General features: G+C 65.0%; 44 protein-coding genes (1 of these 44 running past the window's edge). 21 read left to right on the plus strand and 23 right to left on the minus strand.

Annotation, left to right across the window (positions count from 1 at the left end; translation table 11 throughout):
• From B3T59_RS05345 to B3T59_RS05360, 4 genes are all read right to left on the minus strand, one after another.
• On the minus strand, window positions 1-454 hold a 454-nt coding region (locus B3T59_RS05345; protein WP_287001651.1), incomplete at its 3' end, for a cysteine protease StiP domain-containing protein.
• Complete coding sequence (locus B3T59_RS05350) at window positions 451-1,779, minus strand: phosphoribosyltransferase family protein (RefSeq protein WP_005202444.1); 1,329 nt, start codon at window positions 1,777-1,779, stop codon at window positions 451-453. The genes B3T59_RS05345 and B3T59_RS05350, both read right to left, overlap by 4 nt.
• Window positions 1,776-2,978: an HpcH/HpaI aldolase/citrate lyase family protein gene (locus B3T59_RS05355; protein WP_005202443.1), complete on the minus strand. Its 1,203-nt coding sequence runs from the start codon at window positions 2,976-2,978 to the stop codon at window positions 1,776-1,778. The genes B3T59_RS05350 and B3T59_RS05355 overlap by 4 nt, the downstream gene beginning before the upstream one ends.
• Window positions 2,975-4,078, minus strand: coding sequence for a hypothetical protein (locus B3T59_RS05360; protein ID WP_287001683.1), 1,104 nt, complete (start codon window positions 4,076-4,078; stop codon window positions 2,975-2,977). Before B3T59_RS05360 ends, B3T59_RS05355 begins: the two co-directional genes overlap by 4 nt.
• A gap of 127 nt (window positions 4,079-4,205) precedes the next feature.
• Here B3T59_RS05360 and B3T59_RS05365 point away from each other — a divergent pair, with 127 nt between their 5' ends.
• Genes B3T59_RS05365 through B3T59_RS05375 form a run of 3 tightly spaced genes read left to right on the plus strand, consistent with a single transcriptional unit; the run spans window position 4,206 to window position 6,302 of the window.
• Window positions 4,206-4,826, plus strand: a complete 621-nt coding sequence (locus B3T59_RS05365; RefSeq protein WP_005202429.1) for an AIM24 family protein — start codon at window positions 4,206-4,208, stop codon at window positions 4,824-4,826.
• 7 nt (window positions 4,827-4,833) lie between these two features.
• Entirely contained in the window at window positions 4,834-5,541 is a 708-nt protein-coding gene (locus B3T59_RS05370) for an AIM24 family protein (protein ID WP_005202427.1), read from the plus strand.
• The gene (locus B3T59_RS05375) at window positions 5,538-6,302 is read left to right on the plus strand and encodes an AIM24 family protein (protein ID WP_287001652.1); all 765 of its coding nucleotides are present in this window, start codon (window positions 5,538-5,540) and stop codon (window positions 6,300-6,302) included. The genes B3T59_RS05370 and B3T59_RS05375 overlap by 4 nt, the downstream gene beginning before the upstream one ends.
• A gap of 90 nt (window positions 6,303-6,392) precedes the next feature.
• Here the strand turns inward: B3T59_RS05375 and B3T59_RS05380 are convergent, their stop codons facing one another.
• The 7 genes from B3T59_RS05380 to B3T59_RS05410 form a co-directional block, all read right to left on the minus strand.
• The gene (locus B3T59_RS05380; RefSeq protein WP_287001653.1) at window positions 6,393-7,001 is read right to left on the minus strand and encodes a TerD family protein; all 609 of its coding nucleotides are present in this window, start codon (window positions 6,999-7,001) and stop codon (window positions 6,393-6,395) included.
• Window positions 6,931-8,130: a DUF475 domain-containing protein gene (locus B3T59_RS05385; protein ID WP_287001654.1), complete on the minus strand. Its 1,200-nt coding sequence runs from the start codon at window positions 8,128-8,130 to the stop codon at window positions 6,931-6,933. The genes B3T59_RS05380 and B3T59_RS05385 overlap by 71 nt, the downstream gene beginning before the upstream one ends.
• 131 nt (window positions 8,131-8,261) lie before the next feature.
• The gene (locus B3T59_RS05390) at window positions 8,262-8,837 is read right to left on the minus strand and encodes a TerD family protein (RefSeq protein ID WP_251723786.1); all 576 of its coding nucleotides are present in this window, start codon (window positions 8,835-8,837) and stop codon (window positions 8,262-8,264) included.
• 248 nt (window positions 8,838-9,085) lie between these two features.
• Complete coding sequence (locus B3T59_RS05395) at window positions 9,086-9,991, minus strand: HNH endonuclease family protein (protein WP_287001655.1); 906 nt, start codon at window positions 9,989-9,991, stop codon at window positions 9,086-9,088.
• Window positions 9,988-11,397 carry an acyl-CoA synthetase gene (locus tag B3T59_RS05400; RefSeq protein ID WP_287001684.1) on the minus strand — a complete coding sequence of 470 codons (1,410 nt, stop codon included), beginning with the start codon at window positions 11,395-11,397 and terminating at the stop codon, window positions 9,988-9,990. Before B3T59_RS05400 ends, B3T59_RS05395 begins: the two co-directional genes overlap by 4 nt.
• 27 nt (window positions 11,398-11,424) lie before the next feature.
• Entirely contained in the window at window positions 11,425-12,354 is a 930-nt protein-coding gene (locus B3T59_RS05405; RefSeq protein ID WP_287001656.1) for an NADP-dependent oxidoreductase, read from the minus strand.
• A gap of 57 nt (window positions 12,355-12,411) precedes the next feature.
• On the minus strand, window positions 12,412-13,026 hold the full coding sequence (locus B3T59_RS05410; protein ID WP_231895050.1) for a helix-turn-helix transcriptional regulator: 615 nt from the start codon (window positions 13,024-13,026) through the stop codon (window positions 12,412-12,414).
• Between the two features lie 245 nt (window positions 13,027-13,271).
• Between B3T59_RS05410 and B3T59_RS05415 the strand changes: the two genes are divergently transcribed.
• Window positions 13,272-13,994, plus strand: a complete 723-nt coding sequence (locus B3T59_RS05415; RefSeq protein ID WP_064862943.1) for a hypothetical protein — start codon at window positions 13,272-13,274, stop codon at window positions 13,992-13,994.
• Window positions 13,995-14,048: 54 nt separating this feature from the next.
• On the opposite strand, the gene B3T59_RS05420 is transcribed toward B3T59_RS05415, so the two are convergent.
• The 3 genes from B3T59_RS05420 to B3T59_RS05430 all read right to left on the minus strand — a co-directional run bounded on the left by B3T59_RS05420 (window position 14,049) and on the right by B3T59_RS05430 (window position 17,886).
• Window positions 14,049-15,944 (minus strand): TerD family protein, encoded by a 1,896-nt coding sequence (locus tag B3T59_RS05420; protein WP_287001657.1) that lies wholly within the window; start codon window positions 15,942-15,944, stop codon window positions 14,049-14,051.
• Window positions 15,945-16,109: 165 nt separating this feature from the next.
• The gene (locus B3T59_RS05425; RefSeq protein WP_005202415.1) at window positions 16,110-17,198 is read right to left on the minus strand and encodes an inositol-3-phosphate synthase; all 1,089 of its coding nucleotides are present in this window, start codon (window positions 17,196-17,198) and stop codon (window positions 16,110-16,112) included.
• On the minus strand, window positions 17,191-17,886 hold the full coding sequence (locus B3T59_RS05430) for a PadR family transcriptional regulator (protein WP_005202413.1): 696 nt from the start codon (window positions 17,884-17,886) through the stop codon (window positions 17,191-17,193). Before B3T59_RS05430 ends, B3T59_RS05425 begins: the two co-directional genes overlap by 8 nt.
• A 231-nt stretch (window positions 17,887-18,117) precedes the next feature.
• Between B3T59_RS05430 and B3T59_RS05435 the strand changes: the two genes are divergently transcribed.
• The 4 genes from B3T59_RS05435 (at window position 18,118) to B3T59_RS05450 (ending at window position 23,718) form a co-directional block, all read left to right on the plus strand.
• Window positions 18,118-18,516 (plus strand): DUF5318 family protein, encoded by a 399-nt coding sequence (locus tag B3T59_RS05435; RefSeq protein ID WP_039854392.1) that lies wholly within the window; start codon window positions 18,118-18,120, stop codon window positions 18,514-18,516.
• A 237-nt stretch (window positions 18,517-18,753) separates the two neighbouring features.
• On the plus strand, window positions 18,754-21,069 hold the full coding sequence (locus tag B3T59_RS05440; RefSeq protein ID WP_287001658.1) for a transglycosylase domain-containing protein: 2,316 nt from the start codon (window positions 18,754-18,756) through the stop codon (window positions 21,067-21,069).
• Between the two features lie 94 nt (window positions 21,070-21,163).
• Window positions 21,164-22,762 (plus strand): glycosyltransferase family 87 protein, encoded by a 1,599-nt coding sequence (locus B3T59_RS05445; protein ID WP_287001659.1) that lies wholly within the window; start codon window positions 21,164-21,166, stop codon window positions 22,760-22,762.
• 5 nt (window positions 22,763-22,767) lie between these two features.
• Complete coding sequence (locus B3T59_RS05450; protein ID WP_287001660.1) at window positions 22,768-23,718, plus strand: hypothetical protein; 951 nt, start codon at window positions 22,768-22,770, stop codon at window positions 23,716-23,718.
• Here B3T59_RS05450 and B3T59_RS05455 read toward each other — a convergent pair.
• Entirely contained in the window at window positions 23,709-24,290 is a 582-nt protein-coding gene (locus B3T59_RS05455; RefSeq protein WP_064906340.1) for a GNAT family N-acetyltransferase, read from the minus strand. The genes B3T59_RS05450 and B3T59_RS05455 overlap by 10 nt on opposite strands.
• A gap of 10 nt (window positions 24,291-24,300) precedes the next feature.
• Complete coding sequence (locus B3T59_RS05460) at window positions 24,301-25,752, minus strand: hypothetical protein (protein WP_287001661.1); 1,452 nt, start codon at window positions 25,750-25,752, stop codon at window positions 24,301-24,303.
• A gap of 206 nt (window positions 25,753-25,958) precedes the next feature.
• On the opposite strand from B3T59_RS05460, the gene rpsF reads away from it, so the two are divergent.
• The 5 genes from rpsF (at window position 25,959) to B3T59_RS05485 (ending at window position 28,635) form a co-directional block, all read left to right on the plus strand.
• Window positions 25,959-26,240 (plus strand): 30S ribosomal protein S6, encoded by a 282-nt coding sequence (rpsF, locus tag B3T59_RS05465; RefSeq protein WP_005202393.1) that lies wholly within the window; start codon window positions 25,959-25,961, stop codon window positions 26,238-26,240.
• Between the two features lie 126 nt (window positions 26,241-26,366).
• Window positions 26,367-26,888, plus strand: coding sequence for a single-stranded DNA-binding protein (locus B3T59_RS05470; protein ID WP_005202391.1), 522 nt, complete (start codon window positions 26,367-26,369; stop codon window positions 26,886-26,888).
• A gap of 61 nt (window positions 26,889-26,949) precedes the next feature.
• Window positions 26,950-27,207 (plus strand): 30S ribosomal protein S18, encoded by a 258-nt coding sequence (gene rpsR, locus B3T59_RS05475; RefSeq protein WP_005177187.1) that lies wholly within the window; start codon window positions 26,950-26,952, stop codon window positions 27,205-27,207.
• Window positions 27,208-27,226: 19 nt separating this feature from the next.
• Complete coding sequence (gene rplI / locus B3T59_RS05480; RefSeq protein WP_005202389.1) at window positions 27,227-27,679, plus strand: 50S ribosomal protein L9; 453 nt, start codon at window positions 27,227-27,229, stop codon at window positions 27,677-27,679.
• Window positions 27,680-27,990: 311 nt separating this feature from the next.
• Window positions 27,991-28,635: a universal stress protein gene (locus tag B3T59_RS05485; protein WP_005202387.1), complete on the plus strand. Its 645-nt coding sequence runs from the start codon at window positions 27,991-27,993 to the stop codon at window positions 28,633-28,635.
• Window positions 28,636-28,650: 15 nt separating this feature from the next.
• Here the strand turns inward: B3T59_RS05485 and B3T59_RS05490 are convergent, their stop codons facing one another.
• On the minus strand, window positions 28,651-29,271 hold the full coding sequence (locus B3T59_RS05490) for a hypothetical protein (RefSeq protein WP_287001662.1): 621 nt from the start codon (window positions 29,269-29,271) through the stop codon (window positions 28,651-28,653).
• A gap of 614 nt (window positions 29,272-29,885) precedes the next feature.
• Here B3T59_RS05490 and dnaB point away from each other — a divergent pair.
• Window positions 29,886-32,120, plus strand: coding sequence for a replicative DNA helicase (gene dnaB, locus B3T59_RS05495; RefSeq protein ID WP_039854383.1), 2,235 nt, complete (start codon window positions 29,886-29,888; stop codon window positions 32,118-32,120).
• Between the two features lie 228 nt (window positions 32,121-32,348).
• On the opposite strand, the gene B3T59_RS05500 is transcribed toward dnaB, so the two are convergent.
• From B3T59_RS05500 to B3T59_RS05515, 4 genes are read right to left on the minus strand one after another with little or no spacing between them, the layout of a single operon-like run.
• Window positions 32,349-34,490: a TniQ family protein gene (locus tag B3T59_RS05500; protein WP_287001663.1), complete on the minus strand. Its 2,142-nt coding sequence runs from the start codon at window positions 34,488-34,490 to the stop codon at window positions 32,349-32,351.
• 11 nt (window positions 34,491-34,501) lie between these two features.
• Window positions 34,502-35,563, minus strand: a complete 1,062-nt coding sequence (locus B3T59_RS05505; protein WP_287001664.1) for an AAA family ATPase — start codon at window positions 35,561-35,563, stop codon at window positions 34,502-34,504.
• Window positions 35,557-37,560 carry a hypothetical protein gene (locus B3T59_RS05510; protein ID WP_287001665.1) on the minus strand — a complete coding sequence of 668 codons (2,004 nt, stop codon included), beginning with the start codon at window positions 37,558-37,560 and terminating at the stop codon, window positions 35,557-35,559. Before B3T59_RS05510 ends, B3T59_RS05505 begins: the two co-directional genes overlap by 7 nt.
• An 8-nt stretch (window positions 37,561-37,568) precedes the next feature.
• Window positions 37,569-38,345: a hypothetical protein gene (locus tag B3T59_RS05515; RefSeq protein WP_287001666.1), complete on the minus strand. Its 777-nt coding sequence runs from the start codon at window positions 38,343-38,345 to the stop codon at window positions 37,569-37,571.
• 388 nt (window positions 38,346-38,733) lie between these two features.
• On the opposite strand from B3T59_RS05515, the gene B3T59_RS05520 reads away from it, so the two are divergent.
• On the plus strand, window positions 38,734-39,123 hold the full coding sequence (locus tag B3T59_RS05520) for a hypothetical protein (protein ID WP_287001667.1): 390 nt from the start codon (window positions 38,734-38,736) through the stop codon (window positions 39,121-39,123).
• Between the two features lie 368 nt (window positions 39,124-39,491).
• Here B3T59_RS05520 and B3T59_RS05525 read toward each other — a convergent pair whose 3' ends face one another.
• Both B3T59_RS05525 and B3T59_RS05530 read right to left on the minus strand, forming a co-directional pair.
• Window positions 39,492-39,857 carry a hypothetical protein gene (locus B3T59_RS05525; RefSeq protein ID WP_287001668.1) on the minus strand — a complete coding sequence of 122 codons (366 nt, stop codon included), beginning with the start codon at window positions 39,855-39,857 and terminating at the stop codon, window positions 39,492-39,494.
• A 91-nt stretch (window positions 39,858-39,948) separates the two neighbouring features.
• Window positions 39,949-41,736 (minus strand): GIY-YIG nuclease family protein, encoded by a 1,788-nt coding sequence (locus B3T59_RS05530; RefSeq protein ID WP_287001669.1) that lies wholly within the window; start codon window positions 41,734-41,736, stop codon window positions 39,949-39,951.
• Between the two features lie 239 nt (window positions 41,737-41,975).
• Here B3T59_RS05530 and pglW point away from each other — a divergent pair, with 239 nt between their 5' ends.
• The 6 genes in view from pglW to B3T59_RS05560 are tightly spaced (each overlapping or abutting the next) and all read left to right on the plus strand, a layout consistent with a single transcriptional unit that may run on beyond the window.
• Window positions 41,976-46,250 carry a BREX system serine/threonine kinase PglW gene (gene pglW, locus B3T59_RS05535; RefSeq protein WP_287001670.1) on the plus strand — a complete coding sequence of 1,425 codons (4,275 nt, stop codon included), beginning with the start codon at window positions 41,976-41,978 and terminating at the stop codon, window positions 46,248-46,250.
• A complete protein-coding gene (gene pglX / locus B3T59_RS05540) occupies window positions 46,247-49,840 on the plus strand; it encodes a BREX-2 system adenine-specific DNA-methyltransferase PglX (RefSeq protein ID WP_287001671.1) in 3,594 nt (1,197 codons plus the stop codon). Before pglW ends, pglX begins: the two co-directional genes overlap by 4 nt.
• The gene (locus B3T59_RS05545; RefSeq protein ID WP_287001672.1) at window positions 49,837-53,553 is read left to right on the plus strand and encodes a DUF6079 family protein; all 3,717 of its coding nucleotides are present in this window, start codon (window positions 49,837-49,839) and stop codon (window positions 53,551-53,553) included. Before pglX ends, B3T59_RS05545 begins: the two co-directional genes overlap by 4 nt.
• Window positions 53,550-56,216 carry a BREX-2 system phosphatase PglZ gene (gene pglZ, locus B3T59_RS05550; protein WP_287001673.1) on the plus strand — a complete coding sequence of 889 codons (2,667 nt, stop codon included), beginning with the start codon at window positions 53,550-53,552 and terminating at the stop codon, window positions 56,214-56,216. Before B3T59_RS05545 ends, pglZ begins: the two co-directional genes overlap by 4 nt.
• On the plus strand, window positions 56,213-57,493 hold the full coding sequence (brxD, locus tag B3T59_RS05555) for a BREX system ATP-binding protein BrxD (RefSeq protein WP_287001674.1): 1,281 nt from the start codon (window positions 56,213-56,215) through the stop codon (window positions 57,491-57,493). Before pglZ ends, brxD begins: the two co-directional genes overlap by 4 nt.
• Window positions 57,493-57,671, plus strand: the 5' end (the start) of a protein-coding gene (locus tag B3T59_RS05560) for a DEAD/DEAH box helicase (RefSeq protein ID WP_287001675.1). It continues 1,921 nt past the right edge of the window; only the first 179 of its 2,100 coding nucleotides appear in the window; it begins with the start codon at window positions 57,493-57,495; the stop codon falls past the right edge of the window. Before brxD ends, B3T59_RS05560 begins: the two co-directional genes overlap by 1 nt.

The following is a 57,671-nucleotide window of genomic DNA, read 5'->3' on the forward strand; positions in this document are numbered from 1 at the left end:
CGACCGTGTCGATGCCGCGGTCCCGGACTATCGAGATCGTGTAATGCGGTGCGGCCCAATCGTGAACATGGTTCAGCCAGCGTCTCAGGAGAATCCCGACCGGCGTGCCCGCTCGCGCGAGTGACACCAGCGTCGGTTCGCGATGACGCTCGGCGATGATCAGTTCGCCGACGACGCCGACTGCGTGTGCGAGTCGCTGCGCCGAGTCGTCGAGGGTGTCGGCGAACAACTGCTGGTATGCGGCCCCCGGCTGGTATTCGATGGGCAGCGACTCCGCGTAATGCGCTGTGCCCGATTGAATTCGGCGTTCGCGTACGGCAAGGTCGGCCTCGAGGTCGAGGTGCGAGAGGTCTTTGAGAAGCCAGGTCACCTCATCGGGTGTGTAGGAGCCGAACTCCGGGCCGCGTAGCTCGGCGTTCCGCGCTCCCTCTGTGGTGACTCGCTGAGCCGTCACGGTGCGCTCCGAGCGTCGCGCAGCGCACTTTGGCCTGTGGCGACGACTTTCGCGACGACGACGTCGTGGCCTGCCGCAGTCATCACGTCGAGCACCCCGCCCGGCGCCGTGAGGTCGGGGGTGTCGGCGGGGTCGTCGATGATCAACACGATGCGCGGAAGGTCGGGCGAGCCGTCGGGGTCGAGCAGGTTGTAGACGAATCGCGGTGTCCCCGGGTCGTGTTCGGGCGCGGTGAAGGTCAGGCCACGGCGCAGCGGATACCCGTCGACGTCGCGGACGAACGCGGGTGAGCGCGTGGTGGTCTGGAACGTCGTGGGGATTCCGGCCTGGGCCAGCCCCTCGGCGATGCAGAGCGGCAGGTACATCAGTTCTTCGTGACCCACCACCACGGTGCTCTTCGACGAGTCGAGTTCGGGCAGCAGTGCTGCCACCGCGTCGTCGACAGCGTTGGTGAATTCCTGTGTGTCCGAGCGTAGGAAGCCGTGACGACCACCCTCGGGCACATCGGTGGGCCACGGCAGCGTCACCGTGATGACCTCACCTCGGGCCCCGAGTGGGTTGAGCTCCGTCGACGGCGTCTCCCACACGGCATCGGTGAGCCCTGCCGGAAGGTCGATGCTGCCCTGCGCGAGCGACACGTACTCGATCCGAACGTCGTTGCCGGACGCGAAATCGTCTGTGGCTTGCCGATGTTCGGGTGATCGCAGGTCGACGAGTGACGCGATCACAAAGTCACGTCTGCCGGTGGCTTCATAGAGCGCGGTGATGGCCCGTAGCGCGGTTGCCCCGGTGGAGATCTCGTCGTCGACGAGGATCAACGGACTGTCGGGGTCGGCGGACAGCACGTCGATCGAACTCGGCTGCAGCAGATGGGTTGTCGCGTGCGAATGGCCCTCTTCGAACGATCCGACGGTGAGCGCGCCCGGTGGGCGCCGACGGGTGGAGTGCAGGTACGCGTGGGCATCGAGCGCATGGAAGACGCAGTGACCCAGACCCGTTGCCGTCTCCGCGAACCCGAGGACCGTCGACTTCTCGGCCGCGTCGGCGCCGATGCGGTGGCGGACGAGCGCTGCGAGGTCGTCTGCGGCCCGTCGGACACGTTCGGGCGGGGTGGGGATGTGTTTGCCGAGGACCGTCGACACGAGCAGGTGTGCCCGCCTGCGATTGCGGCGCAGACCGAGGACGACGAGTTCGTCCATGCTCCAACCGGATTGAGCGTCGACAGTCGTGTCTGCGATTCTCACCCCGAACGTGTCGGCGACCCAGCTGCTCGGGGCGCCCGCGGAGTCGAAGGCGCGCGCTGCGCGTGAACTGGTAGTTGTCACGAGAGATCCATCGCGGTGAGGAGGTCGACGAAGCCGACGCCGGGGTGGGTGACCCCGAACACGGCGGCCCGGTCGATCACGCGCGACGCCCAATTGCGGTGTGGCTTGGACTCATTCATCTTGTTCCGATACGTCGATGCCTGCACGCCGCCGGCATCTGCGGCGAGGATGTCGAGTGCGTCGTGGTACTCCTCGTGGGTCACCGCGCTGAGTGCGTGCACCGCGGCCGCATGGGTCGGGTGGATCACGGTCTTGCCATGCATACCGTTCGCACGATCGAGCGCGATCTCCCGCAGCAGACCGTCGAGGTCTTTGCGTACCAACTGGCTGCGAAACCACACGGCACCCTGCTCCTGGAACGGGGTCTGCCGAAGCGATGGCTTGAACAGTCGCTCGTGATCGGCGAAGTACTCCCAGACCGGTCCGGTGACGATGTGCCCGGCGGAGTCGCATCGTCCCAGCCGGTTGATGATCGAGGCGATCGCGTCGGCTGCGACGCGGACGTCGTAGATGGTCAGGTCGCGGTCGCGGCGGATGCCGAACAGTCCGCACATGTCCGTCGCGCCGATGCGGATGGCGAGCACCCGAGATCGATGCTCGTCGACCGCGTCGGCGATCACCGACAGGTGGTGTTCGCGACTCTCGCGGTGAACGATCCCCGCGGACTCGAGTACCGGCATTGCCCAGAAGTGCCTACCGGCCCGAATACCGGCCTCCCGCACCGCAATCAAGAACTCGTGTGCGTTCTCGGCGTCGAATTTCGGGCATACGAATCCCATGAGCGAGTTCGTCGCGCCGAGCGCCTCGCTGATCGTCGCGATCTGATCGGCCGAGCGGACGCGAACGAACAGCATCATCTCGGCCGCGGCAGTCGAATCGAGTCGACGCAGGGCGTCCACAGCGCTTTCGATGGCGGCGGCCTGATCACCGTCGGCGATCGCGTCTTCGAGGTCGATGACCATCGACACGACGCCGTCGGCGTGGCGGCGTGTGATCACCTCGGCGAGGTCGGGACGCGTCGCGGGCACGTAGAGGGTGGCGCCGAGCGCGATGGCGAGACGGTCGGTGGACCAGGACGTGGAGACCGGCGACGGTTGCGCGACGAACAATCGTTCCCGCGTCGACGCAGGGAGATGACGAAAGTGCCTGGCGCCGTTGCCTGCCCGACTCGCACTCGGCGCATCGGTTGTGAGTGTCATCGCCTGGCCACCTGCCCCCTCATCCGCTCGACGATCTCGACGATGCGGCGCTCAATCTCGGTCAACTCCGTGGAATACGTCCAGTAGTCGGGATGTACCCGGTCGAGGGCACTCCGTGAACGGACAATTCGGTCGGCCTGAGCATCGAGCACTGAACCCCATTCGTCAACCAGAGCGTTATCGACGGCGAAGTGTTGCGCGTCTCGCAGGCGGAATCGCACGCGCTGTTCGAGGGCCCCGGGGTCGGCGCGCACCTCTCGCAGACCACGCAACCTGTCGGCGACCGCATCCACGGCCTGCTCTGCACCGTCGAGTTCGTCTCGCGCTGCTTCGGCCTCGCTGATGGCGAGGTCAGGGGCGTCGGACAGGTGCGATCGGGCCTGTGCCAATCGGTGATCGGCGGCGTCGAGGAACCGGGAGTAGACCTGCTCATTGTCTTGCAGATCGAGTGAGCACTCGAGGCTGAACTCTCTGCGGAGGGTCGAGAGTTCGCCGGGCATGCGCTCCGCGCGGGTCACGATCCCGCTGCGGCGTGTGTCGACCGAGCGGATGACCCGCTGGCCGCGCTCGGTGAGCGACGGCGCATCGGCGAGCGCGTCCTCGAGCGACTGGCGGGCGGCCAGCACGCGTTGAGCGGCTGCCCGCCTCGCGAGCAGGCCCGACGCCGTGCGCTGTTCGGTCAGCGCGGCGTCGAACCTCTCGGTGGCGAGGCGAACGCTGTGCAGCGTCGTGAGGGATGCCGGCGTTTGGGCCAACACCCCGCGCAGCTGCGTCGCCGCGACCTGGGTCTGACGTTCGAGGGATGCGACCTCGTCGACTGCACGCGACGCGCGGCCGAGTTCGGCGGAGTTGGCGGCGGCGAAACGCTGCATCTCGACCTGGAGTGACCGCAACGCGTCTGTGCACCGCGCGAGTTCGCCCCGCGCGGGCCGTGGTGAGTTCGAGAGCTCGAGGTAGCCGCCGGTCGCCTGGGAGTAGCGCTCCCGCAATGCATTCCACTCGTCCCGCAGCCGCGTTCGTGGGTCGATCTCGTGAGCCGTGGCGACCGCGCCGTCGATGCTGCTCAGTGTTTGCTCTGACTCGAGGAAGGCTGTGGTCATCTGCTGGACCGACGCCGCGGTGTCGGCGGGCATGCCTGAGCTGCCACGCTCTCCCCGCTGCCAGAACCTACTGCCCACCGTCTGATGCTATCGACTAGTTTCGTCAGGGTACGACGGGAGGATAAACGTGCAACTGGTACAGCGATCCAAGCGGGTGATCGAGGCGCGACTGAACAACACCTCGGTTCGCGCGCTCTCCGGTTCGATGGTCGCCTACGAGGGCCAGGTCAGTTTCAAATCCGCGGGGTTCGGCGGTGGCGACGGACTCGTCGCCGGGATCAAGCGTCGGGCAACCGGCGAATCCCTGTCACTCATGGAGGCCGGCGGCACCGGCGTCGTCTACTTCGCGCACAACGCCGCGGAGACGACGATCATCGAACTGAGCGGTGAGACGCTGCAGGTGGAGTCGCAGCAACTGATGGTGCTCAACGGCAACCTCCAGACGAACGTCACGTTCGCGGGCATGCACGGCGCGACAAGTGGCCAAGGACTGTTCACCACGACGGTCAGCGGAACAGGCCAGGTCGGCATCGTGTCGAACGGTGGTCCGCTGATTCACCTCGAGGTCTCGCCGCAGTATCCGCTGATCGTCGACCCCGACGCGTTCGTCTGTGCGCGTGGCGCGCTCTCGCAGTCGTTCGTGACCGATGTGTCGTGGCGTTCGGCCATCGGGCAGGGCAGTGGCGAAGCGTTCTCGCTGCGTTGGGACGGAACCGGCGTGGTGTCGATCCAGCCGGCGGAACGGTAGGCGGAGCATGTTCACCAAGGTCAACAGCAAGGTCGTGTCGGTCGACGTCGCGCAGTCCGGACCGGTGGTCGCCCGCAGAGGGGCGATGCTGTTCTACACGGGCGACGTGCGGTTCGCGCCGCATCAGATCGCCGGTGTCGGGCCGGGATCGGGCGGGATGTCGGGGATCGGCGGCGCGATCGGACATCGACTCGCAGGCGAACACGAGTCGACGCTCCTCGCCAGCGGACAGGGAGTCGTGCACTTCGGGTTCCGGGGGATCGAGGTGGAGATCGTCGACGTCGGCAGGGTCGGCGGCTTGATCCGGGTCGAAGCGTCACGCACGCTCGCCTACACGTCCGGCCTGCAGGCGTCCGTGGTGTCGGTGACCGCTCAGGGTGGCGGCGGAGGCGGTGGTGGCGGACTGTTCGGTTCGCTGCGGTCCGCCGCTGCGGGCGCGGTGACAGGCCAGGGCATGTTCACCACCCAGCTCTCCGGTCAGGGCCAGGTGGTGATCCTAGGCCACGGCGGCGTCTTCGAACTCGGGGTCGCCCCCGACCGGCCGCCCGTCACCGTCGATCCCCAGGCGTATGTCGCGGCTGCGGGACAGGTGACCACCACGCTGACGTCGAACGTGAGTTGGCGCAACGTCGGCCGAACCGGTGGCGAAGCACTGCAATTGCAGTGCGCGGGGCAGGGAACCGTGTACGTACAGGCGTCCGAGGAGAAGTTGTGAGCGCACTCAACACCGTGTGGAACCCGATGTCGTTGCCTGTGGACGACAACATCGAGGGCAACGACTATTCGTTCTGCATCGACCTCAACGCCCCATGGTTCATGTCGAAGGGCGCGATGATCGCGCTCTACGGGCAGATGAAGTTCACCTCACTGCAGCACGGATTGAACGGCCAGCTCCTCCACATGGTGGCCCAACAGTTCTCTGCGCCTTTGTATCTCGGCGACTATGTGGTGGCCGAGGGGCACGGGAAGCTGATCATCGGCGACCGTGGCTACAACATCAATTCCTACGACCTCGACGACGGCAACCTGACGATCAGGGCCGCGAATCTCCTTGCGTTCCAACCGCAACTGGCGTTGAAGCAGTCGATCGTGCCCGGCTTCCTCACCCTGATCGGCACCGGAAAGTTCCTCGCATCGTCGAACGGTCCGGTCATGTTCGTCGAACCTCCGGTGAGGGTCGACCCGGAAGCGCTTGTGGGCTGGGCGGATTGCCCGTCACCGAGCCATCACTACGATCAGTCCTGGGTCACCGACCTCATCGGGGCAACCGCGCACCGGATGGGCGTGCAGTCGGGCGAGGAACAGCAATTCGACTTCACCGGCAACGGAACGGTTCTCGTGCAGTCGAGCGAGAAGGTTCGCAGCGACTTCTCCATTGTCCGCGCCATTCAGGGACAGCTGCCCGGGCTCTCGACGTCGGGTCTGCAACAGATCAACCAGCAGGTCTCCCGGCAGTTGGGGCAGCAGCAGGGCTGAGGCTCGGCTATTGCGGACCTACCGTATGAAACCAAGAACCCGGTTGCGACAACGAATGTCGTCGCAACCGGGTTCTCGTTTGTGTGCGGGCTACTTGCGGCCAGCAGTCCAGTTCATCCCGAAGCCGTAGGTCTGGTCGATGTCGCGTTGTGCGCCATGGATATACCGCACCTCGCGGTTGACGCTCAGCTCGCCGCCGTTGCTGGTGAGCATGGCGATGGCACACGAGACCGCGCGGTCGTCCGCGGAATCCAAGCGAACCTCGACCTGCGGTCCGGAACTCGGGAAGAGCGTCACCACGCCGTTGGCCGACGACCAGTTGGGCGTGCCCTTGTAGATGTAGGCGAAGATCAGGATTCGACGGAAGCGTCCGATGTCGGAGAGATTGATGTGCAGGTTCTCGCCGCCGGTGTTGCTTCCGCTGCGATCGTCGCCGTCGAGGAATATGTAGGGCGCGCGATCGAGCGAACCGAACGAATTGCCCAGCGCCTGCACGACGCCCTTGCTGCCGTCGGCGAGCTCGTACATGGCCTCGAGGTCGAGGTCGACGCCCGCCGAACGCTTGAAAAACCGACCTCCACCGGAACCCTGTTCCCAGTTGAGGTTGACGCGCATATTCCCCTGGCCGTCACCCCTTTTGGCGAGCGACACCGTCGGGGTCGACTTGCTCAGCGTCACCTTGTTCATGTTGACCGTCATCGGACTTTCCTTCCGGGGTGGTCGAGCCGTCGGTGCTCGAGCTGGCGTTCTCTGTGTCTTCGTCGGGGTGGTTGCGGCGTCGAATGATGCTGGAGATCAAAGCCGCGAGGATGAGCACCACGCCGACCAGGCCGGTGACCACTTCGGGGACGTGGGTGCCGATCGAATACATGAGGATCAGCGCCAGCGCGCCGATCGCCCAGTGAGCGCCGTGCTCGAGGTAGACGTACTCGCTGAGTGTGCCCTTGCGGACGAGGTAGACGGTCAGCGAGCGCACGAACATCGCGCCGATGAAGCCGAGGCCCAACGCGATGATGATCGGGTCGGCGGTGATGGCGAATGCTCCGATGACGCCGTCGAACGAGAACGATGCGTCGAGCACCTCGAGGTAGAGGAACAGGAAGAAGCCTGCCTTGCCTGTCGCCCTGGCGAGCTCGCTCGGACCCGAGCGCGGAAGTGATTCCGATTCGGCGCCGTCCTCGAGTTCCTCCGGGGTGTTGAACAACTCGCCCAGCCCGTTGACCAGGATGTAGGTGATCATGCCGAGGACACCGGCGAAGAGCACCGTCGAACGTTCGTCGTCGGGTGCGATCCACTCAGCGGTGATGACGAGGATGACGACGGCGACGACAACGGAGAGTTGATCGAGCTTGCCGATGCGCTCGAGCGGACGCTCGATCCACCGCAGCCAGTGGAGTTCCTTCTCGTCGAAGATGAAGCCGAGGAACAGCATCAGCAGGAACATGCCGCCGAACGCCGCGATCTGCGGGTGAGCGTCGGTGATGATCTGCTCGTAGGTCGGGGAGCCGTCGGTCGGCGGGTTGAGCGCGAGGCGCAGCGCCTCGACCGGATTCAGCTTGGCGCTCAACCAGACGATCACGAGCGGAAACACCAGCCGCATGCCGAAGACCGCAATCAGCACACCGATGGTCAAGAAGATCTTCTGCCAGAACGCGCTCATACGTCGCAGCACGGTCGCGTTGATGACCGCATTGTCGAAGGAGAGCGACACCTCGAGGATGCCGAGGATGAGTGTGAGGAACAGGGCGGTCGGGCCGCCATAGATGAATGCGACCACCAACGAAACTATCGTGATGGCGATGGACAGTCCGAATATTCGGAAGATCACGGTGGAGCGGCCTTTCTTGCATCACCGAAGTAGGGAGGTCGCGCGTCCCGCTGCCGGATGCACGCAGTCAGACAGCCAGATGCCGCGCCTGTGTATGCCAGGCGCGGCATCGTGACATGGCTGGACGAGGGTCAGACGTTGACGCCGAAGTCGCGGGCAATGCCCGCGAGGCCTGACGCGTAGCCCTGGCCGACGGCACGGAACTTCCAGTCAGCGCCGTTGCGGTAGAGCTCGCCGAAGACCATGGCGGTTTCGGTCGACGCATCCTCGGACAGGTCGTAGCGGGCGATCTCGGAGCCGTTCGCGCGATTGACGACCCGGATGTAGGCGTTGCGCACCTGGCCGAACGACTGGCTGCGCGCGTCGGCGTCGTAGATCGAGACCGGGAAGACGATGGAATCGATGTTCGGAGGGGTGCCCGCGAGGTCGACGTTGATGACCTCGTCGTCGCCGTCGCCCTCACCGGTCAGGTTGTCGCCGGTGTGCTCGATGGAGCCCTCCGGCGAGCGGAGGTTGTTGAAGAAGATGAAGTGCTGGTCGGAGAGGACTCGCTTGTCGGTGCCGCACGCGATCGCGCTGGCGTCGAGGTCGAACTCGACTCCGGTGGTGGTCCGTGCGTCCCAGCCAAGTCCGACTGCGACAGCCGTGAGGCCCGGAGCCTCCTTGGTCAGCGATACGTTTCCACCCTTGGTCAGGCTGACGCCCATGTCTCGTGCCTTTCTGCCGCGTTGTGGCGGGAGCCACTGTCGAATGACGGTCACATCGTAAGTGACAAGTCGGACATAATGCCGACGCGCCCGCCACCCTACCTACGGTTATCCGACGAGAACATAGAAGCCGGCTGTCCGTAGGCCGAGGGAATGATGTCGATCTCGCGTGGCGGAGCGTCGTGGGCCGACGATGATCGAACAGAGGCGGCGGTCGAACAGAGGCGGCGGTCGAATCCGAGGTCGGCTCAGGATCGCGTGCACCCATCCAGGATGCGGGCGAGTGCGTCCCGCTCGGGCGGGGTGACCCAGAGTGAGTATGCCTTCTTGACGCGGATCTGCCGTGCGGCGTACGTGCAGCGGTACGCCTTGGCCGGCGGTAGCCATGTCGCCGCGTCACCCGCACCCTTCTGCTGGTTCAACGGCCCGTAGGTCGCCTGCAGGTTGCGCGGGTCGTTCGCGAGGTCTGTGCGCTGGTCGAGGGTCAGCGCCTGTGCGCCGGTCTGCCATGCGTTCGACAGCGAGACCACGTGGACGATCTGCACCATCGACGACTCGGCGCCGCGTCGGAAGTCGACGGTGCGTCCGCTGTACGGATCGTTCAGGACTCCGGCGACCACCACGCAGTCCCTCGTTCCCGGCTTGAACTCGACGCCGGTGAGGTCGCGCTTCAGGATGTCGTTGCGGGTGTCGCATCCGTTGTGGCCTGACTCGACGTTGACGTCGTCCGACCACGTCTGTCCGAACTGCGCCCGTGCATACCCGGTACGCGGCGCCCGGCCCTTGACGGCGAGCTCGCCGAGCGTGGCCAATGCCTCTGCGGCCTCGGGACTGAGCGGGGAGGCATCGATCGACGTTGTGGTTGACGACGTCGTGGTGGCGCTCGGCTCGGGCGAAGGGGTCGGCTGGGCCGAGCGGGTGTCCGAAGCCGGCGCAGTGGTTTGCGCGTCGGGCGTCGGACCGGTGGCGACCAACACGACGACGACCACCAACAACAGCGCCACAAGCGCCGCGACGAGCAGCGGCCACAGGCGTATCCGTCGTCGTGGGGGAGAGGGCCGTTCAGATGGGGGCTCTGGTGTGGGGGCGGGCCGCGTCGTCCAGTGGGAGGTGTCGGGGGGCGACGAGTCGGGTGGGCCGAACGGATTGCTCACTGCGCCAACAGCTTTTTCTGTACCTTGCCCATCGCGTTGCGTGGTAGGGAGTCGACGCGTCGAATCTCCCTGGGACGCTTGTGGTGCGACAGCTCGGTGGCTACCAGCCCGATGAGCTCGTCGTCGGCGACTGCCGACCCGACGACATACGCGACGATCCGCTGGCCGAGGTCGTCGTCGGGAACACCGATCACCGCGACCTCGTCGACGGCGGGGTGTCCGAGTAGGACGGTTTCGATTTCGCCTGCGCCGACACGGAATCCGCCCGACTTGATCAGATCGGTCGACGCGCGTCCGACGATGCGGTGCATGCCGTCCTCGCCGATCACCGCGACGTCGCCGGTCGCGAACCAGCCGTCGGCGAGCCAACTCTGCGCCGTGGCCTCCGGTCGGTTCAGGTATCCCGACCCGACCATAGGCCCGCGTACGTGAAGGTCACCGACGGACTCGCCATCGTGCGGCAGATCCGTTGCACCGGAATCGATCTCGCTGCTGCGCAGCCGTGTTTCGACGCCGCGCAGCGGCATTCCCACCCATCCTGGTCTGCGCTCGCCGTCGAATCGGGTCGACACAGTGATCATGGTCTCGGTCATGCCGTAGCGTTCGACGATCTCGTGTCCGGTCAGCTCGCGAATCCTGTCGAACACCGGGACGGGCAGTGGGGCACTTCCCGACACGAGTAGCCGTGCGGAGGAAAGCGACTGCGCTGCAGCAGGATCGGCGCCGATACGTGTCCAGACCGTCGGCACGCCGAAGAACATCGACGCGCCCTGAGCGGCCGCGGCGGCGTATCCGGCGGGGGTGGGCTTGACGGTGTGAATCAGCCTGCCGCCGCGGCGAAGTGGGCCCAAGACGCCGAGGATCAGCCCGTGGACGTGAAACAGTGGTAAGCCGTGAGCGAGGGTGTCGTCTACGGTCCACGCCCATGCATCGGCCAGCGCGTCGAGTCCCGCGGCGATCGCGCGGCGTGTGATCGGCACGCCCTTCGGAAGTCCTGTCGTGCCCGAGGTGTAGAGGATCAGCGCGGTCGACTCGCCGGGCGGTTCGGGATGCGAATGCCACGAGCGGGCGAAGCGTCGGATCGGGATCACCGGCAGTGACGCCGAATCGGGGGCGGCGCCGAGCCACGCCTGTGCACCCGAGTCGGTCAGAATGTGCTCGAGTTCGCGCGGACCGGAATCCGGCGGCACGGGAACGATCGGAACCCCCGCGATGAGACCGCCGACGACGGCGAGGACGGTGTCGATCGTCGGATGGGCGAGCACGGCCAGGGTGCGTGCGCCGCGAATCCGTTCTGCGACAGCGGTTGCCGCGCCGACGAGGTCTTCGCGCGATGCCACGTCGTCGCCGACAGTCACCGCGGCGGGGTCATCGGGGGCGGCGGGGACAAGATAGGGCAACAACACGTCTCTCACTGTGCCACACCTGCACACTCACACAAGAAGTGCGACTTTGCCGCCCGCATGCCCGCCGGAGACGAGTTCGAGTGCCGCGCGCGCCTGTGACAGATGGAAGGTGTGGGCGACCGGAACCACCAGGTCGCCCGCCGCGGCGTGTGCGATCAACTCCGCCCGAACCGAATCGCGGTAGGCGGCACTCTCGGGCTGCGTGCCGCCGAGAGCGACGAATCCGTCTTGCGTGGCCCGGTCGCGCGCCACGATGGTGACGATGCGTGAACGGTCGGCGACCAGCTCCTCCGACGTATCGATGGCCTCGGCGGTACCCGCGGCATCGAGGGCGGCGTCGACGCCATTCGGGGCCAGCGCGCGGACTCGATCGGCCAGCCCCGGCCCGTATTCGACTGGGAGACCACCGAATTCGACGACGCGCTCGAAACTGCGCGGGCTCGCCGTACCGATCACGGTGATGCCGCGCAGCAGTGCGAGTTGCAACACCGCCACGCCGACCGCGCCCGACGCGCCGTGCAGGAGGATCGTATCGCCGGTCGCCGCGCGGGACACTCGGAGCATGTCGGCGGCGGTCGTGCCCGTGAGCAGCAGGTTCGCTGCCGCGGCGTCGTCGACCGTCGAAGGTCTTGCGAACACCTTCTCCGCGGGCACCGTCAGCGCGGTCGCGTACCCGCCATAGACGCGGAATGCGAGGACGTCGTCGCCTGGAGATGCTGCGCCAGAAGCGATCTCGGTGCCCGGTCCGAGGGCCGCTATCACTCCGGACACCTCGTAGCCGACGGGGACGGGGAAGTCCGACGCGGTCAGTGTGTGCTTGAGGTCCGCGGGATTGACACCTGCGGCGAGAACTTCGATGCTGACCTCACCTGGTCCAGGTGGACGGAGCTGATCGTCGATGAATGCGAAGTCGTCGAGACCCCCGGGGCCGGTCGCCACCCACCGTTGCACGCGCATGGTTCAACACTACTGATGAGCGCGGGGGCGTCGACCCTCTCTCGCGGCAGTCCTGGCTCAGAGTTGCTCGGGCCGCACCCAGCCGTCGCCGATGAGTGCCAGCAGCAGCTCTGCCTTGTTCGAGACGGGTCGGCCGGCGTTGAGGTAGCGCTGCCGCACCCGGCGGTAGTGTTCGCGGGCCGTGCTCTCGGCGATGAAGAATCGGCGAGCCGTCTCGCGCAGCGTCGCGCCGAGCACGTAGGAGGTGAGGACCTCGCGCTCGCGTTCGGTGAGGTGGATGCGGGGGATTCGGGGTTGGGCGGACTCCGACTTTCCGGCCAGCGCGGCCAAGACGTCGAGTGCGTGGCCGGGGTCGGTGATGTCGATGCTGCGCGCATCCGAGACAGGCACACCGATCGCTCCGATCACGGTGCCGTTGAGGGCGCGGATGGATCGCACCTGGGCGATGCGCCGCGCGGACCGCACAATCGTGATGCCGGGGGCGTCGAGTCCGCCAAGCGAATCGGTCGCGTTGTCGAGGTCGATGATGACTGCACGGTGTCCGGCATCCTCGACGAACACCGCGAGCGCCGAGTCGATGACGTCGTGTTCGGCGATGATGACTGCAGTGGGGGTGGTCCGTGCGGCATCCACCGCTGCAATGTCGAGTTCGCTGACGACGTCGGCAGTCATTGAAGTCTCCCCAGAGAATGCGCTGCGCGCGAGTGTGCACTTGATGTACTCGAGCAAACCGAGCATAAAGAATCCTGCCCCCGCCGTCGGCGCAAGTCAGCACTTGTGATGACATTTCTGTGCGAGGATCACGCTCGAAAACGCCTGAAGCTGACACCCTCATGCGACATCACGCATGAAAATTGGCGCAGCATGCGTAATTACGCATTTATATCAAGACTGTAGAGGGAGCTGCCGTGGAAGGGATGCGCATCCTGATCGCATCACCGCTTGGGCATGTGGTCGCCGAACCGGTCCGTGCGGCGATCGAGGGCGCCACCGTTGTCGTGGCCCGCGACCAGGAGGAATTCGTCCGCAGCGTGTCCGGGCGGGTTCGGTTCGACGTCGTTGCCGCCGACCTCATCTGGAATAGGCCAGATATCGAGTGGACGTTCGACGGTCTCGACGTCCTCGACGGTCTCCATCATGCCAATCGCCTCGCGCCGGTGCTGTTGGCGACCCAGGGACACTCCATGGAGATCGATCATCTCGAAGAAGCGCGGCTGCGGCCGGATGTCTGGGGCGTCGTCGCCAAGGCCGACGGATTCGGCTCGCTGATCGGAGCGCTGCGCACCGTTGCTCACGGCGCGAAGCTCGACGACATGGTGCCCTCGCCGACTCACCCGCCGCTGTACGAGTTGTTCAGCGGCAGGCGCGGGATCACCGCAGCGCGGATGGCCGGAGCCATCGCTGCAGGAAATGCGTCGGACAACGCGACGCTGGCATCGGTCGCGAAGGTGTCGCCGAATACTGCGAACAAGGTGACCAGCCACTATCTCGGCCCGCTGATGCTCGAGCGCGGCGAACACGACGACCGCCTACCGCTCACCCAGGCGTCGGTGTACCGATGGTGCGGCCTGCACGCGCGCTACATCGTGAGCTGGTGCCGACGACACGGACACGAGGATGTGTTGTCGCTGCAGGCGTGAGCGGCGCTGCCCGGGTCGACACAACTCCGGCCGACGGGGGAGGCTCCCACGAGTTCAGTCGTCGATGTCGACTCCGTGGTCGCGCGCCAATCCCGACAGCCCATCGGCCCATCCCTGGCCGACCACGCGAAGCTTCCAGCGCTGCTCTCCGGGAGGGGTGCCCGGGCGCCGATAGATCTCGGCGAGAATCGCTGCGCGAACTGACTTCTCGATTTTCGGGGCGAAGTGCCAACGAATCTCGCTACACGAAATGGTGATGTCGATGGTGTCGAGCGCGGAAAAGGCGAGTCGCGAGGCCGTGTCCATTGTCGCGACGACGAGTATCCGAGTCACGTCTGGGCGCACCGCAGATGCGTGAACGGTTCCGGATTCGACGAGTCCCCTCTCGTGCGGCCTCTTTCCGTTCAGTCGGACACTCTGGTCCGGCGCGACGTGGTGGTTGTAGAAGATGAAGTCTCGATCGTCCCGGACGTGGCCAGAGCTGTCGAGAAGTAGAAAGCTCAGGTCGACGTCGGCTCCTGACGTGTGGAGAACTATGTCCATCTGGCGGACGCCGGTCTCGGGTATCTCGACGGATTGGCCTGCGGCCAGTTCCGCCGCGGCACCTGAACTCTCGGAGGCGTACTCCCTCGTCGGCATCGGCATCGGCATCAATGGCATGGAGTTTGGCTGCGGAAAAGCAACGGGCAGTGAGGATCGCGATGCGAACCATGTCTCGAAGGGGATCAGGGCGTAAGGATCACGAAAGGCAGGTGCCTGCCCTGATGCGTCCATCGGGGTGCCGAGAGCCTCGTCCCATTCTGCAAGAGCGTTCGAGGATTCCGTGTCTTCGGCCGACGTGATCAGTTCGGCCAGTGCTGGGACTGAATCCACGTCGAGCGGTTTGAGAGTCGTGGACAGATTGCCGGAGGACGTCGTCCTGACGCTGCACTCGACATCTTCGCCGATATCGAGAATGCGAAAGGCGTCATCACGACTACGCCACGTTGCACCTTCGACGGCTGATCGGCTCCACGAACCATAGAGCACGACTCCGAGTCGTCGTGAATCGGAAAACCTGCTGATCACAACAACATTGAGACGAGATACCCCTGGAGCAACCGCGAACGCCTCTCTACACGTGGCAGCAACGTTGGACGCGAGGATGTGGAGCCACCAGCGCACTCTGTCGCGCTTGTTCAGGAGTTTGAGTGTTGGCCGACCAGCGGACGTTACAGAGGGTGTTTGGTCTGGCAGGGCGTCGATGTCTTGCTGTCGCATGATGATCGACAGGGTGGTGCCGTCGAGTCCCACTGCGCAACCTGCTGCTGGATTGTCGGCGAAGGCCGCGTTCACCGTCTCGAGCACGGTCATTTCGTCGTTGCCGCTCAACGCATTCCACCAACCGTCGGCATGCGATAACAGATCCGCGTGAATGGCTGCGAGACGGGTGGTCTCCGCGGCCGCGTAAGCGTTGGCGTCGGCTTGGGCAGCTCCGCGTGCCGCGGACCTTTGCGCCCGTGCAAGGCGACCGACACCGCGCAGGTGCATGGCTTCGGCCTGGGCGAGAGCAGCCTGCACGTTGACCACCGGAGGTGGCGGTATCGCGGGCCGGGAAGCGGGGATCCATTGATCGAGGTGCACGCTCGTCGATGACCTGCGCAGGTCCCGCAACTGCTCGATGGCAGCGTCGCGTTCGGCCTGTTGCGCTGCGCGTTCTGCAGTGCGTGCAGCTCTGGTCATCTGTGCCGCGGAGGGACCGCGACTACTCGCGCCGCGCCGCGACGTTGTGCGACCGGATCGCCCCCCGACGGATTGGTAGGCGTAGAAGGGGCCGAGTCCAGTGGACACCCCGGTCCGCCCGCTACCGAAATGCACACGCGCCGCGCGAGGGCCCACCGATGCGCGGACACCGCGGGTCGACACTCGCACGCGCATGCCCGGCACGCCGACGCGGAATCCCAACGACATCACGCCACCTCCTGTGCATTCGCGGAGTTGTCCCACCGCTGCACACCGATATAGCACAGGTCGAGAGGCGCACCTGCCGGTTCAACCCCCACACACGACGATGCCCCTCGGTCCGGGAGTCGGACCGAGGGGCATCGTGTGGCGTGACGGTGTCAGACCGTCGAATCAGCCCTCGATGAACGTCTCGAGCTGCTGGCGCGCGACGTCGTCGGCGAGCTGCTCGGGCGGGCTCTTCATCAGGTAGGCCGAGGCAGGCAGGATCGGTCCGCCGATGCCGCGGTCCTTGGCGATCTTCGCGGCGCGCACGGCGTCGATGATGATGCCTGCCGAGTTGGGGGAGTCCCAGACCTCGAGCTTGTACTCCAGGTTGAGCGGCACGTCGCCGAAGGCGCGTCCCTCGAGGCGGACGTAGGCCCACTTGCGGTCGTCGAGCCATGCGACGTGGTCCGACGGTCCGATGTGGACGTTCTTGTCCTCGACCTTGCCGGCGAGCGAGCCGGTCAGGTTCGACGTGACGGCCTGGGTCTTGGAGACCTTCTTCGACTCGAGACGCTCACGCTCGAGCATGTTCTTGAAGTCCATGTTGCCGCCGACGTTGAGCTGGTAGGTGCGGTCGAGTGCCACGCCGCGATCCTCGAACAGCTTCGCCATCACGCGGTGGGTGATGGTCGCGCCGACCTGGCTCTTGATGTCGTCGCCGACGATCGGCACGCCTGCGGCGCGGAACTTCTCGGCCCACTCGGGGTCGGAGGCGATGAACACCGGCAGTGCGTTGACGAAGGCGACGCCCGCGTCGATCGCGCACTGTGCGTAGAACTTGTCAGCCTGCTCGGAGCCGACGGGGAGGTAGGAGACCAGGACGTCGACCTCGTTGTCCTTGAGGGTCTTCACGACGTCGACGCCGTCGCCGTCGGCCTCGGTGATGGTCTGCAGGTAGTACTTGCCGAGACCGTCGAGGGTGTGGCCGCGCTGCACGGTGACACCGGTCGGCGGGACGTCGGCGATCTTGATGGTGTTGTTCTCGCTCGCGAAGATCGCGTCGGAGAGGTCGAAGCCGACCTTCTTGGCGTCGACGTCGAACGCGGCGACGAACTCGACGTCGCGCACGTGGTACTGACCGAACTTGACGTGCATCAGACCGGGGACGGTCGCGTTCTCGTCGGCATCCTTGTAGTACTGAACGCCCTGGACCAAGGATGAAGCGCAGTTTCCTACGCCCACTATGGCCACGCGCACCTTATTGGGCTCACCCATGGTCGGGTTCTCCTTCTTTTTCTCTGGGACCGCGAACGTCGCTGGACCCTGGAACGTGGGTTACCGCCGGCGAGTTGTGTGTCACCGGGGCGGTGTCGAGCGCAGCCGATTCCGGCGGCTCGGGTGTTTCTTGTGTCCCGTCGCGACCCGGCTGTGGGGTCGCGTCCGGAAGTGTGTGTTCTGCGGCGATGAGCTCGTTGAGCCAGCGCACCTCGCGCTCGCTCGACTCGAGGCTCAGCTCGTGCAGTTGGCGGGTGTAGCGATCCGACGCACGCGTCGCGCGGGTGACGAGTTCGCGCAATCCCTCACGCCGTTCCTCGACCTGACGTCGACGCCCTTCGAGGATGCGCATCCGGGCCACCGCTGGGGTGCGGGAGAAAAAGGCCAGGTGGACGCCGAATCCGTCGTCGGTGTAGTTCTGCGGTCCGGTGTCGGCGACCAGCTCGTTGAAGCGGATGCGACCCTTCTCGGTCAGTTGGTACACACGTCGACCGCGACGCACCTTCATGCCCGCGGGCGTGCTCGCCTCGTCGATCAGGCCGTCCGCCTGCATCCTGCGCAGCGTCGGATACAGCGAGCCGTACGAGAACGCCCGGAATGCGCCCAACAACCCGGTGAGGCGTTTGCGCAGCTCATAGCCGTGCATGGGTGATTCGAGTAGCAATCCGAGAATGGCGAGCTCCAGCATGGTGCGCACCTCCTCGGTGATCTCGTGGCTGATCGCGCACGCAGAGGGTGTCCGATGGGACCACACGGCATGTCGCGTCGATGTGGTTTCCAATGTATCGCACCGATATAACTGTGTCGACGGGGGAGTGTCCACAACATGTCATGCCGGTGACCTGCGGGCGACGCGCGGGGTGGCGAGTGTTGACGCGGCGCGCGTCCGCGCAGACGTCCCAGAGCGTGACGACGTACGCTGAAACACGTGCGCCAGATCGTCGACTACGCCTTGCAGCGTCGGTCCCGACTGTCCGATGTCCACTCCGGCCGGACAGCCGTCGCCGACGTGTGCGACGCGAATCCCTACCTGTTGCGCGCCGCGAAGTTCCACGGGCGCCCGTCGTCGACGCTGTGCCCGATCTGCCGCAAGGAGCAGGTCACGCTGGTGTCCTGGGTGTTCGGCGACCGGCTCGGCCAGGTGTCGGGGTCGGCGCGTACCGCAGAAGAGATCGCCTCCCTCGACGCGACCGCCGAAGAATTCACCGTGCACGTCGTCGAGGTCTGCCGTACATGTAGCTGGAACCATCTGGTCCAGTCGTACGTTGCGGGTCTGCCGCCACGATCGACACGACGTCGTCGTCGGGTGGCCGAATAACGGTTGTTTCCACGTTCGTCGACGAGAGATACGACGCTCGTCGGCGTTCTGACTTTGTGGTGTGGGCCGCAGGTTTTTGCCGTGCCAGCGCCGCATACGTCACAGTGGAGTGGGCTCGATGCAATGGAGAAGTACTGTGAGGAGCGGTAAACCGACCATGGTGGCGGTTCTGACCTCGAACAACACGGCACAGGCACGCGTGAGCGCGACCTGGGTTGCGGTGCGGAAAGGTGATCGATGAGCGGGACGGAGTCGTCGCACGGCACGGGAAAACGGCCGACCCGATCGGCCAAGAACGATGCCGAGCAGACAACGCAGTCGCGGCATCGCGTGATCGCCTGGACGCTTGGCATTCTCGGTGGGTTGGTCCCCGCGGTGATCCTGATCGGCATTCTCGCCTTCGCGATCACCTACGCGACGGTGACGGTGCCCAGCCCCGGCGACATCAAGCAGAACCAGGTCGCCTTGATCACCGACTCGACGGGCAAGACGCTGGCCAAGGTCGTGCCGCCGGAGGGTAACCGCACCGACGTCAAGATCACCGACATCCCCAAGTCGATGCAGGACGCGGTGATCGCGGCCGAAGACCGCCAGTTCCGCAGCAACGAGGGCTTCTCGGTCACGGGCATCGGGCGCGCGGTGGTCGGTCGCTTCACCAACAACGCCGACGCCGGTGGTGGTTCGACCATCACGCAGCAGTACGTCAAGAACGCGCTCGTCGGCGATGAGCACAGCTACGAGCGCAAGTTCAAAGAGCTCGCGATCGCGACCAAGATGTCGGGACAGTGGTCCAAGGACGACATCATGGCCGCCTATCTCAACACCATCTACTTCGGGCGCGGCGCCTACGGTGTGTCCGCTGCCTCGCAGGCCTACTTCCGTAAAGACGTCAGCAAGCTGACCCCCGAGGAGTCCGCGGTGCTGGCAGCGGCGATCCGTTCGCCCTCCTACTACGACCCCGCCGTCGACAAGGTCGCTTCCGAGGGTCGCTGGAACTATGTGCTCGACGGCATGGTCCAGATCGGTTCGCTCAAGCAGTCCGAGCGGGCGTCGATGCAGTATCCGAAGGTCTACCCGCAGCCCGCGGCGGCCGTGGAGACGCCCGGCCCCAACGGTCTGATCAAGCGTCAGGTGATGGCCGAGCTGAACAAGCTGAACATCTCCGAGCAGCAGGTGCGGACCGAGGGTCTCAAGATCACCACCACGATCGATCCCAAGGCGCAGAACGCCGCTGTGCAGGCCGCGTGCCGCGAGAACAAGATCTACTCGTGCGACAACGGGGTGCTCAACGGCGAGCCCGACAAGATCCGCGACGCCGTCGTGTCGATCGACCCGAAGACCGGTGGAGTCCGCGGCTACTACGGTGGCGACGACGGCCAGGGTTGGGACTACGCGCAGGCTGGTCTGCAGACCGGATCGTCGTTCAAGGTGTTCGCGCTGGTCGCGGCACTGGAGCAGGGAATCCCGCTGTCCAAGGTGTACAGCTCCGCGCCGTACCAGACGTCGACGGGTCTGACCGTCGAGAACTCCGACGGTGAGAGCTGCGGGTCGTGCAACCTCGCGACCGCGATGAAGATGTCGCTCAACACCGTCTACTACCGCCTGATGATGGACCTCAAGGGCCAAGCGCGCGCTGTCGCCGACGCCGCGCACACGGCGGGCGTCGCCGAGTCGTTCGGCGACATCCAGAAGACGTTGCAGAACCCCAACGGTGAGGTCGAGGGCGGCGTCGTGCTCGGTCAGTACCCGTCGCGGGTCATCGACATGGCGTCGGCGTACGCAACGCTGGCGGCGTCGGGCGTCTATCGCGAGCCGTACATGGTGCAGAAGGTCGAGACCTCGACCGGTGAGGTGCTCTACGAGCATCAGCAGAACGACGGCAAGCGGGTCTTCCCTGCCAAGGTCGCCGATAACGTGACCTCGGCGCTCGAGCCGATCGCCGCGTACTCGAATGGCAACTCGCTCTCCGACGACACCTACGGTGCACGTCCGTCGGCGGCCAAGACCGGTACCGCACAGCTCGGCGACACCGGGCAGAACAAGGACGCGTGGATGGTCGGCTACACGCCGCAGCTGTCCACGGCCGTCTGGGTCGGTACCGACAAGGGCACCGCGCTGACCAACTACGGCGGGTCACCGGTGTACGGCAGCGGGCTTCCCGCCCAGATCTGGCGTAAGTCGATGAACAACGCCCTCGAGGGCGACCAGGTCGAGCAGTTCCCCGAGCCCGCGGCCGTCGGTGGTCAGGCCGGTGCACCGACCGAAGCGCCGACCAGCACGTACAACCCCGACTACAACAACTCGCCGCGGACGCGTACGCAGCGGGACAACACCCCGCAGATACCGCAGATCCCGGGCAACGGTGGCGGTGGCGGAGGTGGCGGAATCACCCTCGCTCCCGGCGTGACGATCCCGCTCCCGGGTAATCCGGAGCCGGGAAACGGCAACGGCACCACCGGTAACGGTGGTGCGGGAAACGGCGGTAACGGCGAGGGCGGTACCGGCGGCACCGGCAACGAGGGCGGAGTCACCCCTGAGCCGCCGGTCGGCTGACCGTCGCTCGTCGTCGGGAAAGCACTTCGACGACGCCGCGTCGGCGCAGCCACAGCAGCGATCGATTCCTGACGGGGTGATCTCCGGCGGGGTGATGTCCGACGGTCAGATCGTGGGCGGGGTCGCCAGTCCGGTTGCCCTGTCCGACGATCCCCGGGTCGACGACGCGCGGGTGATTCCCAGCAGGACCGACGTCGTCGTCCGAGATGCGAGTCGCGTGATCGGCGGTCCGCTGGGAGCGCACGGGGCCGTCGGGCGCAGTCGACGTTGGACACCGATCCGCGTCCTGTTCCTGCTTTCCCTGTGCGCGTTGGCGCTCAGTTGGTACGGCAAGGCGGGCTGTCTGCAGCAGGCTCCCGCGACGTCGGAGGCCAACGATGCCGGACATGCGATGCGGCTCGACTGGGATAACCAGCGTCAGTTCACCGATCTCTGCTACTCCGACGTGATCGCGCTCTACGGCGCCGAGCAACTGGACAAGGGCGCATTCCCCTACAAGGCCTCGTGGACTCAGCAGGACCAGAACGGCAACACCATCACGCGGTACATGGAGTACCCGGTGCTGACCGGCCTCTACATGTACGTCGCCGCGCAGGCTGCGCAGGGATGGCAGTGGTTGCACGATCACCTCGGGATACCGGGCGCGCTGAGCGTCGTGTTGTTCTTCGATCTCGTGGCGCTCGGTCTCGCATTATTCTGGCTCGTGGTCGTCTGGGCGACCGCCCTCACCGCCCGCTCGCGCATCTGGGCGGCATGGCTGGCTGCTCTCTCACCGCTTGTGATCGTCCACGCATTCACCAACTTCGACGCCATCGCAGTGGCGATGGTCGCGGTCGCGATCCTGGCGTGGGCACGTAATAAGCCGTGGCTGGCGGGGTTGTTCATCGGCCTCGGGGTCGCGTCGAAGTGGTATCCGATCCTGTTGTTGTTCGTCCTTCTCGTGCTGTGTCTCCGAGCCAGGCGGGGCAACGACTTCTTCGTCGCGGCGTCGGCGGCGGTACTGACGTGGGTCGTGGTGAATCTGCCGATCCTGCTGCTACATCCGCGCGGCTGGTACGAGTTCTTCCGCTATAACGGTCAGCGCGGCGCCGACTCCGACAGCCTCTTCCGCATCCTCGCGAAAGCGGCTGATTTCACATGGAACATCACGCTGCTGAATGCGGTCAGCCTCGGCCTGCTGGTCCTGATCGCCTGCGGGATCGGCTACCTGGCACTGCGCGTGCCGACCCGACCGCGCCTCGCGCAGTTGGCGTTTCTCATGGTCGCGGGCTTCCTCCTGGTGAACAAGGTCTGGAGTCCGCAGTACTCGCTGTGGCTCGTGCCGCTCGCGGTACTGGCCATTCCCCATACGCGACTGCTGATGACGTGGATGGTGATCGACGCCCTGGTGTGGATTCCGCGGATGTCGCTGTTCCTCGACCCGTCGCGCCGCTGGCTCCCCGAGGGGTGGTTCACCCTCGCCGTAGTCCTTCGCGCGCTGATGGTGGTCGTGCTGTGCATCGTCGTGATTTGGCAGATCTACCACCCCGAGGACGACCTGGTGCGTCGAGATCGACGCGGCAGACCGCTCGACGATCCGGCGGGGGGACCACTCGACGGAGCTGCCGGCGCGTATCCGACGGCCGATCCGGCTCGGCTTGGTGCGATGCCGGAAACTTTCGGTGGAACCGGCAGGCGGGTTTCGACGTCCTAGGGTGCATGACAACACCCGACCTCCCAGCTCCCACCGAACTCGTCGAATGGGCTGCGCATGCCGACCGCACCGCAGCAGTCATGACCGACACCGTGCAGATCGACGGCAACTGGTGGCGCGACGCGCTCGTCGCCGCGGGCCTCCCCGACGCCGGAATCGGCTCGTCTCGCTCGCGTGCCGAATTGTTCGACCTCGGCGCACTCGCGTCCACGAGCCCCGACGCCGCCCTCACACTCCTCTGGAACTCCGTCGCGTTCTGCACCGGGCGCGCCGTCTCCGACAACCGCAAACGCATCACCGCGGTGAGTGCCAATCGCAGCCGCGTCGCCCGCGTGCTGCAGGAGGCGGCTGCCATCGCGTCAACCGATCCGGACAAGGCCGACGACATGCTGCGTCCCGGTCGCACCAACCGCATCGACCGGCTCGGGCCGAGCGGCTTCACCTGGTACCTCTACTTCGCGGGAGCGGGCGCCGCCGACCATCCCTCCCAGGTGATCGAGCCTGCGGTGGCACGCGCGTTGCGCTGGGCTGGGTGGGACAGCCTGAGCACCACCAACTGGTCGGCCGACGAGTACGTCGCCTACCTCGGCTTGCTTCGACGCTGGCGCACCGAGATCGGGGTCGAACGACTCGACGTCGTGGTCAACGGTCTCGTCGCGATAGCACCGCCGAGCGGGTGGGATTACGGATGGCAGTCGTGGCACCGCGACACGTGGCCGGAGGAGCCACGTGACAGGTGGGTTCCGGGGCCGCTGAATGCCGACGATCTCAAGCTCGTCTACCACTGGATGGGCATGCTGTCGGAGATGAATCCCAACTCGACTGCGGCAGAACACTTTTCGAGGATCGGAGCGAAGATCGTGCGGGCCGTCGGAGATGTGGGTGAACCGAGCTACCAGCGTCACGACGAGTTCGGACGATACCGCGACGGACGGGTCGGGATGTCCTATCCGTGACGTGAGATGCGCTGCAGCAGAGCATCTCTCGCTGCCGGCCAGCCGTCGTCGGTCATGGCGTACTGCGCGGTGGTGCGCCACCCGTCGGCCCAGCGTCGGTGTTTGCGGAGAAGTCCCTCGAACTGTGCGCCGAGTTTCGCGATCGCTGCCCTCGACTGCGCGTTGTTCTCGTGCGTGTGCCACACGACGCGCACGGCGCCGCAGTCATCGAAGGCGTGATGCAGCAGAAGGTATTTCGCGGTCGGATTGACCGCAGTGCCCTGCGCCGTGTCGGCGTAGAAGGTGTACCCGATCGCGACGGAGAGGTTGGCGTGGTCGATGTCGTAGTAGCTCGTCGAGCCGACAAGGCGTCCGTCGCTGTTGTCGACGACCGCGTAGGCGATGCGCGCGTCGTCGGCGTGTGCTGCGGCGATGTACTCGCGTGCCGACTGTTCGTCGCGTGGCACTGATGTCCAGGCGAAGCGTTGCGGATCGTCGACGACCCGCGCGAGTGCGGGAGCGTCGTCGAAGGTCAAGGGCCGCAGTGTGACCCGCTCGCCGACGAGCGGGGCGTCGCCAAGCCATTCGTTCATGTCGACTCCTCTACGACGACGTCGCGAGCACGGGTTCGGGGTCGTCGGACGGACGTGGGCGAGGAGCGACCATGGTGGCCAACGGTTCTCGCAGTGGGGCACGGACGAACGCGAAGATCAGGTACAGGTGGATCGTGGCGGTCACCCAGACACCGATGTTCACGCCCGCCATCACCCACCACTGCATCGGCGCGTGCGCCGTGTAGATGCCGAACAAGCGGAAGATGGTGGTGTCCAACAGGAAGTCGGCGATGAGGTAGGCGATGATGATCGGCCACCGCGTCTTGAGCAGCACGAAGAACGGGAGAATCCACAGCGTGTACTGCGGTGAGTGGACCTTGTGGAACAACATGAATCCGGCGAGCATCGCGCCCGAGACGCCGATCCACGGATAGGTGCCTGACTGCAGGTACACGCGCCAGCCCAGATAGACCGCGAGCGCGAAGGCGCACAGGATCAGCAGCGGAGACAGCATGCCGACGAGTGAGTTGTACGTGTCGGTCTGGCCGCCGGTGAAATGTCGAAGTCCCCAGTACCAGATGGAGTTGGTGTCGACGTCGGACTTGCGCTTGCCCTGAAACGAGAGCGCGGCCTTCCAGCCCTCGAAGCCGACGATCATGAACGGCAACTGGATCACGAGCACGGTCACGGCCGCCGCCGCGGCCGTCATGATCGCGCCGGTCCAGTCGAGATCCTCGGTTCGACGACGCGCGTCGATCATGCCCCCCGCGCCGCGCGTCAGCACGTACAAGGCAAGCGGCAGCGCGAAGAAGCCTGGGTAGAGCTTGAGGCAGAAGCCGATTCCCAACAGCACCGCCGCGAGCATCGCCGACGTTCGTAGTGAGAGTCGACGGTCGCCGGTCCGCGGATTGGTCGACGCACCCCACGCCATCACCGCGACGGCTCCGACCGCTGTCGCGACGACGGGCAGCTCCCAATTGTGGAAGGCGTAGAGCACCAGCGGAGGGGTTGCGGCCCACAGGAGAACCCACCAGCGGGTCATCAACGCCAGCATGATGGTGATCGCGAAGGCGAACGGGGCGAGCAGCAGCGCGGAATGCTGGAAGAACTCGGTGTCGGTGTGTGCGCCGATCGCGCCGAGGTACATCAACATGCCGGACAGCACCGGGTACTCGACAACGCCGCCGAACAGGTGACCGTTGGGCTCGATCCCGCCGTGGATGTACGGGAAGATGTGATTGTTGATGTCGCGCCCAACCCACAGATACATCAGGTCGGAGTAGCAGGGGACCACGGCGTCGACGTCGCCGACGGGGAAGTGATGCGACCGGCCGTCGGGAAAGAACGGCTCGCCGCCGCACTTCACCTTGAGGACATAAGACCAGTACAGGGCCACCGACGTGAGAAGGAGTGAGACCAAGAGGATCAACGCTGTCTCGCCTCGACGAGACAGCGTGTACTGCCCGAAGCCCATGGTCGGAGAGAAGCGGAGCGCGGGCATGGCCTACAGGGTAAGAGATGGCGGGCCCGTGGTCTGCGTCACCTACCCGCCCGCCGGCGTCGCCTCAGCGGGTCGAGCCTGTGCACTGCAGCGCGATTTCGCTGGTCAGGGGTGCCCCGTGTATGGTGGAGCGGTTGCCGACGCAGGCGACCCTCCTGCCACGGACAGTCCGTGGCCGATGAGCCCATAGGAGGTGATGTGGTCTTATGCGTCACTACGAATTGATGGTCATTCTCGATCCGAATCTGGACGAGCGCACCGTCGCCCCTTCACTCGATACTTTCCTCAACGTTGTCCGTAACGACGGCGGCAAGGTGGATAACGTCGACATCTGGGGCAAGCGCCGACTCGCGTACGAGATCTTGAAGCACAGCGAAGGCATTTACGCTGTCATCGATCTCAACGCCGAGCCCAAGACGGTCAGCGAGCTCGATCGTCAGCTGAAGCTCAACGAGTCGGTTCTGCGCACGAAGGTTCTGCGCAAGTAACCCACAGATCCCTGATCGACCGAACGAATCCATCGATCTCGTCGGTGTCGACACCTAGGGTTGAACTCAACTCGCGGTGCACATCGATTTCGACGAGTGCCCACACGTAGACCTAAGGGGAAACACATGGCAGGCGACACGGTCATCACAGTCATCGGCAACCTCACGGCTGATCCGGAACTCCGGTTCACCCCGTCGGGTGCGGCGGTGGCCAACTTCACGGTGGCGTCGACGCCGCGCACATTCGATCGCCAGACGAACGAGTGGAAGGACGGCGAAGCGCTGTTCCTGCGCTGCAACATCTGGCGTGAGGCCGCGGAGAACGTGACCGAGAGTCTGACCAAGGGATCCCGGGTCATCGTGCAGGGCCGTCTCAAGCAGCGGTCGTACGAAACCCGCGAGGGTGAGAAGCGCACTGTTGTTGAGCTGGAGGTCGACGAGATCGGCCCATCGCTGCGATACGCCACCGCGAAGGTCAACAAGGCCTCGCGCGGTGGGGGCGGCGGCGGAGGCTTCGGCTCGTCCGGCGGCGGAAGCCGCGGCGGCGGGTCGGGCTCGGGCCAGCAGGTTGCCGACGACCCGTGGGGCAGTGCACCCGCGAGCAGCGGCGGAAACTTCGGCGGCGGGGACGACGAACCCCCCTTCTGAACCGCGACGACGCCCCTCATGTGAAAGAGGCGTCCTCGCAACAACTTTGGAGTAAGTACACATGGCAAAAGCTAAGAGCACCCGGAAGGTGCGCGTCGAGAAGGTCACCAAGACCAAGGCGTGCTCCTTCTGCAAGGACAAGAAGGCCGACATCGACTACAAGGACACCGCGCTGCTGCGTCGTTTCCTGTCCGATCGCGGCAAGATCCGGTCGCGTCGCGTGACCGGCAACTGCGTCCAGCATCAGCGCGACGTCGCTGTGGCCGTCAAGAACTCGCGTGAGGTGGCACTGCTGCCCTTCACCTCGACCGCCCGATAAGCCGGAAGGGGATAACGACATGAAACTCATCCTCACCGCTGCCGTGGAGAACCTCGGCGAAGCAGGCGACACCGTCGAGGTCAAGGACGGCTACGGCCGTAACTTCCTGCTGCCGCGCGGCCTGGCCATCAAGGCCACCCGCGGTGCCGAGAAGCAGGTCGAGACAATTCGACGCTCGCAGGAGGCCCGCGAGGTCCGTGGCGTCGAGCACGCCAACGAGCTCAAGCAGGCGCTCGAGAACCTGTCGAGCATCAGCCTCACGGTCAAGACGCACGATTCGGGCAAGCTGTTCGGCTCGGTCACCGCTGGCGATGTCGCCGGCGCGATCAAGTCCGCAGGTGGCCCCGCAGTCGACAAGCGCAGCGTCGAACTGCCCAAGGGACACATCAAGTCGACCGGCACCTTCCCGGTCGTCGTGAACCTGCACCCCGACGTCACCGCGACCGTTCAGGTCGACGTCGTCGCTGCTTGATTTACCCGCTGCCTGATACGCAGTAGCTGTACACCGGTCGAGAGCCGGGCGGACATCGTTCCGCCCGGCTCTCGTCGTCTCTGAGGCTGTTGGCTTTACATGGTTCATGAAATGCGTACTCGTAGGCCGCGACGAGGACGTGCAGTCGCGAAAGTGGGGTAGGTGGCTACCCGATACCGCGAGGGCTCGCGCTCGTAGCGTCGTGGTCAGCGAGTTCCCCGGGTCCAGCTCGGTGGTGGTGCCCGACGTGGTGTGCCGGTGCAAGGGATTCGCGTACACAGCTCTGCAGTCTCATCTCGGAAGTCACCGCCATGCACACTCTCTTCGGTCATCAGATCCAGCGCCATCCCGTCGCCACGATTCCCCTGCGCGGTGAGACCCGGCCGGCCCAGACTCACACCCAGGCCCAGCCTCACACCCAAGCCCGGACCTCCGCGGCGCCCGTCGTCGTCGGAGTGTGTGGAACGGACGAATCGTATTGGGCGGTCGAGTATTCCGCCCGCGCGGTCCGCTCCGAGGCGCCGCTCTACCTCGTCAGTGTCGTCGCTCGGCAGCGGGCGAATCCGCACCGCAGTCGCGAGGAACGACGGTGGCGAGATGAGTTGGGCGCCGACGCATATCAGCTCGAGGAGCTCTCGGTGATCCATGAGGTTCAACGACGTGCGCGAGAAGTCGCCTGTGCCGCAGGCGCTTCCGATGTCCGAGCCCTGGTGCGCAGCGGTAAGCCCCACGTCGTGTTGGCGCGGGAGTCCCGCGACCTCGATGCGGCCGCAATGGTTCTCGGGTATGCGTCGGGGCCGGGTCGATTGGCCCGACGGCTTTGTGCCACAACGGATGTCCCGCTCCTGGTGGTCAACAGGGGTGTCGATGCGGGTTACCTGCTCACCGCTACGCCACGTGGTGTGCGCTCCCTGCGTGAGCGGCGTCCAACAGGCGTCCCCGCGACTGGGGAGTGACGGTAGGGCGGCTTGTCAGCTCGGCGGCGCCGGCACCAGCGGTAGCTGACTCGACGCCTGCAGCGACGTCGGCAGGTAGCGCGGAGCGGGATTGCCGCTGTGCGCGGTGTCGTCGGCGGGGTAGTAGAACTTGTGGAATCCGGGCGAGAAGATCAGCGCCCGATTGCCGGTGCGGCAGGCGACCTGGGTGGCTGAGGGCACCGTGCAGGTGACGCCCGCGATCGTCACGCGTGTGCCCACATTCAGGCGCGGCGGACGGAAGCCCGACGCCGAGCCGAAATGGTACGAGGTGCCGGTCAGCAAATCCGGCTTGGGCGCCCACCACGGCCCCTGGGCGTCGGCGGTGATGGCTGCACCCTGGACGCCGGGAGGTGCCGTTGCGGGGCGGCCCTGACAGCCCACCGAGCGGAACGTCGGGCCGATCTGGCAGTTCCACCGGCCGGTGGTGAAGAACGACCGTCCGTTGTCGTCGTAGGCCAGCGAGCGGAACGGCGTCGGATCGACAGGTGTGTAGCGCGCGAGGTCGAATGCGGCGGGCAGCGGTGGCGGTGCTGCCTCAGCCGGAGATGCGTTCAGTAGCGGTACGAGAAGTGCCGCAGCGGCCAGGAGCCACGACGCCAGACGGGAGCGAGACATCTTGTGGCGTCTGTGGGTCGTCGGCACGGGGCCAGTCCACCACATCGCGGCGTCGGACGAGGGCGAAACTCGGACAGTGGCGGTGTGCGCGGCGCGGCGACAGCGAATCGCCGCGACGAAACTGAGCTGTTGCGCAGGTCACACCCACTGTTCACTGCGTTGTTGCCCGCTGGTGGTTGTCACCCGCCCACAACACGCCCGACTGTGAGTTTCCCAAGACACGCCGAGCTGAGAAAAGTTCTTTGTTGTGGAAATCGCGCACAGTGTCTGACCTGCAGAGATCGAGTTGCGCACGCATATACTCCCCAACGTTCTCCACAGCGGCTGCACAACTGACGCGGGGTTGCGCGCGAGCCGTCCACAGGCCATCCACAAGTTCGTCCACAAGCGCGTTTGAGTGCGACGAGACGAACTCCTACTGTCTTCCATCAGTGCCGATGGTGTTGCGCGTCGCGATGTGCGGTCCGACATGTCAGACCCCTCGGGTATCAACAAAGACGACTCAGCCAGTCGGATTCCGGGGGACGGCCGATTCGTCAGCACACCGCCGTGTCGACGAGTTTGACGGTTGGGGACGTCCATCGTCAGGGTTCGAGTTCGAAAGGTTGGCACACGTGGCAGTTGTCGATGATCGCGGTCACGGTGCGGCGCGCGATTCCGGACGACCCGACGAGCCCGACATGCCGGTCGAGGAATATGGCCGGCAACCGCCGCAAGACATGGCGGCCGAGCAGTCCGTCCTCGGCGGCATGATGCTCTCGAAAGACGCGATCGCCGACGTCATCGAGAAGATCCGCACCAACGACTTCTACCGACCGGCACATCAGGCCGTCTACGAGGCGATCCTCGAGCTGTACGGCAAGGGTGAACCCGCCGACGCCGTCACGGTCGCCGCAGAGCTCGAGCGCGCGGGCGAGCTGCGCCGCATCGGGGGCGCCCCCTATCTGCACACCCTGATCTCCACCGTGCCCACCGCGGCCAACGCCGGCTACTACGCCGAGATCGTCGCCGAGAAGGCCATTCTTCGACGCCTCGTCGAAGCAGGCACGCGCATCGTGCAGTTCGGCTACTCCGGTGCCGACGGCCAGGATGTCGCCGAGGTGGTCGACCGCGCACAGGCCGAGGTCTACGAGGTCACCGAGCGGCGTACCGCCGAAGACTACGTGCCGCTCGAAGAGCTGCTGCAGCCGACGATGGACGAGATCGACTCCATCGCCTCCCGCGGTGGCATTTCGCTCGGTGTGCCAACGGGTTTCGCCGACCTGGACAAGCTCACCAACGGCCTGCACCCCGGGCAGATGATCATCGTGGCAGCCCGCCCGGGTGTCGGCAAAGCGCTCTCGCTCGATACTCCGCTACCGACCCCGACCGGCTGGACCACGATGGGCACGGTGAGCGTCGGCGACGAGCTGATCGATCCGCACGGTAGGCCCACGCGCGTCGTTGCCGCGACCGAGGTCATGACGGAGCGGCCGTGCTTCGAGGTGGAGTTCAGCGACGGCAGCGTGCTCGTCGCCGACGAACAGCACCAGTGGGTCGCAGAGGTCGACGATGAGCGCCGTACCCTCACCACCGCCGATCTGCGAGTGCACGTCGGGTGCGCCATGGTGCGCAACACCGAGCCACTCGAGTTGCCGCGCAAGAACTTCGCCTACGGTCCGTATACGGTTGCCGCACTTGCGGGAATGGCATTCGACGACCCCGAGATCGGTATCCGCATCGACGCCGAGGGCGATGTCGACGTCATGGCGCTGATGTCAGATCTCGGTGGGCGAATTCCGTATGAGTATCTGCGCGGGTCGATCGCGCAGCGTCGAGCACTGCTCGCCGGCCTCCTCGATGCCCGCGCGAGCGTCGATGAGGACGGATGGATCATCGTTCCGGCCGCCACCCGACACATGACCGCAGTCATCGCCGACCTCGTCGCCGGACTCGGCTACACATACAAGAGGTCGGCGACCGGCTGGCTCCGGGTCGACACGGGCGACGACGACGTCTTCACCGTTTACCACAAAGCGTTGCGCCACAAGGAACTTCGCATGCAGTCGGGAGTTCGACGCGTCGTCGCCGTTCGTCCGGTCCGCAGCGTCCCGGTGCGGTGCGTGCAGGTCGACAACGACGAGCACATGTACCTCGCCGGTGAGGCCATGGTGCCGACGCACAATTCGACGCTCGCCATGGACTTCATCCGGTCGTGCTCGATCGGCCATCAGATGACGGCCGCGATGTTCTCCTTGGAAATGAGCAAGGTCGAGATCGTGATGCGACTCCTCTCGGCAGAAGCCAAGATCAAGCTCGGCGACATGCGTGGCGGTTCGATGTCCGACGACGACTGGACGCGCCTCGCACGTCGAATGGGTGAGATCTCCGAGGCGCCGCTGTTCATCGACGACTCGCCGAACCTCACCATGATGGAGATCCGCGCCAAAGCTCGACGCCTCAAGCAGCGCCACGATCTGAAACTCGTTGTGGTGGACTACATGCAGCTGATGACGTCCGGCAAGAAGGTCGAGTCGCGTCAGCAGGAAGTCTCGGAGTTCAGCCGCCAATTGAAGCTGCTCGCGAAGGAACTCGAGGTTCCCGTGGTCGCGATCAGCCAGCTGAACCGTGGTCCAGAACAGCGCACCGACAAGAAGCCGCAGGTGTCGGACCTTCGTGAATCGGGATCGCTGGAGCAGGACGCCGACATGGTCATCCTGCTCCACCGCCCCGACGCGTTTGAACGCGATGACCCGCGCGCGGGCGAGGCCGACATCATCGTCGGCAAACACCGCAACGGTCCTACTGCCACGATAACCGTTGCGCACCAACTACATCTGAGCCGCTTCGTGGATATGGCGCGAGGGTAGTCGGTGTCGCTATCGCGAAAAGTTGAGACAAACGGCCAGTTTCCGTGAGACGTTGAGACGAATCATACAGACCTGTGCGAGTGTTGAGACAACTCAAACTGTCGCGCTGTATCCCATACCATTTAGTCACGTGACGTTTGCTGAATTATCGGTGTAGGGGAGGCGATGACCCTTGCTGTTGCGGAGCGTCAGCCAACTGGCTTGACAGGCCGTGCGAGGCGATCTTCGCTACGCGAACGCCGATCCCCCAGAATTTGAGGCGGACCGCAGTTGGTCGACGTTTGAGTCGACGAGAATTCGAAGTTCGGTGCCGATGCTCGTCAGTCTTCGTGTTGCGGTATTTGGGCTATCGCGTGTGAACAGAGGCTCGTCGAGCGCCATTTCGAGGAACGAAGTCTCTTTGGCCATCTGGTGTCTTGATGTTCCGGCTGCAGATGCGGCCGCGCCGATAGATGGCAAGTCGGCGGTCTCGCTGAATCGGAGTAATCGTTGGGCGAGCAGCGCATGTCCCGATAGGGCGATATGCAGCAGTTCCTCACTTTCGCTGGCTGCGGCGACGGCGTGCTCAAGCGATCTGGATGTCTGTCTGAGGTCTGTGCGGTGAGAGGTGTCGAGGAAATGGGAACCAGTTCCTGGAGCCCAGAGTCCACCAGGTCCTTGAATTGGGCTGTATGTCACGGGTTCCCCAATTCGTTCCTTCAGGAGCAGTCGTTGGGCTACCTGTCCTGCGGCTTGTTCAAGTTCGAAGGGCATTGTGGTGAGAAAGGCCCTGTAGCTGTAAGCGGCGGGGCCGTGGAGTAACTGGGTACCGCGAGTGAAGAATGGATCGTTTCCGGTGAGAAGTTGCCAGACGTACCTGTTGATTTTCCATCGGAATGCGTTGGTGAGATAGAGATCGGAAATGCGTGCGAGTTCGCGCATGTGGTTGCGACCGACGTCGCTTGGATGCGGCCACAGGAGCCGCCGGCGCCGGTAGTCGATCGGGGCCGGGTGAGTCTGCAGGTGTTCGTGCAGGGTGGCGATGTAGGTGTAGGTGTCGCTACCCCGGTCGTGGACTATCAGGTTGCTCAGAGCAAACCGGAGGGCGTCGTCGCTGATCTCGAATTGAAACGTGTTCGCGAGAGTCGACATTGCGGCCCGCCGTCCAAAGAGGGCAAGCGCGATCGGCGCCAACTGGGGGAATACGCGTTGAACTCGAGGTGGCATGGGTGGCGCGCTGAGTGTGACAATGGGCCAGATCGTGGACGGTAGGGTTTGAGCATCTATGGAACGCGTGGAGCCGAGCGTGAACGTCCTGTAGGCATGTTGTGTACGACGCCGGCCAGTGCTGTCGTGTGAGACCAACTTGGGGTGAAAGTGATTGACACCTCGATGTAGATCAATGACGCGGAGCAGGGCGTTGCTCACCGGGCCAGCAGTTCTTCGACGCGCTACGCCGGACATCGTGGCCGCGCGCTCGGGTGCGATCCAGCTCTCACATTGATCGACTGACCATCGCGTACGGAGCGTGTCAATTGCCGCGGTTTGTGCAACCAGGAAGGTTGTGCGAGGCACCTTCCGCAAGGACTGGCTGTAGTGGGCTTGTTCGTCGGGAATCCACGCCGTGGGAACTACAGGGGTTTCGGGATCGAGTGCGGCAGGGATGCGCTGAGTCGCCGGAATCATGGCGTGAAGTGCGTGTCGGGTCAGCAATGTGAGATCGCGTAGAATTGTTGTTGCCGAGAGATACTCGCCTTCGGCGTACTCGCATCTCGCGCCGCCTTCTTCAATGACCGTTGTAAGCCAGCTTTCCTGCTTGGCTGCGTGGGAGGTCAAGTCGATGTGGGTTGCCGTGGCTTCGGCTAGCGATTCCGAGCAGCACGAGGTTGGGCAACTGCGAATGCGCCACATGGTAGTAAGTTGACCTGGTCGACGTGGATGGAAGGTCGCCGTGGTTCGGGGGCGGTTGCCGCAGGCCGGACACTCGTCGACGAGAATTGCGGAGTGCGCAACGCAGACATTGGTCCAACGCAGATACCATGAAATGTTCCATCGGAGGTCGTTCTGCGCCAGGCACTCTGGACAGAACGCGACGTGGCCGGGAAAGCTCCAGGCATCGTCGCCAGCGCGACCTACGCCGTTCTTGAGTTGTAGACCTGCTCGAGCGAATCGAGCAGTCGTCGCATCTAACAGGCGCTGCTCGTCGACGGCAGTCAGGCGTGACAACTCCTGCACCGCAGCGTCGGTGATACGGCGACCGAGTGGACTTCCCGAACTTGGGCTTTCCGACACATTGATCGCCGAGAACAGCTGGCGTGGAGTGCATAAATGCAGCTCACACAGATGCTCAACGAAGGAGTCGAGCGATTCGTCGGCATAGAGTTCGGGCACCACGGAAAGAGTCACGGCATCAGGACTGCCTTTTCCATCTCTGCGCGAAGGTGGTGGATGGTGGGACTTTCACGGCGACGGACTGCCAGTTCGCACACGTCTTTCAGAATGAGGAAGGACGTCCCGGTCCGGCCCTGAGCGAAGGTGAACAGCTCGACGGCAAACTCCCGAGTTTTCAACTCGCTCACATCGAGACCCGGGATGCGCTCGAGTTGGGTTACCAGTCCGTTCATGCGCTTCAGCCACGCGTTCAGGTGGTCACTATTAGAACTGTCGAACGCACGGAGTTGGACCGCTTTCATACGGTTCCGCAACTGCATCGCGGCCTCGTCTGGATGATCGAGCAGACCTTCCGAGGACTTTGCCCTCGCCGATGCTGGCCGTTCGGACTGTGGCACACGTACGACGTCGGTTCGACGGTAGAGAGCGGAATCTCGCAATCCCGCGCCAACAAACACAAAACTCACGGGCAAGGACAGAAGTCGACGTAAGTTGTCGGTCAGATCGCGACCCGCGCCTACGCGCCGCAACATGTGCGCTTCATCGACGACGATTAGGAGACAGCCGATCAGTGGCAGTGTTGCGCGGAGGCGGCGCAGGATGGTGGTCTCCACGTCGGATCGCGAGACGAAGATGCCGGCGAACTCGGCAATGGACTCGACGAGCGTCTTGCTGCTAGCGCCCTGATCCCCAACGTAGATGACCGGAACGTGAGCTAGCCTCACTCCTTCGCGGTTCGGTGGTTTCTCATCACGGAGCAGCGAGTCATTGATGCGTAGTAGGACCGGAACAATTGTGTAAGTCTTGCCGATGTGGCTGGGCCCGTCGAGCGCTACCCAGCGTGCATCGTCGTAGGCGGCGCCGGCATTGTGGTCAAGCATCCGCATCACTTCCTCGTACGTGTGGGCAATGTCGGAAGTTTCGATCGGCCCGATCCCAGAGATCCATCGTGCGAGCAGGCGGATATCTCCATCGATCCCGCAAGGTGGGGCAGGATAGTCGTCGATACGGCGAGGTAGCCCGTCCCAACAGTTACGATCCTGGATCGACTGCTTGTACAAATCATTCACCATAGGTCATCTCCTATATCTGGAACATCCCGAATTACAAACTCTTCGATGTCGAATGGAAAGTCTTCGTCGGGCCGTTGATTATCGACGTCGCCGACTGGACTGGAGCCGGGACGTCCGGTTGGGTCTGGAAGGCGTAACGCAACCCGTGCTCGATCCTTGGAGAATCTGGTTGAGTTCTCTTTTCGAATCTCAGAAAGTAAGTCACTAAATAGAACTCCAACAGCGAAACGTTGTCCGCGCGTCCACAGTTTATCTCCGAGCTCGGATGCCCAATCTTCGGAAATGAGCGAGCTGAATGGCTCGAGTGCAGTCCCATCGTCGGCAATGGCACGAAGAGCATACCAACACCCATCTGCACTGTCTCGGATAAAAACGCGGGATAGGTCGTTGCGGTCGTGGTGAACTCTTATCGTCTCGGGAATTAGACCTCGGCTCTTGCGAATGTCGTTGACAATCTTGCCGACGATTTCCGCATGGTATCGGAATGGACCCTTATGAATTCCCTCCGGATTAATTTTGAGCTCAGTACTGTCGAGAAGACCGTATATGTCGTCGGGGTGTACATCGATTCTGGGGCCGAGCCCTCGCGCAACACATTGAGCAAAACGGCTCGCAGGACAATGGAAGTCCCCATTAGATGTTGGAAGTCCCTCGTGTGGCCGGTATGGTCGAATCTTATTCGCCCATACCGTGAGAATCGCGCGAAACTGTTCGATCGTAAGAAAGTCGGAGTCTGGCAGCGCCTCGACATCTGCCTTGTTATCGACAGAACCCCCGCTATAAGTATCAGTGTACTGAAGGAACATGTTGATAACCGAGTTGGCGTTCTCCACATACGGTTTGTGGCTGCCGGTACGCGTGGCCGCGTACTCGATTTCCCCGCCCCATCGCGCTACACAGTCTGACATCTGGTAGTTCTCGATGTTGGAGCCGTGGTCATTTACGATGGTTCCGAATCCGTATGGTGCAACTCGAAACTGAACGGTCGACGGAACACCGAATGGAATGTCGATATCGTACTTGGGCTGTTCAGAGACCAGGGGGTGCAGTGCGGAGAACAATGCAAGGCGCCAGTCGGCGGCGACAGGCGGTTCGCGGGTCACTCGAACTGCTACGAGGCGTGTGACAACGCAGATCAATACGACCACCCATGGCCGGAATCGCTCGCGGGATTCTGGGCAGATGAGCCAGATGTCCGCCTGAGTAGCGTCAATCTCGATTCGCTCACCCGGCATCACCGGTGGTTGAGTGCGGTGCCCAGTGATTGCGCGTGACGCCTCGTTCTTTCGCTGCCGAGAAGCCTTGGTCAGTCCAAGTTCTTTGGAGGCGCGGGCCACGGCTCGCTCAAGTCGGTACGGAGGAATGAGGTCGGGGTCAAGTTGAGCGTCTCGGATGGCGGTAATCGCTCTGACGACACGTACTTCGAGCTTCCGCTTCGCGTGATGCGGTCCAGCCAACTCTGCGAGGCCGCGGTACACCGCATCGAGATACTCGGCGGGAATCCCCAGTCGTGGATCAGGCGCTTGGTCGGTAGCCTTGTAGGGCACCAATTCTCTGATGTTGCGCTCTGGCTCGTAGCATCTAAGCATTCTGTAGATTGACGCCCGAGAGTAGCCAGGAACTCCCTTCAGATCCGATATGAGCTGGCTTCTTCTTCGACTGGGATTGGTTACGTCCGGATGGTATCTATCTCCCGGGCCGGAACCGAAGCTGACCGCCGGGGCGCCGTCGAGTATCAGCCGCATGTACGTGGCGCGCTCTTCAGCTCGCGCTCGCTGCTCGGGCGTGCAGTCCGAGAGAACATCGCCAGGGACTACATCACGGACATGATCGGGTGAAAAGTATTCGTGGGCAGCATGCATGGCCACGCTGAGTGGAAGCTCAAGCAACTCACCCTCATCGCTGACCAAAATCGCTAGGGGTGTGCGCGATTTCGTCGCGATGTGGCGCACGGTCCATTCATTCGACTGGTATTCGAAACGAGTCCCCTTGCTCATTGAGCATGTTACTCGCGCCATGCCACCTCGCTGTCCAGATCGATGTCGGCTTCAAAATCGACGTCAAAGTGGCCTTGCGCGAGTGCCAGCAGCGATCGGAACAGCCCTTGCTTCTCCAACGAAGGATCGTCGCTTGCGGCAACGGAGACCCCGTACAACGTCGCGGGACGTCTTTCGGCGACTCGGCCCCACCAGTCGGTTTCGGTGACGGGAGGTTTCCAGCGGAGAAAGGCCATCAAGTTGAGATTGCGAACACGAATTGGCGATATATCCACTTCAAGTCGATAGTTGAGGTTGTCTCCTGCGAAGGTGTCTGGCATCAGCCCGCCGAGCAGAGCATGACTGTAGTCGGTGAGTAGTCGCTTGGGCCGAACGCTGACGATTTCCACGCTTCCGTCTATCGCAGCCGCAATATCGGGGATCTGACAGATCACCCCAGCGTCGCCGAATTTCCACACCACTACCATGGGTTGCGTCCGATATGCGGTGACTCCAGCGCGGCGATCCAGTTCGACGAGGTGGTGTCGTTCGAGTTTCGATTCCGCCAGCACGGCCGAGGTGAACCCTTCGACCCGTGTGCTGTGTAGGACCAGCTTTGACGGCGCGCCTTGATACGACCCAAGCCGGCGGACAGGTGCCATATCAGTGATCAACGAGGCGGCCAGCCCAGAGGGAGCTGTCTCGTGGATGGACCTGCCATCCCACCAGAAGACCTTCGCAGTGGCGATAGCTTCCTGCCGGAGGTCGTCGTCGTCCATGACCTTCAAGGCCAGGTCCTTGTCCATCGTGGTGCGCATCAACGCTGACAACTGGGTCGGGGACCGACGTGTGCCACGACGGGCAGTAATTGTTGCTCCGGGTATCTGCGCTGTCACTGGTCAGACCTAGTCCCCAGTGCAACGGCGGGAGCGCCCGGAATAGTGAATGGACATCGAGCAGCGTACGTCTTGAACATCGGGCACCTCGCTGGGGACATGCGACACTGTCTAGGAAGAGCCAACACACCCGCACACACCGACGCTGCCTCACCATGGGCTGGCCGACACCACCGCCGAAGGAGCCTTCGATGCCTTCCACACGGGCTATCAGGAGCGTATTCCAAGCGCCGTCAAAACTCTGTCATTTCGCCGTCATTGGCGCGTTATTGGCATGCACTTGCGGTGGTGTCATGCCGTGAGCAGATTCAGTTCCGTACTGACGGAAGAGCCACCGGCGCTCGCGGAGTGGATCGGCGAGGTGCTTGGCGTGGAACTCGCGGCACGTGCACTTGGGGTATCGGACGCCAGGACGGTCAAACAGTGGGGAGACGGCACTCGCGCGATCCGGCCCAATGCGCTGCTCAGGCTGCGCACGGTCGCACAGATTGTCGACGAGTTGTCGACCGAACTGACGCCTACCGGAATCCAAGCGTGGTTCACCGTCTTCCATCCTGACTTCGGCTTCAAGACGGTCATCCAGATCCTCGACGAAGGACCTCTGGAAGAAGTTGCACCCCCGATCCTCGAAGTCGTTTTTGCCCACGACCTCAAGGAACGAAGTGGGGGCAGTTCCCAGGCGTCGTAGGCCAACTTGGTAGGGCCTTGTCTCGGCGTTCAGTCAAACTGACGCGCGGGCTAATTCGTCGAGGGGGCCGGGAACCGTCAAGTGCCTGCCGCCCCGTGACCATCAGGCCGTCGATTGGCCGAAGGCCTGTGCTAGCGAGGCGCGCAGTCGGTCTCGGTTGCCAGGGCGGTCTATGCCTGGTGCAGCTGGTGATGGGGCGAAGATGACTTGTGCACCGGGAACGAGGTCGTCAAAGGAGTGCTTGATCCAGCCATCCCGGACTTTCGCTCCCAAGGCGAGGACGACGCGGGGGTTTGCCAAGAGCCCGATGAACGACCTGAAGTCCTCTCGACCCTTCACCAGTTCCTGATCATTCGGATCGAACTGCTCTATCGGGAATGGACAAATGTTCCACGCAACGCAGGTGACCGATCGAGACCCAGAGTCTGGAACAGCGCGAACAGAGTCGACGCGGGATCGTCGTCGTTGTCGAGGGATATCAGCCGGTCGGGCCCTTTGACTGGGTCCGCGTCCGCCTGCGGGGCCTTCAGGAGAATGATGATCTCGGCGTCGACGCCGCCGTAGGTCGGATCGAGGTACGGAAGCCGGCCCTCGCACCTCTCACGCTTGCTGATCCGCCACACCAGCCGGTTGAGCTCGACGACATTCGGTGCTGATTGCGCCTGGCGAACTCGGAGCTCGCGCAGGTTCTGGTCGTGAAGTGCTCGTGGACTCGCCGGAATCTCTGGGCTCACGCGAGGAAATCCTAGTGCGCTCACCGTCGGTTTCGGTCCGCCTCGGATTCCTGCAGAGCGATCGACGCACATCGTCGGTGGCAACGAATGTTCAGGTCCACGCCCGAGACTGCCCGAGTGCCCGTTCGACCAGGTATGGGTTGTGTACTGCGCGCTGCGTCGAGGGTCCCAGGCGGCACAGGCGGAGGGCCGAAGTGGCGGCCGCTCGGGTGATGCGCGTGTCGTCGAGGAGCCGTTCGAGTGCGTCGAGCGAGTCTGCATGGAGGGTGGCTGTTCCAGGCCCGAACTCGCTGTAGTCAGCGGGCGAGATCGCCACCTCGGGATGGTGCCGCAACAACCTGACCAATCCCAGACCGCTGACGAAGTCGGCCTCGATCTCGTTGACCTGAACGAAGCCGATGACTTGCTGTGACCAGTCCTCACGCAGAATCGTCAGCGACTCCGTCCGCGAGATCGACAGGCAAGCCAGTACCGAGTACTTCGCGCCTGGACGGCCGCGCTTCGCTGACGGTAGGCAACTGATCGACCAACTCCGGTACTCGGTCATGGCAGGGAACGGAACGCATCGCGACAGGTATGCGCTCACGACTCGCATAATCTGATCGGCCTCGGGGAGCTTCAGAAGCCGGTCGAACTTGTCCTTCGCGCCGCCAAAGTCAGCAGTCCGGAACGGCTGCAGAGACGTGGGGTCGCTCGCATTGACCTCGTCGGGATGTGCGAACCATTGCGCGATCTTCTCGTGAGCCGTCCCACCAGCAAACAAAGCGGTGAACTCCGGCGAAGGTTCGATCGGATTGGCCATCTCGCGGAAGTTGCGCGCGACGAGACTGACCTTCTGAGCATCGTGGATCAGCTTGCGCTCGACGTTGATCAACTGCTGCTTGCGGGCTTTGCTACGGGCTGGCAAAGCTGCCGCGGTCGGGTCGTAGCGCAGGTGGAACGATTCGATCTGACCGTCGTAGGTCTTGCTGTGCGTGGCAAATCGCTCCCGAAAGTTGACGGTCTCACCGATGTAGCAGCTGCCGTTGGTGAATTCGAGGACATAGTGTCCGACCGGATTGTGGTCGGCGATGAACTCGGACACCTCTGCACGCGTTGCGAATGGTCCGCGCATGTTGTGGGATTCGAGCCACCCCTTCAGGTGCTGCTTTCGCGCGCCTACATCGTCGTCGTTGTCGTCGATGGCGTGCGGGTCAGTGGGAAGACTCGTCTGCGGAGTAGCGCAACCAGCAGAGTGCCAATTCGGGGCGGCTGCGACGGCGTCGGGCATGAACTGTGTAGGAGCGATCGCCAGCGCGATCCCGAGTAGGTCATCGAAGTCGATCGGTGCCGGTGAGCCGTCAGGTCCTTTCACCCCGGATGAGGCCTCGTCGAGTGCGAACTGCTCCGCATCGCTGCGGAGGAGAACGATGTTCACCGGTGAGGCCGGGCTCAGGCCGCGGGCCTGCCAAGCAAGCTCTGTGCGAGTGGCGTCCCACGACATCGGCGGCAGGGCCTTGACGGTGACCCGGCCGGTCTCGGCGACGGCGTTGATTCGCCAGCCCAGGCTCAGAAGTGAATAGACGAGGTTGAGTGGCGTCGGTTCGGTGGGGTCGAAGTCATCGCCACGGATCGGGAGCTCAGGATCGGACAATGTCCAGTGGCCAAAGCCGTCACAGCTCGCGACGGGCGCTCCGCGGTCACTGAGGTGGAGATCCGCACCGGCGTCGGTAATCGTGATCCATGCACTGAGCGAATCGCCAGGCGTCAACGTTTCGATCAGCGCGGGCGTGGTGGGTCCGTCTGTGTAGAGGAATGCTTCTTCGGTGGGTTCCAGATAGTCGAGGAGGTCAGCGGGATCGATCTCATCAACTTCGGCGCGACCGTCGTCAGCGTTCATTGCGGTTCTTTCCTCCAGGATGGGGCGTCTGTCCGCCTCAGCGGAGCGCTGTCGGAGGTGAGTGTGGCACTGGAATCTGACACACGAGATCTGACGAGACTGCTGTTCCGACGCGCCTCGCCGGAATCCATCCGATTCGTCATACCGGTCATATACCGTCGGCGAACCCGATCAGCTACCCCTCACGGGTCACGCTAGATTGAATCGGACGTCAGGGTGCATTCACCAGAGGAGCGACAGTGCAGAACGAACGGTGGGTCGAGATCTCACCGTCGCAGTTCGAGCATGAGGCCAAGGGCCTCGCCTACATCAAGCAACTGCTGCCCGACAGCCCTCCCTTCCGGGCGTGGTCGAACTTCGAATTCCGTGACAACCGCGGCCGCTGGCACGAGGTCGATCTGCTGGTTCTTGCCGCCGACACGCTGTATCTGATCGAACTCAAGTACTACAAGGGTGTGCTGCGCGGCAACGACCACGTGTGGCAACGCGCCGGATACCGGTCCGAGGACTCGCCACTGCTGCTGGCGCGGCGCAAAGCCCAGTATTTCAAGTCGCTGCTCAAGGACCGGATCGAGGAGAGAACCGGGCAGCGTGGCGCCGGCAAGGTCATCCCGTACGTGCAGGAATTGGTGTTCCTTCATCACCCGGACCTGGTCTGCGAGATGCCCGCGAGCTCGACGATCAACATCTACGGCTTCGACGAGAACGAACGCACCAGCGGACTGACCGGCATCGGGCAGCGGTTGCTGCAGACCCCCCGGCATGAACCGGTCAGCGAAGAGAAGTCGCTGCTCATCCGGGATCTGATGGAGGCGATCGGGCTGGCGCCGCGCCGGCAACGCGAGGTCGGGTCGTGGGTGATCGACGAGGAGCCCCTCGGCGACGGTGAAGGCTGGCAGGACTGGCCGGCGTTCCATCACGTCGACACCGAACGCCACGCCCGCATCCGCTTCTACCTGCCCCGGCCCGGCGCCACCTCTGCCGACCAGCATGCCCAGGCCCGCGCCGTCGAACACGAGTACCGGCTGCTGGCCCGGCTGCGCCGCGACGGCCTCCAAGTGCCCGTCGACGTGGTGAAAGAACCCGAACTCGGCATCGGCCTGGTGTTCACCCAGTCGAAGGACGATGCACGCCTCGACCTGTGGCTCGCCGACAACCGCAGCCGACTCACCCTCGACAACCAACTCGAACTGATCGCCGAGATCGCCGAGATCATCCAGTACGCGCACCGCCACCGCGTGGTGCACCGCACGCTCAACCCGCGCGCCATCACCATCCGCACTCGCAGCAACAGCGTGCAACCGCAGGTCACCGATTGGGACACGGCCGGGGTGCTCCCGGCCAACGCCGAATCCGGGGTCACCCGACTCACCGCCGGCGCGCTGAGCCTGATGGCCGGCGCGTTGAGCGATCAGGCCCGGCTGTTCGCCGCCCCCGAGGACATGAAGTCCACCGACCCGGCGCGCCTCGACGTGTTCGGGGTGGGGGCCCTCGCGTTCTACCTGCTGACCGGGGGTCGCGCTCCGGCTACCGAACGCGGCGAACTGATGGATAGGCTGCGCCGCGACCACGGGCTCGACCTCGCCGCCGACATGCCGCAGGCACCGTCGGCGCTGCGCAACTGGGTGCTAACCGCCACCCACCCCGTTCCGGCCGAACGGTTCTCGACGATGGCCGATCTGCTCGACGGACTCGAACAGGTGCGTCGCGACCTCACCCAACCCGACGCCGGGTCCGACCCCCTCGAAGCCGGCCCGGGCGACGACCTCGGCGACGGACGATTCGAGTACAAGCGCCGACTCGGCGCCGGATCGACCGCCGTCGGCATCCTGGTGATCGACCGGCGCGCCGGCAACGCCGAACGCGTGCTCAAGGTCGCCCGCGACGACGAGGCCGCCGGCCGCCTGCACGACGAAGCCCACCTCCTCGGCAAACTCAACGACCCGCGGATCGTGCAACTGTCCTCGGAGGTCACCGTCGGTGGCCGCGACGCGCTGGTGGTGCAGTACGCCGGCCGGACCACGCTCGCCGAAGAACTCACCGCCAAGGCCGGACGACTCTCGATCGACCTGCTCGAACGGTGGGGCACCGACCTGCTGCAGGCACTGGTCGCCCTCGAACGTGCCGGGGTGATGCACCGCGATCTCAAACCGTCCAACCTGGGCGTGTTCGCCTCCAGCAACCGCGCCGACACCCACCTGATGTTGTTCGACTTCTCCATGGCCGGGGTCGACCCGCGCAACATCGAAGCGGGCACCCCGCCCTACCTGGACCCGTTCCTCGGCCTCGACGGCCGCCGCCAATACGACACCGCTGCCGAACGCTACGGCGCAGCCGTGGTCCTCTTCGAGATGGCCACCGGCCAGGCACCCCGCTACGGCACAGATCCCGAGGTGAACCCGGCCGCCACCGACGACGACGTGACCGTCACCCCGCACATGTTCGAACCGGCCGTGGCCGGCGCGCTCACCACCTTCTTCACCACCGCACTCTCCCGCAACGCGGCCACCCGCCCCGACACCGCCGAGGACATGCTGCGCACCTGGCGGCAGGTGTTCACAGAACTGGACTCGGCGACAACCGAACCCGACGCCGGTACCGACGTCACCACATCGACCACCCTGCAGGCCGCCGGCCTCACCGCCCGCGCCGTATCCGCCCTCGCGGCAGCACAGGTCACCACCGTCGGCGAACTCCTTGCGCTGGATTCGACCCGGCTCAACCGGCTGGTCGCCAAGGAGGCCAAACCGACCCGCCGCGAGATCCTTGACCGCTACCAGGCGTGGGTCAAGAAGCTCGACCCCAAGAAGAAGCGCCTCACCGCGACCAGCACGCAGGGACTCCTCGGGCTCGACGACGCCGTGACCCTGCTCCTCGACGCGGTCGGCACCCAACGCGCCAGCACCCGCCGCCACGCCGCGGAACTGCTGCTCGGCACTCGTCCCGGCCTCGATGCCTTCGCCAGCGGACACGAACTCGCCACGGCGCTGGACAAAACCCTGCCGCGCGGACACCAGCTCCTCAAGGAGTTGCAAGCGGATTGGGGCAGCAACGCCGACACCCGCACCCTGCTCGACGGTGTGCTCGACGTCGCCGACACCGTGCTCCGCGACTCCGGTGGCGTGGTGGCGATCTCCACCCTGACCGCCGAAATCCGGGGTCGGTTACCGCAGGCGGATTCCGGAGCCGCGGACGTCGCCGAACGGGCCCGCCGCGAACGTGCGGCCGCCGGACTGTTACGCATCGCCTACGACCGGCTGACCGAACACGAATCCGCTGAAGGCGACCGGCAACTGGTGCGGCGCCGCCACGGCGGTCGACTCACCCTGGTCGCCGACGACGAGAAACTGCTGGCCGCCGCCGAAGCGGCCGCCAAGCGCGCCGACGAACTTGTCACCGCCGCACACTCGACCGGCACCACCGACGGCGTGGTCGCCGCCGGCACCGCCGTCCGTGAACTCGGCCGCAGCTTCAGCCGCGCATATCGCAGCGCCACCGACCCGGACACGCCTGTCCCGGTACCGAGTGACGCACGGTTGGTACGGCTGGCCGCAGCGATCTCGCGGCACACCGCGGTGTCCGGGCGCGGCGAATTGCACTCGCGCACCATGGAACCGAGTGCCGCGCTGCGACTCGCACTCGGCGGACTCGCCCAGACCGAACAACTCACCGCGGCGGAGGTGCGGGCCCGGGTGGCGGCCCGCTTCCCCGACCTGGACCGCCTCCCGCAACGCCCCCACCTCGATCCGATCGTCGCACGCGCCGGACTGGGTCTCTCCTGGGACGAGACGCGCTCGCGCTACCGCTACGAGACGCAGGCGCCACCGAGCCAGACATCCCTGCACACCCGACCGGCCACCCACCAAGGCTCCACGCCCGAAGCTGCCGAGCCGCAGTGGACCGGCGGTGACGTCCGAGCACAGCGCGACATGCTGGCCACCTCCCTGCGGGAGAACGGATTCGTCGTCATCGGCGTCCCGATGCACCGGCCCGGTGAGCACGACGCGGTCGCGCACTCTCTCGCGGGCGACCACCACGGCGGACTCCTGGACGTGACCGGCGCGATCGTCGCGAAGATGCGCGAGTTCTCCTCGGCCAAGGGATTGCCGTGGGATCTCGTCCGCAGCGCCGACGCCGCAGAATCCGGCACCCGCGACGCCCGCGGCCTGCGAGCAGTACTCGATCAGGTGATGCCGCAATTCCGCACCGAGCTGGAACAGCAGGTGTTCTCCAACGACGTGCCACCCGGAAGCGGGCCGCTGATCCTGCGAGAGCTCTCGCCGCTGGCCCGCTACGGCTACCTCGACGTGCTGGCCCACCTGAGTGATCTCTCGGCGCCCCGCCGCCGCCCGGTGTGGGTGGTGGTCCCGCAATTGCGCGGACAGCGCGGGGCAATGGTCGACGGAAAACCCATCCAATTGGGTTCACCAGGTGGGCAATTCGTTGTGTGGTCACCGGCGGCCGACACGGCACAGAAGCACGACGATGACACGGAAACAAGTGAGGTGGTGTGACCGTGGCGTTTGTTGCGGCCGAGTTGGTGAAGGCCCTGCGGGCACAATTGGGCCGACTCGAAGATGACCTGCGGGCCCGGGTGGACGGCGACGACGTCGCAGCCCGCCAGGATGCGATTGCGGCGCTGTGGCGCGCCGAGCATGCCGAAGCGTTGTCCGCGCAACGCACCGCCGCATCGTGGCAGGCGTGGCGCGATGAGCGGGTCACCCAGTCGGCTGTGGCGTGGCTGCTGCTCACCGTGTTCGCCCGCTACTGCGAAGACAATGCGTTGGTGTCGAAGGCATGGATCGGTGGGCCCGACGCAGACTCCCGTCAAGAGGCGCTCGACGCGCGGCGCGCCTACTTCGCCGCCAATCCCGAACACACTGACCGGGACTGGCTGACCACGATCGCCGACCACTTCTCAACGCTGGACGCGACACGCGGACTTGTCGACTCCTACTCGCCGATGCACCAGGTGGCGCCCTCGGGCGACGCCGCACGCGAGCTCCTCGAGTTCTGGTGGGACAAAGACGAGGAAGGCGAGCCCCGCTGGAGCTTCACCGGCGTCGATACCCGATTCCTCGGAGACGTCTACCAAGATCTGTCCGATTTTGCGAAGCAGACGTATGCGCTCCTGCAGACCCCCGAGTTCGTAGAAGAGTTCATCCTCGACCAGACCCTCGAGCCCGCCCTCGACGAACGCCTCCTCGACGGGTTCACTGTCATCGACCCCACCTGCGGGTCCGGACACTTCCTGCTCGGTGCATTCCATCGGCTCCTCGACCGCTGGCAGCGCGAAGCCCCCGGTCTGGGCGAGCGTGTATTGGTGCAGCGGGCACTTGAGTCGGTGTACGGCGTCGACATCAACCCGTTTGCTGTCGCGATTGCAAGATTCCGACTCCTCGTCGAAGCACTCCATGCCAGCGGCGACAAGTCGATCGAGAAGCTGATCGACATTCAATTGAATCTCGCTGCGGGTGACTCTCTGTTGTGGGGTGCGCGGCAGCAGGCCTTGGACGACGACATGTGGGGCGCGAGCCAGGAACGGCTGGCGCTTTCGACCGAGAACGCAGAATCTTTGAAAGGCATTCTGCAGCGAGAACACGACGCCGTGGTGGGGAACCCGCCTTACATCACGGTCAAGGATTCCGCTCTGAATCAGACTTACCGGCAGCTTTATTCGACGTGTCACCGTCAGTACGCCCTAACCGTCCCGTTCATGGAGCTGTTTTACGACCTTGCCAAGAGCGGTCCGGACCAGCCCGGTTGGGTGGGTCAGATCACCTCGAACTCGTTCATGAAACGCGAGTTCGGGTCGAAGCTGATCGAGGAGTTCCTAGTGACACGCGATCTCAAGCGTGTCATCGATACGTCTGGCGCCTACATTCCGGGACACGGAACTCCCACTGTGATCATCGTGGGCCGCAATCGGTCTCCGGTAGGAGATACTGTTCGCGCGGTCCTCGGTGTGCGTGGTGAACCCGGCCGACCCGACGATCCAGCAGAGGGGCTTGTGTGGTCAGCGATCGTGGACCACGTCGACGAGCCGGGATTCGAGAGTGGTTGGATCAGCGTCGCCGATCTACCGCGTGCCAGCCTTGGTGCTCACCCGTGGAGCCTTTCCGGGGGCGGAGCGCCCGAGACGCTCAAAGCGATCGAGGAAGCAACTAACACATCGCTGCGACACCTTCAGAAGCGAATTGGCTTCTTCGGTGACAGCCACGCAGACGAAATCTTCTTTCTTCCGGACAGATATGCGCGGCGACTACCGGGATCCCCGGCGTTGCATTCGGCATCACGCGGGGACGAAGTGCGTGATTGGGACGCGGCATCATCGGAAGTAGCACTCCTCCCGTACTCAGGCGGCGGTTCGATCCTCAGCTTGCCCACGATGGGTGGTGCCGTGGATCGATACCTCTGGAGCTTCCGGACGACACTGGGCTCCCGATCAACATTCGGAGGTGGGACATACTTCACGAGTGGACGGGACTGGTACGGCTGGCATCAACTACCAAGAGATGAGCACACGTCAGAACTCTCAATCACTTTCGCCGAAGTCGCAACCCACAACCATTTCGTCCTGGACCGCGGCGGCAAGGTTTTCAACCGGACCGCGCCGGTTATCAAGTTGCCGGAGGGAGCGAGCGAGGACGACCACCTGCGGCTGCTCGGCGTGCTGAACAGTTCGGTGGGGTGCTTCTGGCTCAAGCAGAACTGCTTCAACAAAGGCAATGGAGGAATCGGAGGTGGAATTGGTGACGAGGATTGGGAGCCACGGTATCAGTTCAACGGCACCACGCTGAAGGACTTCCCGCTACCGCCGTCGTCTCCGTTGGCCCGCGCCCGCACGCTCGACACCCTGGCTCAGGAACTCGCGGCTCAGGCACCATCGGCGGTTTCCGGGCGCGACGTGCCTACCGCCGACGCTCTCGACACCGCCCGCGCGGAGGCAAACCGTTTGCGCGCGTTGCTGATCGCTCACCAGGAAGAACTCGACTGGGAGTGCTACCGCTTGTACGGGCTGATCGATGAGGGCCTGACCTACCCTGGCGATCTTCCCGGAATCGCGCTTGGTGAGCGGGCGTTCGAGATTGTGCTCGCGCGTGCGGTCGAGGACGGCGAACACACCGCATGGTTCGAGCGTCACCGTTCCACACCGGTCACGGAGATTCCGCATCATCTCTCGGCCGATTATCGCGAGCTGCTCCAACGCCGCCTGGACGTCATCGCATCGAATCCGGGAATCCGGTTGTTGGAGAAGCCGGAACACAAGCGGCGGTGGGTAAGTGATCCGTGGGACAAACGCGTCACCGAAACGCTGCGGGACTGGTTGCTCGACCGAACCGAGAACAGAGACCTGTGGTTCGAGGACGGTCATCCGACTCCGCGCAGTGTCGCGCAGTTGGCCGATCGCCTCGACCGCGACGAGGACTTTCGTCAGGTGCTGCGGCTGTGGGCGGGCAGCCCGGACGTGTCGACCGGTGCTGCGCTGGAGAAGCTCCTCGCCGACGAAGGGGTGCCATACCTGGCGGCATGGCGGTACAAGCCGAGCGGACTCACCAAACATGAAGCGTGGGAACACACCTGGGATCTGCAGCGCCGCGAGGATGCCGGCGAGAAGCTGGGCGCACCGATCCCGGTGCCACCCAAGTACAAGCCCGCCGACTTCCTCAAGACGTCATACTGGGCGCGGCGCGGCAAGCTCGACGTGCCCAAGGAACGGTTCATCTCCTATCCGGGTGCCGGCCGCGATTCGGACCCGACGATGCTGCTCGGCTGGGCCGGCTGGGATCACGCCGAACAAGCCCTTGCACTTGCCGGGGTGATCGACGAGCGCATCAGCGCCGACGGATGGGATCAGACCAGCCGCAACAAACTGGTGCCGATGCTCGGCGGTTTGGCCGAACTGTTGCCGTGGGTGCGGCAGTGGCACGGTGAGATCGACCCCGAATTCGGTGAATCGGTGGCCGACACCATCGACGAGGTCCTGCGTTCGCACAGCACCGAACTCGGCATCGCACCAGACGAACTCGCCGCATGGAGGCCACCGGCCGCCACCCGCGGACGTCGCACCCGAAAGACGAAGACGGAGGACACCACGGCATGAGCACCCTGCTGCGCGATGTCATCAACATTCCCGAACGCACCGGATCCGACGACTATGTGCTGCGGCTGACCGACAGCACCGACGACGACGCGCACATCCGGGCCGCCCTCGACCAGTACGTGCTCACCGAATCCCTGGAAACCAACTTCGCTGCTGCACTAGGCCTGGTGGCCGACGCGATCGACAACCAGACCTCGCGGGCCGCGTTCCTCACCGGCTCGTTCGGCTCCGGTAAATCGCACTTCATGGCCGTTCTTTACGCGCTGCTCGGCAACCACCCGGCCGCCCGCACAGCAAAGTACACCTCCCTCACCGGCCGCTACGACGAACAGCTCAACGGCAAGTCCGTGCTGCGACTCACCTATCACTTGCTCGGCGCAAAGAGTTTGGAGGAAGCAATCTTCCGCGGCTACCTGCGGCAGATCGCCCGCCTGCACCCTGATGCGCCACTGCCCGCCGTGCACGTCACCGACACCCTCATCGAGGATGCCGAGAAGCTGCGCGGCCAGATCGGCGACGACGCCTTCCTCGCCGGCCTCAGCAGCGGAGACACCGGCGGCGGCTACTCCGACGCGTGGGGTGCGGTGCTCGGTGGCGACACCTGGGACCTCGACACCTACCTGGCGGCGGTCGCCGCACCACCCGAGGACACCAAACGCACCACCCTGGTGTCGGCGCTGGTGCGCAGCTACTTCGGATCGTTCGTGGAGCAGGCCACCTACGTCGACCTCGACCGTGGACTCGTCGCCATCACCGAGCACGCCCAAAGTCTCGGCTACGACGCCGTCGTGCTGTTCCTCGACGAGCTGGTGCTGTGGCTGGCGTTCTCCGTCACCGACAGCGAGTTCTTCTCCCGCGAATCGCAGAAACTCACCAAGCTCGTCGAGTCGTCCGGTAGTCGCCGCCCGATCCCGTTGGTGTCGTTCGTGTCCCGGCAGATGGATCTGCGCAAGTGGTTCGCCGACGCCGGCGCCTCCGGGGCTGAACAGGACGCGCTGGACCGCGCGTTCCACTATCAGAAGGAACGCTTCTACGAGATCGAACTCGGCGACGACAACCTCGCCGAAGTCGCCCACGCACGTCTGCTGCGGCCCCGCGACGACGCCGCGGCCGCCGTGCTCGACGAAGCCTTCCGGTCAGTCAGCCGCAGCCCCGAAGTGTGGGACGTGCTGCGCGACACCATGAACGCCACCGACAGCCACACCGGCGCCTCCGAACACGAGTTCCGTCTCACCTACCCGTTCTCCCCGGCACTGGTCGCCACCCTGCGCCACCTGTCGTCGGTGATGCAACGCGAACGCACCGCCCTCAAGGTGATGCAGCGGATGCTGGTCGACCGCCGCGACACACTGACGACCGCCGACCTGATCCCCGTCGGCGACGCCTTCGACTACATCGTCGAAGGCAACACCCCCATCGACTCGCACGCCGGCACCATGTTCACCGCCGCCTCCGACCTCTACCGCACCAAGCTACTGCCGATCCTGCTGCGCGCACACGAGGTCACCGAAGAACAACTCGCTGACGATCCGGCGTCGGTGCCGGTCGGTTTCCGGGCACACGAACGGATCGCCAAGACACTGCTCTTGTCGGCGGTCGCGCCCAAAGTGCCTGCACTACAAGACATCACCGCGTCTCGTCTGGCGGCGCTCAATCATGGTTCGATTCGCTCCAAACTGCGCGGCGGCGAGGCCCGGGTGGTGCTCGGTGTGGTGCGTGGTTGGGCCAAGGACGTCCCCGAGATCACCGTGTCCGAGGGCACGAACCCGATCATCCGGGTGCAACTGTCCGACGTCGACTACCAGTCGGTGCTCGACCGTATCCGGGCCGAGGACAACGCGGGACGGCGTCGAGTGCTGATCCGCACCCTTGTCCACCGGGCGCTCGGTGTGAGCACCGCGCAGGACGACCTCGTCGGTGCTGCCACCCGCACCATCACTTGGCGGGGGTCGCGCCGCGAAGTCGATGTGGCGTTCGGCAATATCCGCGATCCCGGATCGGTGCCCGAGCAGAGCTTCGACAACCGGCCGGGCACCTGGAAACTCGTCGTCGACTACCCGTTTGACGAACAGAACTTCTCCGCCGCCGACGACATCGCCCGCATCGACCGTCTGCTGGCCGATAGCGACCGGCACTGCATCGCGTGGCTGCCGAAGTTCTTCTCCGCCAAGGCCCTTGACGATCTCGCGTTGCTGGTCAAGCTGGACTGGTTGTTCACCGGCAGCGGCGACCGATGGCAGGAGAACTCCGATCATCTCTCCGCGTCGGACCGTGCGCAGGCCCGCGGCATTCTGGAGAACCTGCACCGCGGCATCCTCACCTCGTTCGACCTGCTGCTGCGGCAGGCCTACGGCATCGAGGCGCAAGACCCCAAGATGTTTGTCGACGACCCCGGCCACACCGAGGTGCTGATCTCGCTGAGCAAGGACTTCAGCCCCAAACTGCCTGCCGCGCTGTCGCTCAGCGAAGCCTTCGACAAGGTGATTGACCAAGCATTCACCGCCGTCTACCCGGCACACCCGCAGTTCATCAACCCTGGCGACGAGGTCACCGCCCGCCAGTACGAGACCGTGCGCGACTATGTGGAGCGGGCAGCCACCGACAGCACCGGGCGGGTCCCCACCCTCCCGGGCACCGAACGTAAAACGGTGCAACGCATCGCCGAACCCTTGCGGGTCGGCAAGGCCACCGAAGATCACTACCTGTTCGGCGAGGACACCTTCGCGTTCTGGGCCGGCGAACTCGACCGGGCCGCCGCGGACGCCGACCGAGTGACCGTGGGACTGCTGCAACGCCGCATCGACACCGTCACCCCCGCCTGGGGTCTGCGGCCCGAAGCGCGGGATCTGATCGTGTCGGCGTGGGCGTTGCTGCGCAAACGGGCGTGGTTCGATGCCGGCGCCCCTGCCCGCTCGCTGAAGCTCGGTGCCCTGCGCGAAAGCATCGAGCTGCGTGCCGAGGAGCTGCCCGACGACGCCGATTGGGAGAAGGCGCGGCTGCACGCGAGTCAACTCTTCGGCTACACGATGCCGCGAACCTTCCTCACCGGCGCCAACGTGGCCGAGTTCGCCGACGCCGTCCGCACTCGAAGTGCCGAACACCGTACCGAACTGCAGAACGTCGCCGATCAGGTTGCCACCGCTCATCGCAGGTTGGGGTTGGAGGTGGCGGACTCCGACCGGATCGCCGCCGTCCGCGAACTCACCGCATTCCTCGACGACCTCGCCGGGAGCAGTGGCAACGTCGCACTGATCTCCATGTTGGCCCGGATGCAGCTGGTCGTCGCCGGCCAGACCGCGGGGCAGATGCGCGCCGACGCCGGTGCCGACGCCGTCGCGCTCCGCACCTTCCAGTGGCGGCTCCTCGACTCCGTCCTCGCTGGCCACGAATTGCCCGGTGAACGTGGCAGCACGGCCCGAGCGATCGTCCGCAGCCTCGAAGAGCTCATCGTCACCCCCGGCCGGTCGCTGCGCGACGAAGTCAGCCGGATCGAGAGCAAGGTCGTCGACTGGGTGGTGGAAGGCCAGCCGAACTCCGACGACGAAGACGAAGATAACGATGGTAATGAGGACTCGACCGACACTGACAAGCCGAGCAACACACACGACGTCGACGTCACGGGTGTCGCCGATGTCGACGAGTTGGCCGCCTCCTTGCGGGAGGCGTTGGCAACCAACGGCTCCCGGGTCCGGGTGAAGTGGTGGATCGAGTGAGCACACTCACCGCGACCCGGCCGATCATCGCCGCCCGACTGCAGCAGGCCGTCGACAAACGCTACCGCTGCGGCGTCCTCGGATTGCGGGCGTCGGCCACCTGGCGGGACGGGACGTTCACCCACGACGGCGTGCCGGTGACCGTGGTGGGCTGCCCGTCGACGCTCGCGGTGTGGGAGGCGATCGAGACCCGCGACGAACAGGGCTGGCTGGTGATCCTCACCCCGGTCGACGAAAAGGAGCTGGGCGACGGGGTTCTCGCGCATCTGATCGACAACCGGCTGCTCACCCCGGACCCGTGGGCGGCGCTGCGATCGATGTTCGCGGCCAACACCATCGAACCGGCCCTCTACCGGGTGCCCGACGACCGTGGCCTCGCACTCGGACTGCTTGCCGCTCTGCCGAACACGGCCGTGACACCCGCGCCGGGCGGCGTCCTCACCCGAGACCACGCCATGTCGGCACTGGCGCACGCGGCCCTGCGGGTCACCGACGACCCGCAGGTCGAGATCGACGCATCGGCCGTGCTCGAGTGGAGTCTGCGGCGTGACCTGTCCGACGATCTCGTGCACCTGCGTGCGGTCGGCGGGCCTGCGGTGATGGCGTCGGTTACTGCATGGCTGGCCGGCCGTGCCGGGCGCCTCGGTCCGGTCGTGGGCCGACTGCTCGCCGCCGACCGGATCGGCGACCTGGTGCCACTGGGACTGGTCGCCGGACTGATGGTCGGCGACGCACCCGGCCGTGAACTGGCCCGCGGCCTGTTCCTCGGCACCTACACCCTCGACGGCCTCACCGAACCCGATCTCGTCAACTGGTCCGACGACGCCGCCGGCCTCGTCATCGGACAACTCGACCCAGCAGCCAGGAACATCGTCCTCACTGCTGCTGCGGCACACGTCAACAACCGCGGCATCGGCGAACTGGCACGCACCTCCGAGCTCCTGCCGCACGGTCTGTCCGCACGCTTCGACACCCTGGCACAGACGATTACCGATGCGATCCCGGACGATCCGTCGACCGCACCGTCCCCCGCTGCGGCGGTCCGCGTCCAGGACGCATGGCAGGAGGTGACGCGCCATTTCCTGGCACCGGAGGATTCCTCGCTCGCCGGTGCCGAGGCCGCGGTGCGCCTGCTGCGCTGGCTCGTCGCCGACCACGACGCCACCGGCGGTCTCGACGCGCTGACCGCCGACCACGTCGGCAACGGCGCGTGGGTCGACGCCGCCCTCATCACCGCACGCCGCGGCGTCGACCACCGTGGCCTGGCCGAGGCCATCGCCCATGTCATCGACCGCGTCGTCGCGCGTCGTCGCGTGATCGACCGGCGGTTCGCGGCCGCGCTCGCCGACACCCCGCATCCCACCGGTCTGCTGGTGGAGAACTTGCTGCGCGACATCGTGTTTCCGCTCGCAGCCCATACCCCGACGTTGGTGGTGGTGGTGGATGCGTTGTCGGTGGCGGCCGCGATCGACGTGGTTGCCGCGGCCCGGGAGGCGGGCTGGAGTGAGGCGGCTGTGGGTGGGGCGGCGCAACGCACCGGTGCGCTGGCGGTGCTGCCTACGCTGACCGGCCGCAGCCGATGCTCCCTGCTGTGCGGGCAACTCCGCGAAGGCACGGACACCGCCGAGCGCTCCAGCTTCCTCGACGCCATCCGAGAGGCCGGGTTACAGGCGGCACCCGGTCGCCCTGATCCGATCTTCCACAAGAAAGCTCTCGACACGGTGCCCACCGGCGCCGACCTGGCCACCGAGGTCGCCGACGCCATCGCCGACCCGACCGGCCGACCGCTGGTCGCGGCGGTCCTCAACTACGTCGACGACACCCTGCACCACACCGACCCGGGCGGCACCGACTGGTCGCTGCGCACCATCACCCACCTACGCGCCCTGCTCCGGGACGCACAGCGCGCCGGGCGCGCGGTGATCATCACCTCCGACCACGGGCACATCATCGAACGACGCGACTCGGTGAAGCTGGCCCGCGCCAACCACTACGGGCAACGCGCCCACGGCCAACTCGACACCGTCAGCGACGGTGAGGTCCTGGTCCGCGGCCCGCGGGTCCTCACCAACGATCATGCGGTGGTGCTCGCCGTCGACGAAACCATCCGATACGGCCCTGTCAACGCCGGCTACCACGGCGGCGGCACGCCCGCGGAAGCGGTGGTCCCGGTGATCGGGCTCTACACCGGTGACGTGCCGGCCACCCTGCAACCCATCGGTGACGTCGAACCCGCCTGGTGGCACACGCCCATCACTGCCGATACGGACAAACCAGTTCGCACGACACAAACACAGACCACGGTCACGGCACCAACGCTGTTCGACGACGAGTCGGAGATTGAAACCCACCAAACAGCGCTCGCCTCAGAGATTCTCGCCACCGCAGTGTTCGCTTCCCAATGGAAGCTCGCCGGCCGGATCGTGGTCTCGGAGGCGCAGACCGGTGCGCTCATCGACGGACTGCTGGGCACATCGAACCGGGAACTCCCCCTTCCGCAAGCCGCCCGAATTCTCGGACTCGGCGAGAATCGCGTCACCGGCGCGCTGCTGCAAATCAAGCGGGTCCTCGACGTCGAAGGCTACGAAGTTCTCGCGCTCGACGGTCCGGTCGTGCGCCTCGACGAGCATCTGCTGCGCGAACAGTTCGGGGTCGGCTCGTGACCGCGGCGGTGTCGCCGCGGCGTCGACGCGAGATCCTCGACGCCCTACGGCGAGGGACGGTCCCGTCCAACGGCCTCGACCAGTTGGCAGTCGGCCTCGGCCGGTTCGAGTCCGAGATCGAGACCGAGCTGGGCGTTGTCGCGGGCGGCGGCGCCATGTTCAAGGCCGTCCGGGGCGACTACGGCTCGGGCAAGACGTTCTTCGCGCGCTGGCTCGGCGACCGTGCGATGAAGCGAGGCTTCGCGGTCGCCGAGGTTCAGATCAACGAAATCGATACGCCACTACACAAACTCGAAACCGTGTACCGGCGCAGCATCGAATCGCTACGGACCGCATCGATCCCACCATCGGCGCTGCGCCCCATCCTCGACGCCTGGCTGTTCACCATCGAAGACGACGCCGCCAACCAGGGTGTGGGCATCGACGAACTGCTGGAACGGCGTCTGGCAGCTGTCGCCACCAGCGCCCCGGTGTTTCCGATGGCCATCCGCGCCTACCGGCGAATGATTGCCGATGGCGACAACGACGGTGCCGATGGCCTCGTTGCCTGGCTCGGCGGCCAGCCGCACGTCGCAGCGGCGGTGAAGCGCCGCGCCGGGATCAAGGGCGACCTCGACCACTTTCTCGCCCTGGGGTTTCTGCGCGGGTTGCTCGCTGTCCTGTCGGATGCGGGAAATGCGGGTCTCGTCCTGGTGCTCGACGAGGTCGAGACGCTGCAACGGATTCGATCCGACGCCCGCGCCAAGGCGCTGAACGCGTTGCGGCAGTTGGTCGACGAGGTGCACGACGGGCACTTCCCCGGGCTGTACCTGCTCATCACCGGCACCCCCGCGTTCTTCGAAGGCAGGCAGGGTATCCAGTTGCTGCCGCCGCTCGCCGACCGGTTGCACACCGACTTCTCCCGCGATCCCCGCTTCGACAACCCCCGCGCCCCGCAGCTGCGGCTGACCGGGTTCGACGTCGACCGGCTGGTGGAACTCGGTGGGCGGGTACGTGAATTGTTCTGCAGCGGAATCGAATCGGCCGACCGCGTCCGCGCCACCGCCGACGACGAGTTCCTGCGACGCTTCGCCGAAGCCGTGGCTGGCGGCCTGGGCGGCAAGGTGGGTATTGCACCCCGGCTGTTCCTGCGGAAACTCGTCGACGTGCTCGACGTGATCGAGCTGCATCCGGACTTCGATCCGTACACCGACTACGACATCAAGATCGGCGACACCGAGCTCTCCGATGCCGAGCGGGAAGCACTGTCCGCCGACGACATCGACCTGGATCTCTGATGTCGCCCGACCCTTTCGATCTGCTGCACCCCGGGGTTCAATACCACCTGGCGAACACCCTGCGATGGAACGGGTTACGGCCCACGCAGGCTGCTGCTGTCGAACCGATCCTCGCCGGCGACGACGCTCTGGTCCTCGCCCCGACTGCGGGCGGCAAGACGGAGGCGGCGACGTTTCC

Source organism: Gordonia sp. UBA7860, assembly GCF_002500165.1.
GTDB lineage: Bacteria > Actinomycetota > Actinomycetes > Mycobacteriales > Mycobacteriaceae > Gordonia > Gordonia sputi.

Excerpts from the sequence above, each read along its gene's own strand:
- rpsR (WP_005177187.1), top strand. The coding sequence starts at position 26,950 with ATGGCAAAAGCTAAGAGCACCCGGAAGGTGCGCGTCGAGAAGGTCACC.
- B3T59_RS05505 (WP_287001664.1), bottom strand. The coding sequence starts at position 35,563 with ATGGTGAATGATTTGTACAAGCAGTCGATCCAGGATCGTAACTGTTGG.
- rplI (WP_005202389.1), top strand. The coding sequence starts at position 27,227 with ATGAAACTCATCCTCACCGCTGCCGTGGAGAACCTCGGCGAAGCAGGC.
- B3T59_RS05510 (WP_287001665.1), bottom strand. The coding sequence starts at position 37,560 with ATGAGCAAGGGGACTCGTTTCGAATACCAGTCGAATGAATGGACCGTG.
- B3T59_RS05370 (WP_005202427.1), top strand. The coding sequence starts at position 4,834 with ATGTTCACCAAGGTCAACAGCAAGGTCGTGTCGGTCGACGTCGCGCAG.
- B3T59_RS05410 (WP_231895050.1), bottom strand. The coding sequence starts at position 13,026 with ATGACTGCCGACGTCGTCAGCGAACTCGACATTGCAGCGGTGGATGCC.
- B3T59_RS05460 (WP_287001661.1), bottom strand. The coding sequence starts at position 25,752 with ATGCCCGCGCTCCGCTTCTCTCCGACCATGGGCTTCGGGCAGTACACG.
- B3T59_RS05440 (WP_287001658.1), top strand. The coding sequence starts at position 18,754 with ATGAGCGGGACGGAGTCGTCGCACGGCACGGGAAAACGGCCGACCCGA.
- B3T59_RS05355 (WP_005202443.1), bottom strand. The coding sequence starts at position 2,978 with ATGACACTCACAACCGATGCGCCGAGTGCGAGTCGGGCAGGCAACGGC.
- B3T59_RS05415 (WP_064862943.1), top strand. The coding sequence starts at position 13,272 with ATGCGCATCCTGATCGCATCACCGCTTGGGCATGTGGTCGCCGAACCG.
- B3T59_RS05470 (WP_005202391.1), top strand. The coding sequence starts at position 26,367 with ATGGCAGGCGACACGGTCATCACAGTCATCGGCAACCTCACGGCTGAT.
- B3T59_RS05405 (WP_287001656.1), bottom strand. The coding sequence starts at position 12,354 with ATGCGCGTGCAACGGTGGGTGGCGACCGGCCCCGGGGGTCTCGACGAC.
- B3T59_RS05390 (WP_251723786.1), bottom strand. The coding sequence starts at position 8,837 with ATGGGCGTCAGCCTGACCAAGGGTGGAAACGTATCGCTGACCAAGGAG.
- B3T59_RS05485 (WP_005202387.1), top strand. The coding sequence starts at position 27,991 with ATGCACACTCTCTTCGGTCATCAGATCCAGCGCCATCCCGTCGCCACG.
- B3T59_RS05425 (WP_005202415.1), bottom strand. The coding sequence starts at position 17,198 with ATGGGTGAGCCCAATAAGGTGCGCGTGGCCATAGTGGGCGTAGGAAAC.
- B3T59_RS05490 (WP_287001662.1), bottom strand. The coding sequence starts at position 29,271 with ATGTCTCGCTCCCGTCTGGCGTCGTGGCTCCTGGCCGCTGCGGCACTT.
- B3T59_RS05380 (WP_287001653.1), bottom strand. The coding sequence starts at position 7,001 with ATGACGGTCAACATGAACAAGGTGACGCTGAGCAAGTCGACCCCGACG.
- B3T59_RS05360 (WP_287001683.1), bottom strand. The coding sequence starts at position 4,078 with ATGACCACAGCCTTCCTCGAGTCAGAGCAAACACTGAGCAGCATCGAC.
- B3T59_RS05430 (WP_005202413.1), bottom strand. The coding sequence starts at position 17,886 with ATGCTGGAGCTCGCCATTCTCGGATTGCTACTCGAATCACCCATGCAC.
- B3T59_RS05420 (WP_287001657.1), bottom strand. The coding sequence starts at position 15,944 with ATGTCGTTGGGATTCCGCGTCGGCGTGCCGGGCATGCGCGTGCGAGTG.
- B3T59_RS05450 (WP_287001660.1), top strand. The coding sequence starts at position 22,768 with ATGACAACACCCGACCTCCCAGCTCCCACCGAACTCGTCGAATGGGCT.
- B3T59_RS05545 (WP_287001672.1), top strand. The coding sequence starts at position 49,837 with ATGAGCACCCTGCTGCGCGATGTCATCAACATTCCCGAACGCACCGGA.
- rpsF (WP_005202393.1), top strand. The coding sequence starts at position 25,959 with ATGCGTCACTACGAATTGATGGTCATTCTCGATCCGAATCTGGACGAG.
- B3T59_RS05515 (WP_287001666.1), bottom strand. The coding sequence starts at position 38,345 with ATGGACAAGGACCTGGCCTTGAAGGTCATGGACGACGACGACCTCCGG.
- B3T59_RS05455 (WP_064906340.1), bottom strand. The coding sequence starts at position 24,290 with ATGAACGAATGGCTTGGCGACGCCCCGCTCGTCGGCGAGCGGGTCACA.
- B3T59_RS05530 (WP_287001669.1), bottom strand. The coding sequence starts at position 41,736 with ATGAACGCTGACGACGGTCGCGCCGAAGTTGATGAGATCGATCCCGCT.
- B3T59_RS05445 (WP_287001659.1), top strand. The coding sequence starts at position 21,164 with ATGTCCGACGGTCAGATCGTGGGCGGGGTCGCCAGTCCGGTTGCCCTG.